The organism is Bacillus sp. GbtcB10, assembly GCF_019091365.1.
GTDB lineage: Bacteria > Bacillota > Bacilli > Bacillales > Bacillaceae > Bacillus > Bacillus altitudinis.
Map to the genome: position 1 here is coordinate 57,672 of NZ_JAGXJP010000003.1, position 55,860 is coordinate 113,531.

At 40.5% G+C, this 55,860-nt stretch carries 67 protein-coding genes and 1 other RNA gene (2 of these 68 running past the window's edge); 22 read left to right on the plus strand and 46 right to left on the minus strand.

The window, feature by feature from the left end; genetic code table 11:
* A protein-coding gene (locus KVT11_RS10290) for a DUF420 domain-containing protein (protein ID WP_008346516.1) crosses the window boundary here: on the minus strand, positions 1-19 show its beginning. The gene continues 521 nt to the left of window position 1, outside the view; the window shows 19 of its 540 coding nt (coding positions 1-19); it begins with the start codon at positions 17-19; the stop codon falls past the left edge of the window.
* 204 nt (positions 20-223) lie between these two features.
* Between KVT11_RS10290 and KVT11_RS10295 the strand changes: the two genes are divergently transcribed.
* The gene (locus KVT11_RS10295; protein WP_019743302.1) at positions 224-730 is read left to right on the plus strand and encodes a GNAT family protein; all 507 of its coding nucleotides are present in this window, start codon (positions 224-226) and stop codon (positions 728-730) included.
* A 152-nt stretch (positions 731-882) separates the two neighbouring features.
* Here the strand turns inward: KVT11_RS10295 and KVT11_RS10300 are convergent, their stop codons facing one another.
* From KVT11_RS10300 to KVT11_RS10335, 8 genes are all read right to left on the minus strand, one after another.
* Complete coding sequence (locus KVT11_RS10300; protein WP_007500712.1) at positions 883-1,674, minus strand: LysM peptidoglycan-binding and 3D domain-containing protein; 792 nt, start codon at positions 1,672-1,674, stop codon at positions 883-885.
* A 256-nt stretch (positions 1,675-1,930) separates the two neighbouring features.
* Positions 1,931-3,712 carry a DNA helicase RecQ gene (recQ, locus tag KVT11_RS10305; protein WP_210552077.1) on the minus strand — a complete coding sequence of 594 codons (1,782 nt, stop codon included), beginning with the start codon at positions 3,710-3,712 and terminating at the stop codon, positions 1,931-1,933.
* A 135-nt stretch (positions 3,713-3,847) separates the two neighbouring features.
* A non-coding RNA gene (ssrS, locus tag KVT11_RS10310) (6S RNA) lies at positions 3,848-4,033 on the minus strand.
* Between the two features lie 133 nt (positions 4,034-4,166).
* The gene (locus KVT11_RS10315; protein ID WP_025207496.1) at positions 4,167-4,667 is read right to left on the minus strand and encodes a TraR/DksA family transcriptional regulator; all 501 of its coding nucleotides are present in this window, start codon (positions 4,665-4,667) and stop codon (positions 4,167-4,169) included.
* 89 nt (positions 4,668-4,756) lie between these two features.
* The gene (locus KVT11_RS10320; protein ID WP_017367442.1) at positions 4,757-5,404 is read right to left on the minus strand and encodes an SDR family oxidoreductase; all 648 of its coding nucleotides are present in this window, start codon (positions 5,402-5,404) and stop codon (positions 4,757-4,759) included.
* 177 nt (positions 5,405-5,581) lie between these two features.
* Positions 5,582-5,923, minus strand: coding sequence for a PH domain-containing protein (locus KVT11_RS10325; protein WP_058214059.1), 342 nt, complete (start codon positions 5,921-5,923; stop codon positions 5,582-5,584).
* Between the two features lie 478 nt (positions 5,924-6,401).
* The gene (locus tag KVT11_RS10330; protein ID WP_017359491.1) at positions 6,402-6,539 is read right to left on the minus strand and encodes a YozQ family protein; all 138 of its coding nucleotides are present in this window, start codon (positions 6,537-6,539) and stop codon (positions 6,402-6,404) included.
* A gap of 49 nt (positions 6,540-6,588) precedes the next feature.
* Positions 6,589-6,801 carry a DUF6501 family protein gene (locus KVT11_RS10335; protein WP_017367443.1) on the minus strand — a complete coding sequence of 71 codons (213 nt, stop codon included), beginning with the start codon at positions 6,799-6,801 and terminating at the stop codon, positions 6,589-6,591.
* A gap of 209 nt (positions 6,802-7,010) precedes the next feature.
* On the opposite strand from KVT11_RS10335, the gene KVT11_RS10340 reads away from it, so the two are divergent.
* The 4 genes from KVT11_RS10340 to KVT11_RS10355 all read left to right on the plus strand — a co-directional run bounded on the left by KVT11_RS10340 (position 7,011) and on the right by KVT11_RS10355 (position 12,388).
* A complete protein-coding gene (locus KVT11_RS10340) occupies positions 7,011-8,495 on the plus strand; it encodes an aldehyde dehydrogenase family protein (protein WP_017359492.1) in 1,485 nt (494 codons plus the stop codon).
* A gap of 98 nt (positions 8,496-8,593) precedes the next feature.
* Positions 8,594-10,471: a terpene cyclase/mutase family protein gene (locus KVT11_RS10345; protein ID WP_210552078.1), complete on the plus strand. Its 1,878-nt coding sequence runs from the start codon at positions 8,594-8,596 to the stop codon at positions 10,469-10,471.
* Complete coding sequence (locus KVT11_RS10350; RefSeq protein WP_210552079.1) at positions 10,464-11,285, plus strand: superoxide dismutase; 822 nt, start codon at positions 10,464-10,466, stop codon at positions 11,283-11,285. Before KVT11_RS10345 ends, KVT11_RS10350 begins: the two co-directional genes overlap by 8 nt.
* Positions 11,286-11,437: 152 nt before the next feature.
* Positions 11,438-12,388: a bile acid:sodium symporter family protein gene (locus KVT11_RS10355; RefSeq protein ID WP_017367447.1), complete on the plus strand. Its 951-nt coding sequence runs from the start codon at positions 11,438-11,440 to the stop codon at positions 12,386-12,388.
* A 31-nt stretch (positions 12,389-12,419) separates the two neighbouring features.
* On the opposite strand, the gene odhB is transcribed toward KVT11_RS10355, so the two are convergent.
* The 7 genes from odhB to cdaS form a co-directional block, all read right to left on the minus strand.
* Positions 12,420-13,676 (minus strand): 2-oxoglutarate dehydrogenase complex dihydrolipoyllysine-residue succinyltransferase, encoded by a 1,257-nt coding sequence (odhB, locus tag KVT11_RS10360; RefSeq protein WP_007500721.1) that lies wholly within the window; start codon positions 13,674-13,676, stop codon positions 12,420-12,422.
* Between the two features lie 14 nt (positions 13,677-13,690).
* On the minus strand, positions 13,691-16,525 hold the full coding sequence (sucA, locus tag KVT11_RS10365; protein ID WP_035391743.1) for a 2-oxoglutarate dehydrogenase E1 component: 2,835 nt from the start codon (positions 16,523-16,525) through the stop codon (positions 13,691-13,693).
* 224 nt (positions 16,526-16,749) lie between these two features.
* Entirely contained in the window at positions 16,750-18,666 is a 1,917-nt protein-coding gene (locus KVT11_RS10370) for a vWA domain-containing protein (RefSeq protein WP_210552080.1), read from the minus strand.
* Between the two features lie 11 nt (positions 18,667-18,677).
* Positions 18,678-19,556 (minus strand): ATP-binding protein, encoded by an 879-nt coding sequence (locus tag KVT11_RS10375; RefSeq protein ID WP_017367449.1) that lies wholly within the window; start codon positions 19,554-19,556, stop codon positions 18,678-18,680.
* 89 nt (positions 19,557-19,645) lie between these two features.
* Positions 19,646-20,224 (minus strand): superoxide dismutase family protein, encoded by a 579-nt coding sequence (locus KVT11_RS10380; RefSeq protein WP_007500730.1) that lies wholly within the window; start codon positions 20,222-20,224, stop codon positions 19,646-19,648.
* A gap of 77 nt (positions 20,225-20,301) precedes the next feature.
* Positions 20,302-21,633: a C40 family peptidase gene (locus tag KVT11_RS10385; protein WP_025207502.1), complete on the minus strand. Its 1,332-nt coding sequence runs from the start codon at positions 21,631-21,633 to the stop codon at positions 20,302-20,304.
* Positions 21,634-22,037: 404 nt separating this feature from the next.
* Positions 22,038-22,664 (minus strand): sporulation-specific diadenylate cyclase CdaS, encoded by a 627-nt coding sequence (cdaS, locus tag KVT11_RS10390; RefSeq protein WP_024718575.1) that lies wholly within the window; start codon positions 22,662-22,664, stop codon positions 22,038-22,040.
* Positions 22,665-22,745: 81 nt separating this feature from the next.
* Here cdaS and KVT11_RS21285 point away from each other — a divergent pair, with 81 nt between their 5' ends.
* Together KVT11_RS21285 and KVT11_RS10395 are read left to right on the plus strand one after the other, a co-directional pair.
* Complete coding sequence (locus tag KVT11_RS21285) at positions 22,746-22,871, plus strand: hypothetical protein (RefSeq protein ID WP_003215647.1); 126 nt, start codon at positions 22,746-22,748, stop codon at positions 22,869-22,871.
* 59 nt (positions 22,872-22,930) lie between these two features.
* Complete coding sequence (locus tag KVT11_RS10395) at positions 22,931-24,298, plus strand: MATE family efflux transporter (RefSeq protein ID WP_116307004.1); 1,368 nt, start codon at positions 22,931-22,933, stop codon at positions 24,296-24,298.
* A 21-nt stretch (positions 24,299-24,319) separates the two neighbouring features.
* Here KVT11_RS10395 and bshB2 read toward each other — a convergent pair whose 3' ends face one another.
* From bshB2 to rarD, 4 genes are all read right to left on the minus strand, one after another.
* Positions 24,320-24,985 carry a bacillithiol biosynthesis deacetylase BshB2 gene (gene bshB2 / locus KVT11_RS10400; protein WP_007500738.1) on the minus strand — a complete coding sequence of 222 codons (666 nt, stop codon included), beginning with the start codon at positions 24,983-24,985 and terminating at the stop codon, positions 24,320-24,322.
* Between the two features lie 17 nt (positions 24,986-25,002).
* A complete protein-coding gene (locus KVT11_RS10405; RefSeq protein ID WP_008346474.1) occupies positions 25,003-25,353 on the minus strand; it encodes a YojF family protein in 351 nt (116 codons plus the stop codon).
* Positions 25,350-25,631, minus strand: a complete 282-nt coding sequence (locus KVT11_RS10410) for a hypothetical protein (RefSeq protein WP_008346472.1) — start codon at positions 25,629-25,631, stop codon at positions 25,350-25,352. Before KVT11_RS10410 ends, KVT11_RS10405 begins: the two co-directional genes overlap by 4 nt.
* 78 nt (positions 25,632-25,709) lie before the next feature.
* Positions 25,710-26,621 carry an EamA family transporter RarD gene (gene rarD, locus KVT11_RS10415; protein ID WP_223255635.1) on the minus strand — a complete coding sequence of 304 codons (912 nt, stop codon included), beginning with the start codon at positions 26,619-26,621 and terminating at the stop codon, positions 25,710-25,712.
* Between the two features lie 86 nt (positions 26,622-26,707).
* On the opposite strand from rarD, the gene KVT11_RS10420 reads away from it, so the two are divergent.
* Complete coding sequence (locus KVT11_RS10420; RefSeq protein ID WP_046526872.1) at positions 26,708-27,181, plus strand: Hsp20/alpha crystallin family protein; 474 nt, start codon at positions 26,708-26,710, stop codon at positions 27,179-27,181.
* A gap of 40 nt (positions 27,182-27,221) precedes the next feature.
* Here KVT11_RS10420 and KVT11_RS10425 read toward each other — a convergent pair whose 3' ends face one another.
* Complete coding sequence (locus KVT11_RS10425) at positions 27,222-27,440, minus strand: hypothetical protein (RefSeq protein WP_003215921.1); 219 nt, start codon at positions 27,438-27,440, stop codon at positions 27,222-27,224.
* A 75-nt stretch (positions 27,441-27,515) separates the two neighbouring features.
* Entirely contained in the window at positions 27,516-27,848 is a 333-nt protein-coding gene (locus KVT11_RS10430; protein ID WP_116307008.1) for a winged helix-turn-helix transcriptional regulator, read from the minus strand.
* 141 nt (positions 27,849-27,989) lie between these two features.
* On the opposite strand from KVT11_RS10430, the gene KVT11_RS10435 reads away from it, so the two are divergent.
* From KVT11_RS10435 to KVT11_RS10445, 3 genes are all read left to right on the plus strand, one after another.
* Positions 27,990-28,607, plus strand: a complete 618-nt coding sequence (locus KVT11_RS10435) for a nitroreductase family protein (protein WP_116307010.1) — start codon at positions 27,990-27,992, stop codon at positions 28,605-28,607.
* Between the two features lie 237 nt (positions 28,608-28,844).
* Positions 28,845-29,063, plus strand: a complete 219-nt coding sequence (locus KVT11_RS10440) for a DUF3311 domain-containing protein (RefSeq protein WP_017359680.1) — start codon at positions 28,845-28,847, stop codon at positions 29,061-29,063.
* Complete coding sequence (locus KVT11_RS10445) at positions 29,048-30,541, plus strand: sodium:solute symporter family protein (RefSeq protein ID WP_116307013.1); 1,494 nt, start codon at positions 29,048-29,050, stop codon at positions 30,539-30,541. The genes KVT11_RS10440 and KVT11_RS10445 overlap by 16 nt, the downstream gene beginning before the upstream one ends.
* A gap of 39 nt (positions 30,542-30,580) precedes the next feature.
* Here KVT11_RS10445 and KVT11_RS10450 read toward each other — a convergent pair whose 3' ends face one another.
* A complete protein-coding gene (locus tag KVT11_RS10450) occupies positions 30,581-31,966 on the minus strand; it encodes a S41 family peptidase (RefSeq protein ID WP_210552081.1) in 1,386 nt (461 codons plus the stop codon).
* 151 nt (positions 31,967-32,117) lie between these two features.
* On the opposite strand from KVT11_RS10450, the gene KVT11_RS10455 reads away from it, so the two are divergent.
* Complete coding sequence (locus tag KVT11_RS10455; RefSeq protein WP_210552082.1) at positions 32,118-32,816, plus strand: class I SAM-dependent methyltransferase; 699 nt, start codon at positions 32,118-32,120, stop codon at positions 32,814-32,816.
* 92 nt (positions 32,817-32,908) lie between these two features.
* The gene (locus tag KVT11_RS10460; protein ID WP_008346452.1) at positions 32,909-33,160 is read left to right on the plus strand and encodes a hypothetical protein; all 252 of its coding nucleotides are present in this window, start codon (positions 32,909-32,911) and stop codon (positions 33,158-33,160) included.
* Positions 33,161-33,209: 49 nt separating this feature from the next.
* Here KVT11_RS10460 and KVT11_RS10465 read toward each other — a convergent pair whose 3' ends face one another.
* From KVT11_RS10465 to KVT11_RS10485, 5 genes are all read right to left on the minus strand, one after another.
* Entirely contained in the window at positions 33,210-34,040 is an 831-nt protein-coding gene (locus tag KVT11_RS10465; RefSeq protein WP_007500752.1) for a M15 family metallopeptidase, read from the minus strand.
* 68 nt (positions 34,041-34,108) lie between these two features.
* A complete protein-coding gene (gene deoD, locus KVT11_RS10470; protein ID WP_007500754.1) occupies positions 34,109-34,804 on the minus strand; it encodes a purine-nucleoside phosphorylase in 696 nt (231 codons plus the stop codon).
* 110 nt (positions 34,805-34,914) lie between these two features.
* On the minus strand, positions 34,915-35,232 hold the full coding sequence (locus tag KVT11_RS10475; RefSeq protein WP_007500756.1) for a YodL domain-containing protein: 318 nt from the start codon (positions 35,230-35,232) through the stop codon (positions 34,915-34,917).
* Positions 35,233-35,286: 54 nt separating this feature from the next.
* Positions 35,287-35,895 (minus strand): phosphatase PAP2 family protein, encoded by a 609-nt coding sequence (locus tag KVT11_RS10480; RefSeq protein ID WP_017359684.1) that lies wholly within the window; start codon positions 35,893-35,895, stop codon positions 35,287-35,289.
* A 51-nt stretch (positions 35,896-35,946) separates the two neighbouring features.
* Positions 35,947-36,117: a YozD family protein gene (locus KVT11_RS10485; protein ID WP_017359685.1), complete on the minus strand. Its 171-nt coding sequence runs from the start codon at positions 36,115-36,117 to the stop codon at positions 35,947-35,949.
* Between the two features lie 119 nt (positions 36,118-36,236).
* Between KVT11_RS10485 and KVT11_RS21290 the strand changes: the two genes are divergently transcribed.
* Entirely contained in the window at positions 36,237-36,371 is a 135-nt protein-coding gene (locus tag KVT11_RS21290) for a hypothetical protein (RefSeq protein ID WP_017359686.1), read from the plus strand.
* Here KVT11_RS21290 and KVT11_RS10495 read toward each other — a convergent pair.
* From KVT11_RS10495 to cgeC, 7 genes are all read right to left on the minus strand, one after another.
* Positions 36,368-37,048, minus strand: coding sequence for a hypothetical protein (locus KVT11_RS10495; RefSeq protein ID WP_008346441.1), 681 nt, complete (start codon positions 37,046-37,048; stop codon positions 36,368-36,370). The two genes, KVT11_RS21290 and KVT11_RS10495, sit on opposite strands and share 4 nt — an antisense overlap.
* A gap of 147 nt (positions 37,049-37,195) precedes the next feature.
* Positions 37,196-37,420 (minus strand): YozE family protein, encoded by a 225-nt coding sequence (locus KVT11_RS10500; RefSeq protein WP_003215834.1) that lies wholly within the window; start codon positions 37,418-37,420, stop codon positions 37,196-37,198.
* A 79-nt stretch (positions 37,421-37,499) separates the two neighbouring features.
* The gene (locus KVT11_RS10505) at positions 37,500-37,781 is read right to left on the minus strand and encodes a YokU family protein (RefSeq protein WP_025207505.1); all 282 of its coding nucleotides are present in this window, start codon (positions 37,779-37,781) and stop codon (positions 37,500-37,502) included.
* 2 nt (positions 37,782-37,783) lie between these two features.
* The gene (gene kamA / locus KVT11_RS10510; protein ID WP_008346434.1) at positions 37,784-39,184 is read right to left on the minus strand and encodes a lysine 2,3-aminomutase; all 1,401 of its coding nucleotides are present in this window, start codon (positions 39,182-39,184) and stop codon (positions 37,784-37,786) included.
* Positions 39,185-39,300: 116 nt separating this feature from the next.
* Entirely contained in the window at positions 39,301-40,677 is a 1,377-nt protein-coding gene (locus KVT11_RS10515; protein WP_217609006.1) for a sigma-54 interaction domain-containing protein, read from the minus strand.
* A gap of 157 nt (positions 40,678-40,834) precedes the next feature.
* Entirely contained in the window at positions 40,835-42,130 is a 1,296-nt protein-coding gene (locus KVT11_RS10520) for a glycosyltransferase family 2 protein (RefSeq protein WP_048003317.1), read from the minus strand.
* Between the two features lie 18 nt (positions 42,131-42,148).
* Complete coding sequence (cgeC, locus tag KVT11_RS10525; protein WP_007500768.1) at positions 42,149-42,469, minus strand: spore maturation protein CgeC; 321 nt, start codon at positions 42,467-42,469, stop codon at positions 42,149-42,151.
* A 207-nt stretch (positions 42,470-42,676) separates the two neighbouring features.
* Between cgeC and KVT11_RS10530 the strand changes: the two genes are divergently transcribed.
* Both KVT11_RS10530 and KVT11_RS10535 read left to right on the plus strand, forming a co-directional pair.
* Positions 42,677-43,078 carry a hypothetical protein gene (locus KVT11_RS10530; protein ID WP_007500770.1) on the plus strand — a complete coding sequence of 134 codons (402 nt, stop codon included), beginning with the start codon at positions 42,677-42,679 and terminating at the stop codon, positions 43,076-43,078.
* A 15-nt stretch (positions 43,079-43,093) separates the two neighbouring features.
* Positions 43,094-44,056 carry a CgeB family protein gene (locus tag KVT11_RS10535; RefSeq protein WP_017367461.1) on the plus strand — a complete coding sequence of 321 codons (963 nt, stop codon included), beginning with the start codon at positions 43,094-43,096 and terminating at the stop codon, positions 44,054-44,056.
* A 28-nt stretch (positions 44,057-44,084) separates the two neighbouring features.
* Here the strand turns inward: KVT11_RS10535 and KVT11_RS10540 are convergent, their stop codons facing one another.
* Entirely contained in the window at positions 44,085-44,807 is a 723-nt protein-coding gene (locus KVT11_RS10540) for an acylneuraminate cytidylyltransferase family protein (protein ID WP_008346422.1), read from the minus strand.
* Between the two features lie 265 nt (positions 44,808-45,072).
* On the opposite strand from KVT11_RS10540, the gene KVT11_RS10545 reads away from it, so the two are divergent.
* Entirely contained in the window at positions 45,073-46,101 is a 1,029-nt protein-coding gene (locus KVT11_RS10545; protein ID WP_017367463.1) for an SDR family NAD(P)-dependent oxidoreductase, read from the plus strand.
* Positions 46,102-46,153: 52 nt separating this feature from the next.
* Here KVT11_RS10545 and msrB read toward each other — a convergent pair whose 3' ends face one another.
* Both msrB and msrA read right to left on the minus strand, forming a co-directional pair.
* Complete coding sequence (msrB, locus tag KVT11_RS10550) at positions 46,154-46,585, minus strand: peptide-methionine (R)-S-oxide reductase MsrB (protein WP_041091280.1); 432 nt, start codon at positions 46,583-46,585, stop codon at positions 46,154-46,156.
* On the minus strand, positions 46,585-47,118 hold the full coding sequence (gene msrA, locus KVT11_RS10555; protein WP_116307026.1) for a peptide-methionine (S)-S-oxide reductase MsrA: 534 nt from the start codon (positions 47,116-47,118) through the stop codon (positions 46,585-46,587). Before msrA ends, msrB begins: the two co-directional genes overlap by 1 nt.
* A gap of 138 nt (positions 47,119-47,256) precedes the next feature.
* Between msrA and KVT11_RS10560 the strand changes: the two genes are divergently transcribed.
* From KVT11_RS10560 to KVT11_RS10570, 3 genes are all read left to right on the plus strand, one after another.
* Positions 47,257-47,688, plus strand: coding sequence for a MarR family transcriptional regulator (locus KVT11_RS10560; protein ID WP_007500780.1), 432 nt, complete (start codon positions 47,257-47,259; stop codon positions 47,686-47,688).
* 52 nt (positions 47,689-47,740) lie between these two features.
* A complete protein-coding gene (locus KVT11_RS10565) occupies positions 47,741-48,001 on the plus strand; it encodes a hypothetical protein (protein ID WP_008346413.1) in 261 nt (86 codons plus the stop codon).
* A gap of 117 nt (positions 48,002-48,118) precedes the next feature.
* A complete protein-coding gene (locus tag KVT11_RS10570; protein ID WP_039963952.1) occupies positions 48,119-48,787 on the plus strand; it encodes a DUF4397 domain-containing protein in 669 nt (222 codons plus the stop codon).
* A gap of 188 nt (positions 48,788-48,975) precedes the next feature.
* Here KVT11_RS10570 and ypmT read toward each other — a convergent pair whose 3' ends face one another.
* The 7 genes from ypmT to ilvA all read right to left on the minus strand — a co-directional run bounded on the left by ypmT (position 48,976) and on the right by ilvA (position 53,804).
* Positions 48,976-49,173: a protein YpmT gene (ypmT, locus tag KVT11_RS10575; RefSeq protein ID WP_008346409.1), complete on the minus strand. Its 198-nt coding sequence runs from the start codon at positions 49,171-49,173 to the stop codon at positions 48,976-48,978.
* A gap of 24 nt (positions 49,174-49,197) precedes the next feature.
* Positions 49,198-49,764, minus strand: a complete 567-nt coding sequence (locus tag KVT11_RS10580; protein ID WP_007500787.1) for a YpmS family protein — start codon at positions 49,762-49,764, stop codon at positions 49,198-49,200.
* 9 nt (positions 49,765-49,773) lie between these two features.
* Positions 49,774-50,535: an SGNH/GDSL hydrolase family protein gene (locus tag KVT11_RS10585; protein ID WP_060832403.1), complete on the minus strand. Its 762-nt coding sequence runs from the start codon at positions 50,533-50,535 to the stop codon at positions 49,774-49,776.
* A gap of 69 nt (positions 50,536-50,604) precedes the next feature.
* On the minus strand, positions 50,605-51,195 hold the full coding sequence (locus KVT11_RS10590) for a cytochrome c oxidase assembly protein (RefSeq protein ID WP_007500791.1): 591 nt from the start codon (positions 51,193-51,195) through the stop codon (positions 50,605-50,607).
* A 22-nt stretch (positions 51,196-51,217) separates the two neighbouring features.
* A complete protein-coding gene (locus tag KVT11_RS10595) occupies positions 51,218-52,060 on the minus strand; it encodes a DegV family protein (RefSeq protein ID WP_017359697.1) in 843 nt (280 codons plus the stop codon).
* Positions 52,061-52,247: 187 nt separating this feature from the next.
* Positions 52,248-52,499, minus strand: coding sequence for a YpmP family protein (locus KVT11_RS10600; RefSeq protein WP_008346400.1), 252 nt, complete (start codon positions 52,497-52,499; stop codon positions 52,248-52,250).
* Between the two features lie 36 nt (positions 52,500-52,535).
* On the minus strand, positions 52,536-53,804 hold the full coding sequence (gene ilvA, locus KVT11_RS10605; protein WP_008346398.1) for a threonine ammonia-lyase IlvA: 1,269 nt from the start codon (positions 53,802-53,804) through the stop codon (positions 52,536-52,538).
* 180 nt (positions 53,805-53,984) lie between these two features.
* On the opposite strand from ilvA, the gene KVT11_RS10610 reads away from it, so the two are divergent.
* Together KVT11_RS10610 and trhA are read left to right on the plus strand one after the other, a co-directional pair.
* Complete coding sequence (locus tag KVT11_RS10610) at positions 53,985-54,953, plus strand: sigma 54-interacting transcriptional regulator (RefSeq protein WP_047946650.1); 969 nt, start codon at positions 53,985-53,987, stop codon at positions 54,951-54,953.
* A 13-nt stretch (positions 54,954-54,966) separates the two neighbouring features.
* The gene (gene trhA, locus KVT11_RS10615) at positions 54,967-55,602 is read left to right on the plus strand and encodes a PAQR family membrane homeostasis protein TrhA (RefSeq protein WP_039165595.1); all 636 of its coding nucleotides are present in this window, start codon (positions 54,967-54,969) and stop codon (positions 55,600-55,602) included.
* A 38-nt stretch (positions 55,603-55,640) separates the two neighbouring features.
* Here trhA and KVT11_RS10620 read toward each other — a convergent pair whose 3' ends face one another.
* Positions 55,641-55,860, minus strand: partial view of a lysophospholipid acyltransferase family protein gene (locus KVT11_RS10620; protein ID WP_017359699.1) — the 3' end only. Its footprint extends 404 nt past the window's final position; only the last 220 of its 624 coding nucleotides appear in the window; the start codon falls outside the window, past its right edge; it ends in the stop codon at positions 55,641-55,643.

Sequence of the window (55,860 nt, forward strand, 5' to 3'; positions counted from 1 at the left end):
TTTGATTCTGTTCGTTCATGTTTGAAAACCTCTCTTTATTAGTTCCGACTAAGAGTATGTTATTTAACTTTCTCTCTAAAGTCAATGAATTCGCTGTCTTCGTCGAATTTTAGACAAACTTGCCGATTGCCTGCCTTCTAGCGGCTTGAAAGATCCACTCACTTCCTTTAGAATGGGAATTTGTGTGGTTTTTATCAACTCTTCTATGAAAGGAGCAATAGACTTGTCAATCTTACAGGAAACAACAAAAGATGTGAAGACATTAGAGCAAGAATTACAGCAGTTGCAGTTCCAAATGTATCGAATGCAAGAAAATATAAAAGATATTTCAAAAAAAGCAAAGATTATTGGCATTGATCAAGCGAAGGAAGATGAATGGATGATCGTCTCTGCAATTGAGAATGCAGAGACGTGCAAAATCATGTTAAGCGATTGTGAAAAAGCTTTTCGCGGACAATCTGATTTTTCCTTGATCGCGGAATATCCTGAAGAAGGAAAGATTCACATTGCCGATATTAAAGGCCCGCCTGATAATGGCTATGGATCCATCTGTATGAAGCATTTAAAAGAAATCGCAAGAGAGCAAAACATTCCAGTCATTACTGGGGATCTCGTCAAAAGAGATTGGAACCATGTGGACCGCCTGATTCATTTTTATGAAAAACACCATTTTGATGTCCAAATTAATTGGAAAGAGCAAAGCGGAGAAATTTATTGGGTGGACAGCTAACGACACAAAAACCAGCGTTGAGATGGGCTTATACGCTGGTTTTTGTCGAAAATGCGAATTTTTCAGAAAAATATGTGTATTTCCGGCCAAAAAAAGGTATAATAAAAGCATCAGGCCGCCACCTGATGCTTTCTTCCAAAAACAATAGACTACTAGTTAAGTACTTTCACTTTGACTGATTTTACGCCCCAATTTTTAGCTTGGGATTTGCTTGGTACGTGTACATCAATTTTGTTACCTTTAATTGCGCCGCCAGTATCTGCTGCGATGGCTTCACCGTAGCCTTCAACATAAACCTTACTTCCTAATGGAATGACATTAGGATCTACTGCGATTACTTTTGCATTTGGGTTTTTGTTTAAGTTTACCCCTGTTGCAGTGATACCTGAGATGCCACCATCATTTGCTGTATAAGCCGTAGCCGTTACAGTCATTTCTTTTTGAACACTTTGACTAGCAGAAGATGATTCTGCTTTAGCTGTTTCCTTTTTAGGAGCAGCTTTTTTCGTTGTTTGCTCTTTTTGGACAGGTGCCTGTTTTTGAACAGGTTCTGAGCTTACCGGAGCTGAGCTTTGACCAGCAACACTTAGTGTTGAACCAATCATAATTATATCTGAGTTTAAGTTATTCCAAGACTTAATATCGCTAATTGACACATTGAATTTTTGAGCGATTTTCCAGAGGCTGTCCCCCTTCTGGACTTTGTACTGCTCCTGAGTTTTCTCTTTTGAAGAGATTGTCAATTTATCTCCTACATAGATCATGTCTGTAGATAAATTGTTCCAACCCTTTAGGTCCTTTAGAGACACATCATTTTTTTGAGAGATTCCCCAAAGTGTATCACCTTTCTGTACAGTGATTTCCTTTGCAGAAGCTTGCTGTGCTCCTAATGCTGTTGTTGAGATTGCTGCAACAGCAACCAAGGACATAATAGTCTTCTTCATAAAGTAAATCCTCCCTTGTTAGCTTTTTATGGCGGCTAACGAGTGCTATCGTAACATATGTAAATGTCATTTCAATAACAAAACGATATGTTTTAGATTACAGTTCCTTTACATGAAACATCTCTCTCCATTGGTAAATCAGCCCACTAAATGGCTCAATTCCGCATCATATCAAGGTTTTGTAGGGATGGAAATCATCATGATGAAAACGCGTCCAAATGAAACGAAAAAAATTTATTTTCCTTCTTCAAACTCTTTATTTTTTCTCTTTTTCTATAAATAAACGAATTTCTTCTAAAAAAACATCTCCATATTTCTCTCTTTTTTGTGCACCGACACCTTTAATATTTAAAAGTTCTTCTTCTGTTTTAGGCTCTACTGCTGACATTTCCTTCAATGTTTGATCAGAAAAGACAACAAATGGCGGAACGCCCTGCTCTCTTGCCAACTTCATTCTGACCATTCTTAACTGCTCAAATAATGCACCATTTTCTTGAATAGCCTCTGCCTTAATCGCCTGCTTTTTATAGACGGTCTCCTGCCCCACTAGCACTTTCTTTCCTTTTTGTGTCACTTTTAGTGTTGGAAAAGCTCCTTCAGACATGTGTAAATACTCTTCTGTAATTAAAAATTCAATGAAATCACTGATATGTTGGGCTGAATGCTGTTTCATTAAAGCATAAGTAGGAAGCCGGTCGAAACCAAAATCAAGCACTTTTTTATTTTTAGAGCCGGCTAATACTTGAGCTATCATCATTTTTCCGAATCGTTCGTTCATTCTAACGGTACATGACAAAACCATTTGTGCTTCTCTCGTGACGTCTTCACGCTCTCTCTCGTCTAGACAGTTGCTGCATTTTTGACAAGGGGCACTTGATGATTGGTCAAAGTAATCCATCACAACTTGCTGAAGGCACTGTTCCGTATGACAGTAGTCTACCATTTGTCTCAACTTGAGCAATTCATGCTGATACCGCAATTCATCTTCTGTTGATTGTTCAATGAGAAAGCGCTGCACGCGTACGCCTTGCGGTGAAAACAGCAAAATGCATTCACTTTCAAGCCCGTCTCTCCCGGCACGTCCTGCTTCTTGGTAGTAACTTTCAATATCTCTTGGAATTTGATGATGAATGACAAAACGTACATTAGACTTATTAATCCCCATACCAAATGCAGATGTAGCTACCATTACTTGAATATCATCATTTAAAAAAAGATTTTGCTGTTCTTCTCTGACTTCATCATCTAATCCTCCGTGATAAACACCCGCTTTGATTTTTTGCTTTTTTAGACGATGATAAATTTGATCTGCTTCTTTTCGTGTGGCTGTATAAATAATGCCTGACTCAAGACTGTTTTTCTTCATATATTGTGTGATGAATTGGTCGCTGTTTTGCCCTTTCACCACTTGAAAAGACAAATTTTCTCTAGCAAAACCAGTAAAGATTGTTTCTTCTTCGTCCATGCCCAGTTGCTCACATATATCCTGTTGGACCTTCTTTGTAGCAGTGGCTGTTAATGCTACAATAACAGGCCTTTTTGAAAGCTTGTTTACACATTCTTGTATAAAGCGATAGCTCGGTCTAAAATCATGTCCCCACTCAGATATACAGTGCGCTTCATCAATAGCCATTAAAGGAATCGTCAATCGATCAAGCAGCTGGAAAAAACGTTCATTTTGTAAGCGTTCAGGGGTGATATAAAGCAAATCATACTCCCCCTGTTCACATTTTTTCAGCCTTGTATTCATTTCACCTGCTGAAAGTGTACTATTTAAAAAGGACGATCGTATTCCCATCTCATTTAACGCATCAACCTGATCTTTCATTAAAGAAATAAGCGGAGATACAACGATTGTCGTTCCTTCCATCATAAGAGCAGGAATCTGATAGCAAACCGATTTCCCTCCGCCTGTCGGCATAATGCAGACCGTATCCTTCCGTTTATTCACAATCGATTCAATGGCTTGTTTTTGTCCTTGTCTAAAAGCATCAAAGCCATAATATTGTTTAAGAAGTGCTTCTGCTTGTTGTAACATCCAATTCCCTCTCCGTCGTTTGTTTTGTCTATTTTAACATACATTTGTACATGCACATTCGGTCTGTTCAAAATCGTATTTTGGACAAAATAAAAAGCCATTTTCCAAAAATGGAAAATGGCTTGAATCATCCTAGGAAAAGCTGCGGATGCCGTAATCTAAGTAAGAAAGTTTTAAACCACCACTCCTCAAAGTGGGTGTTTGCAGAAACGTTCCTGTCTTCCTCTCGAAGGAGGCGTGACATTCCGGCTTCAATATAAAACTCCCTATTACAGCTTAAAGGTTAAAACTTAATTAACATTACGCACATCGCAGCCTTTAAACTATACTACACGAAAGTTTATTAAATTTCAAGATATGTTTTTTCTAAAAAAATACTCATGTATACAAGATTTTTGTCCATGTAGACGTAGGAAAACATTATGTTGAGAAAACATAAATTCCTCTCATCATGTTATTTTTCCTCATCTACATCAACATCTTGCTCTTCTTCTAGCCTTTCATACGTATCTGAATGTAATTGATCCATTGTTTCTCTATTTGTTAAATCACGCATTTGCTCAGAGAACGAACGGTCAAATTCATTTGGATCTTGATTGGTTTCTTCATTTTTCTTTGCATCAATTGAATAACGAGTATAGGGTACTGCTTTCAAACGTTCATATGGAATGTCTTTTCCTGTTTTTTCACAAATTCCATATGTTCCGTCTTCCATCCGCTTAAGCGCCGCATCAATTTCACCTTCGAGCTGATCGTCGACTTGATCCAGCGTCTGTTCGGTCATGCGATCTAAATAGATGCTTCCGTGATCTGCGATATGGTTTCCAACACCATTTGAAATCTCATTCGATTCGACCAGCATGGATTCTTCTTTCTTTTTTGATCCTTTCACATCTTCTTTTAATTGAATAAGTCTTTCATATAAATCAGCTTTTTGCTCTTTCGTTAAGCTCACGGTCAATCACTCCTTTCTCTTTACCTTCCCGCTCCATGCGAAATGAAAACATCAAAAAAGCCGCCGCCTTTGGCAGCAGCTTTCTTCATTTAAAGATTACGAAGTGCTTCTTCTACTGGTGTATCACCTTTGATTAAGTCAAAGGCTTTATTTTTCACATTGGATTCCGTTAAGCTTTCCACTAAGACAGTGGCTACATCTTCTCTTGAAATCTCAATGTCACGATCGTCTGGAATATGAGCCGCCGCTTCTATTTTCCCTGTCTTCTCCTCATGCAGCAGTGCTCCTGGCCGCACAATGGTGTAAGAAAGACCAGACTGTTTTAAATGTTCATCGGCTTTTCTTTTCGCTTCATAATAAATCTCCATACTGCCTTGTCCTTTTCCTTGATGAGGATCGTCGGCATTATAAGAACTCAGCATCACAAAATGCTGAATATTTTCTTTTTTGGCTGTATCAACGAGGCGTTTTGCCCCCTCTTGATCAACAGCGATGGTTTTATCTGCACCTGTTTTTGAGCCTGAACCAGCTGCAAAGATGACAGCTTCTGCTTGCTTCACAGCATCTGTCACATCCTTTTCAAGATCACCGATGACAGGCGCTGCCCCAAGTTCTTTTAGCGCATCTGCTTGTTTTTCATCTCGAATGAGAGCAAGTGGCTCATGTCCTTTTTCTTTTAAATATCGAATGACAAGTCTCCCTGTATGTCCGTTTGCTCCAGCAACTAATACTTTCATTGTTCATTCTCCTTTCTGTATCTGTTTCATCTTTATCCTTTTTTGATGTGATTCAAACACACGAATAGAAAAAAGCCTTCCCCACTGTGTTGGGAAAAGCTCAAGGGATATGCGATAGATAAAAATAAGAACAAAGAATGAGAAAAGTGCATGTGATCTATGTAATCGCATCGTTGATCAGCAAAGATGTTTTGTTAAAATGGCCTGCACGTCACTCAAATCTGTATCTTTAGAAAAATCGAGTTCAAATACTTTTGAGCTTGTAACAAGCAGCATACCAGTGTCCTGATCAAACACGCCAGCTTCTTGAATGGCAAAACTTTCTATTGATCGATACGGCAAGGAGACCCTGACTTTCTTTTTAGAAAATACGCGGTTATCGCCAAAGATCAGTCGTTTATTAGTGAAACAAATTTGGTCGTGACGCAGTCTGTAAACAGCCTCAACTCTTTCTCCTTCAATTAATAAGGATTCGAATTTTTTATGATCATTTTGTTTACTGACAGAAAAAATACCCACGTAAACCCCCTCTTCCTGCATCAAATTCCTTTATGACAAAACGGCCACACGGCTCTGTGGGTACGTTTTATTCTCACTTATAGAATACGCTATAAATCGTCGTTATTCCATTACGAATAGATTAAATTTCATTTAACTTTTTCTTTTTGATCCGATGCTCTTTCCTCTACTTATTTAGACTGTTAAAGCAGGAAAAAAGTTTCATTTTTTTTCAAGAAATCATTCGTTATGGGACCATAAAAAAACAGTGATTATGTAAAATCACTGTTCAGCGTGTAGACAAACCCTCGCATTCTTTGTCATTCCTGCGCTCTGGTGCTCACGAATGGCAAATTCGCTCCGCAAAAGTAGCTGTCCTTCCTAGACTGCAAAGATTTTCTATCACGCTGAAAAGAAGACAAAGGGCTAAAATAAAGTTCATTTTAGCCCTTTGTCAACAATCTGAACAGTGATTATGTAAAATCACTGTTTTAAATGACTATTCATCTTTCGGGGTATCAATCGTTCCTTCGGCATACACATCAGAAATTTGCTCAAGTGTAATCGCCATATCAGCATCTTCATTGTCATGCCAAGCATTTTGATGTTTCTGCTCTTCTTGCTGCTGCTTTTTCATCATCATCACCCTTTACTGTTTTTCTTAGTATGAGTGATGACCCTCAAAATCATTCAGCAGAATTGTCTTCGAAATACTCTTTGTAATACCCGCCTACTTTACCCGTATTATCAACGACAAAGAGAAATTCCTCTGTTTCATTTTTCACATCATATGTGTGTCCAACCGTTAATGCCCGGTCAACCATATATTTTTTCGCATTTGTATGTACACATTTTACTTGTTTTACCGTTTCAGCCGTTTGCCAGTTTTGATGGATCATGATTTAAAAACTCCTTTTTTCATCTATACATTTATTGTAGCCAATTTTTCGTGAAATGCAATGAGTGTTATCGATTGCTTTCAAAGATGTCGTGTAATATGATAAATGTATACGTTTACATGCGTGTGCGTATACAAATGGCTTCATGTCCACTTTTTCCACCTAGAACTCGCAGAACAACCCATATCTTTAAGGAGGTTTGTTTATTTATGAGCTCTACAACACTTCAAATCAGTTCAAAACTCGAATCTTTTCTCCAAGGGACGAAAAAACTCTACATTAACGGTCAGTTTGTCACAAGTCATGATAATAAAACATTCTCTACGCCTAACCCTGCCACAGGAGAAACCCTTATTGATGTATATGAAGCAGGTGCAGCCGACATTGATGAGGCAGTAAAAGCTGCTAAAAAGGCGTTCCATGGACCTTGGCGTTCTATGTCTGCAGCCGAACGTGCCCGCTTGATGTTTAAGCTGGCAGATTTAATGGAAGAACACCAAGAAGAACTGGCTCAGCTGGAAACACTTGATAATGGAAAACCAATTAATGAAACAACCAATGCGGATATCCCTCTTGCCATTGAGCACATGCGCTATTATGCAGGGTGGACCACAAAAATGACTGGACAAACCCTTCCTGTCAGCCAGGGATATTTTAATTATACCCGCCATGAGCCTGTGGGCGTTGTGGGACAAATCATTCCTTGGAACTTCCCGCTGCTCATGGCCATGTGGAAAATGGGTGCTGCACTAGCAACAGGCTGCACCATCGTTTTAAAGCCAGCTGAACAAACGCCACTATCTGCTTTATATTTAGCTGAATTAGTGGATAAAGCCGGATTCCCAGAAGGCGTGATTAACATCGTTCCTGGATTCGGTGAAACAGCCGGTGAAGCATTAACCGATCACCCTGATGTCAATAAGCTGGCTTTCACTGGATCAACAAGTGTTGGGAAATTGATCATGGAGAAAGCAGCCAAATCCATCAAGCGTGTTACTTTAGAGCTTGGCGGAAAATCGCCGAATATTATTTTACCAGATGCTGATTTAAAGAAAGCCATTCCAGGTGCATTAAACGGCGTGATGTTTAACCAAGGTCAAGTGTGCTGTGCAGGATCAAGGGTCTTTGTGCACCGGAGCCAATATGATGAAGTCGTCGATCAAATGGCTAAATATGCGACATCATTAAAACAAGGAGCCGGTCTTCATCATGATACCCAGATTGGGCCTCTAGTGAGTAAAGAGCAGCATGAACGTGTGTTAGGTTACATCGAAAAAGGGAAGTCAGAAGGTGCAACAGCCGTAGTCGGTGGTGACTGCCCTTATGAAGCAGGCTATTTCGTCTCCCCTACTGTCTTTAGAGATGTAGAAGATGAAATGACAATCGCAAAAGAAGAGATCTTCGGTCCAGTTCTATCTGCGATTCCTTACGATTCCATTGATGAAGTGGTCGAACGGGCCAATCAATCTGACTATGGGTTAGCGGCAGGACTTTGGACAGAAAACTTAAAGCATGCTCACGATATCGCTGCACGCCTAGAAGCAGGAACCATTTGGGTCAACTGCTATAATGTCTTTGATGCCGCCTCCCCGTTTGGCGGATATAAACAGTCAGGCCTTGGCAGAGAAATGGGATCATATGCCCTTAACAACTATACAGAGGTCAAAAGCGTGTGGATTAATCTGCAAGACTAATCACGCTAAAGCCGGTGACGATGTCATCGGCTTTTTTTGTGCTGGCATGTGACAGGCCGACTCCTGAATATAGTGATAAAGGAAAGGAGCATGGCCGAATGCAAGATTTTAAAACGAGAGTCAACGAATATATCGATGAACTGCACATGCAGGTAGAACGCAGACAAAGAGAAGATGGCGCATTTATTTTCTGCTTTGAAGGACCTATGATGACAAATGCTTTTTTCATTATGCTGTTAAAAGCCGTTGGTGACCCTGATCAGCAATTGATCCATCAATTGGCCGAAGCAATACATGCCAAACAAAATGAAGATGGTTCCTTTTCTTTGTATCATGACCAGTCGGGACATCTCACAGCTACAGTACAAGGTTATTGCGGCATGCTCGCATCTGGCAGATTTCAAAAAGACGAGCCCCATATGGAAAAAGCAGCACAATATATTCGCTCAAAAGGTGGCCTAAAGAACGTTCATTTTATGACAAAATGGATGCTTGCCATAAATGGCATGCACCCTTGGCCCTACTTCTATGCACCTCTTTCCCTTTTACTCATCCCTACGTCTTTTCCGCTGCACTTCTACCACCTTAGTGCCTATGCAAGGATTCATTTTGTACCCATGATGATCGCACTGAACAAACGGTACACCTCTCATGCTGCGTTTCCATCATTAGCCCATCTTGATGAAAACATGTCTAAAAATCCATTTGACTGGTTTATGGCAAGAGAAGAACGTTCGACTGATGACTTCCTCATGTATATGCGGTCATATACAGCCCTCGACAGCCGGCTCGACTTTTTCGGATATGAAGCGGCAAAGCGATACATGTTTGACCGTCTTGAAAAAGATGGGACGCTGTACAGTTACTTAAGTGCAACCATCTTTATGGTCTATGCCCTCATGAGCCTGGGGTACTCCCCTGGACATCATCTCATCCAAAAAGCAGTCAGAGGTATGAAAAAGCTCGTCACCTCCTGTCAAGGCAAGATATATGCTGAGAATTCCACCTCGACTGTGTGGGATACAGCGCTTGTCAGTTACGCTTCTCAAAGAGCAGGAAGAAAACGAGAAGATCCCATGATCATGAATTCCTTCACCTATTTGCTGGATCGGCAGCAAATGAAGAAAGCGGATTGGGCAGTTCATAACCGTCATGCTGCTCCCGGGGGCTTTGGTTTCTCACATATCAATACGAATAATCCTGATTGTGATGACACGCAAATTGTGTTAAAAGCGATCCCAAAAGAATACGCTCCACTTCAGTGGAAACGAGGATATGACTGGCTTCTCTCCATGCAAAACCGTGATGGCGCCTTTTCTGCTTTTGAAAAAAATCAAGATCACTTTCTGCTTCGTCACCTTCCGCTTGAATCTGCGGAGGATGCGGCGATTGATCCGTCAACTCCTGATATTACTGGTCGTGTGCTCCATTTGATTGGTTTAGAAGAAAAAGATACTACTTCACACTCGATTCTCAGGCAAAAAGATCGATGTGTAAAATGGCTCATTGACCACCAAGAGAAAAACGGATCATGGTTTGGCAGATGGGGTGTTTGTTATATTTATGGAACTTGGGCAGCGTTAACAGGACTGAAAGCGGCCGGCGTTCCCTCCTCACACCCTGCTGTGCAAAAAGCGTGCCGTTTCCTAAAGCAGATTCAGCTTGAAGATGGCAGTTTCGGAGAATCGTGTAAAAGTGCAGAACTGAAAACCTATGTCCCGCTTCCCTTTGGCACAGTGGTTCAAACCGCATGGGCGACCGAGGCGCTCCTCCAATATGAGAAAGCAAATAACGCAGCCATTTTGAAAGCTGTCTCCTTTTTAGTGAACCATCACCATACTGAAGAAGCCATGTACTATCCAGTCGGCATTGGACTGCCAAAACAATTTTACATCACCTATCATAGCTACCCATTTGTGTTTCCGATGATGGCTTGTTCTACATTTTTAGACGAAATGAGGCGTATACATGAATAAAGAAGAATATCGCTCACAGCTCAAAGAGTGGCTTAGCACGATTCAACATGTGTGGCAAGATGATAAAATTCATCGAAAAGTGGAAAATTTACGACTTAAAATGGAGGATGACCATTCGAGTGAGCAAGAATGGTACGAACTAGCCGAAAGGATTGCAGAAGACATGCAGCCACACGAAGAAGTGCGCGATATAGCAGCTGGAAAACATCAGTTACCACCACTGCCTTATCGGTATGACGCGCTCGAACCTTATATTTCAAAAGAAATTATGTACTTGCACCATCAAAAGCATCATCAAACTTATGTTGATGGTCTAAATCAAGCTGAACTTGCGCTAAAAAAAGCAAGAAGAACCAACGACTTTACGATGATCAAGCATTGGGAACGTGAGCTTGCCTTTCATGGAGCAGGACATTATTTACATTGTATCTTTTGGTTTTCCATGAGTCCTTCAGGGAAAAGAAAACCTACTGGTCAAATGCTTCGTCTCATTGATCAATCATTTGGCAGCTATGAGGCGTTCAAGTCACATTTTTCAGCTGCTGCCAAACAAGTAGAAGGTGTTGGATGGGCGATCCTTGTATGGTCCCCCCGATCTCAGCGTTTAGACATTTTACAAGCAGAGCGCCATCAGTTCCTCTCTCAATGGGACGTCATCCCCCTTCTTGCTCTTGATGTGTGGGAGCATGCCTATTACCTCCAATATCGAAATGAAAAGGCGCAATATGTAGACCGGTGGTGGAATGTCGTTGACTGGCGTGAGCCAGAAGCAAGACTAAAACAGGCTCAACAAGTAAAATGGACACCTTTTTGATCGCATACTCCACATAGTTCATATACTATGTGGTTTTTTTATTAGTTTACATAATAATATTATGAACACCAAATGCAAAATCATAGGTTGTTTTTTCAGAAAATTCATTTAAAATAGAAAAGATATGAAAAGAAAGAGAGTTGAAAGATAGTATGAACACCCTTTTACACATTAGTCACTTTGCGGGAAGAACATTTGCTATATGGGTCATTGTCTTTGCTTGTCTAGGCTTTACTTTTCCTGCGACATTTTCTTTGATTGGACCTTATATCCCTTTTTTACTTGGCATTATTATGTTTGGCATGGGGCTGACGCTGTCTTCTGAAGATTTTAAAGAGCTTTTTAGAAAGCCTCTTTATGTATTGATCGGGGTTTTAGCGCAGTATACACTGATGCCACTCATTGCATTTTTATTGGCCTATGGGTTACATTTGCCTTCTGAAATCGCTGTCGGTGTCATCCTCGTCGGCTGCTGTCCAGGCGGGACTGCATCCAATGTAATGACCTTTTTGGCGAAAGGAAATACGGCCTTATCCGTTGCCGTGACAACGATCTCGACACTACTTGCTCCCATTTTGACCCCTGTTTTTATTTATATTTTTGCAAAATCTTGGTTATCTGTATCACCGGGTGCTTTGTTTTTGTCGATTGTCCAAGTTGTCTTAATTCCGATTATTTTAGGGGTTATCGTCAAATTGTTTTTTAAAAAACAAGTGACGTATGCTGTACAAGCACTCCCGCTTGTATCTGTTACTGGCATTGTCGCCATCATTGCAGCTGTTGTCAGCGCAAATAAAGAACAGATTCTGCAATCTGGACTGCTTATTTTTGCCGTTGTTGTTTTACATAATGCTCTTGGTCTATTATTGGGTTACCTCATTGCAAAATGGTGTAAAATGGACATTCCTTCTCAACGAGCAATTTCAATAGAAGTAGGGATGCAAAATTCTGGACTTGGCGCAGCCCTTGCGACCGCACATTTTTCTCCACTTGCCGCCGTTCCCAGTGCCATTTTTAGCGTATGGCATAATTTATCTGGCTCTTGGCTGGCAACATTTTGGTCAAAAAGAGGCTACTCAGAAAATAAAGACCAAAAAAGCTAGTACCCTGATCGGTACTAGCTTTTTCTTTCGATTATCCTTCAAGCAATAGCTGTTCAGGATCTTCAAGTAGATTTTTAATCGTGACAAGGAACCCAACAGCTTCTTTACCATCGACAATACGGTGGTCGTATGAAAGAGCTAAATACATCATTGGACGGTTTTCAAAGCGTTCTTCATCAATTGCAACAGGACGAAGCTGAATTTTATGCATACCTAAAATTCCAACTTGAGGACTGTTTAAAATTGGTGTTGAAAGCAGAGAACCAAATGTTCCTCCGTTTGTGATCGTGAATGATCCACCTTGTAATTCATTGAGCGATAATTTGTTATCTCTTGCTTTTTTCGCAAGATGACCGATTTCTTTTTCAATTCCTGCAAATGATAGTCTATCTGCATCACGGACAACTGGTACCACAAGCCCTTCATTGGCGGCTACAGCAATACCGATGTCATAGAATTTTTTAATGACAAGCTCATCACCTTGAATTTCTGCGTTGAGAAGTGGATATTTTTTAAGTGCTGCTACCACTGCTTTTGTGAAGAAGGACATGAAGCCCAGTTTCACATCGTTTTGTTCAAGGAAGGCATCTTTGCGACGCTTTCTTAGATCCATGACAGCTGTCATATCGACTTCATTAAATGTTGTCAGCATCGCTGCCGTTTGTTGAACTTCAACTAAACGTTTTGCAATGGTTTGTCTGCGGCGTGACATTTTTTCACGCTCAACTGGTTTCCCTGCTTGATCATTTTGCACCGCAGCATTTGCTTTTGGCGCGGCTTTCGGTGCACTTGCAGGAGCTTCATTCTTTTGGTAAGAAGCTACATCCTGCTTTCGTACCCTGCCCAGCGGATCTGCGGTTGGAATCTCAGATAAGTCTAACCCCTTCTCTCTTGCTAGTTTTCTAGCTGCTGGAGAAGCGATCGTTCTGCCATTACCAGATTTCGGCTCTTCTTTTGCTGCCTCTTCTTTTTGTTCAGCTGCTGGTTCTTCTTTCGAAGCTGGTGCAGAATCTTGCTCAGGTGCTGGAGCTGCGGACTCGCTTCCGCCAGCTTCACCTGCTGCAATCGTTCCGATGACTTCTCCAACTTGGACAGTGTCACCAGAATCTTTCAGTACTTCTTTTAGAACACCAGATTCTTCAGCTGTCAATTCGACATTGACTTTATCTGTTTCAAGTTCTAACAGGTATTCCCCCTGCTCAACATAATCGCCCGGCTGTTTTAGCCACTGAGCAATTGTTCCTTCCGAGATTGATTCCGCTAGTTCAGGTACTTTAATTTCCGCCATTTTTCATTTCCCCCTTAGTTTTTGCGAGTCAAGCTATCAGATACAATTCGTTCTTGTTCTTTTTTATGAACAGTTGGATCACCCTCAGCCGTACTTGAACGTCTTCTGCGGCCGATGTAACGTACTTTTACTTTTTCAGATGCAATTTCACGTAAATATGGCTCAATATATCCCCAAGCGCCCATATTTTGCGGTTCTTCTTGCACCCATACGATTTCTTCTAAGTTCGTCAGTTTTGATAAAATGGCTTTAATATCTTTGGCTGGGAATGGATATAATTGTTCCACTCTCGCAATATGAAGCCAATCTTTTGAGTCTTCCATTTGAGTAAAACGATCACTAATATCGATCGATACCTTCCCGCTCGATAGCACAAGGCGTGTTACTTTTTCATGATCATGCACAAGGCCCGGCTGTTCAAGAACTGGACGGAACTGTCCATCTGTTAGTTCTTGGACTTCGGATAATGTGTTCGGGTTTCGAAGCAGACTCTTCGGTGTCATGATGACAAGAGGACGAATCTCTTCACGAAGCAGCATTTTCGCCTGTCTTCTAAGAATATGGAAGTATTGAGCTGCACTTGTCAGGTTCGCAACTGTCCAGTTATTCTCAGCAGCTGATTGCAAGAAGCGTTCTGTTCTTCCACTAGAATGTTCTGGACCTTGTCCTTCATATCCATGTGGCAAGAGCATCACAAGCCCTGACTTTTGTCCCCACTTGGCGCGGCCTGCTGAAATAAATTGATCAAAATACACTTGAGCCGCATTTGCGAAGTCTCCAAATTGAGCTTCCCAAATCACTAATGTTTCAGGAGAATAGACATTATAACCATATTCAAACCCGATGACAGAGCCTTCTGACAGTGGACTATTATGGACTGTAAATGATGCATTTGCATCACTCAGTTCATGAAGAGCAATGAATTCATCACCCGTTTGACTGTCGTGAAGAACAAGGTTTCTTTGAGCAAATGTGCCTCGCTCAGAATCCTGTCCGGTCATTCGAATCGGCGTACCGTCTTTTAATATAGATGCAAATGCCAGTGCTTCACCAAGTGACCATTCCACTTTGCGATCATCTGTAAACACTTTTGCACGTTTTTCAAGGATCCGCTTTAGCTTACCGAATACTTGGAAGTCTTTCGGCCAGCTAATTAATTCTTCATTCAGCTTTCTTAATACATCAAACTCTACAGATGTATCAACTGCAGGGAAGCCGTTAGATACAGGCTCTGGCAGTTCGATTTCTTGAATCGTATGTTCTTTCTTTGAAGGTACTTTTTTATAAGCTTCTTCAATTTTTGCCGTGACAGCCTGCTCAATTTCTTCTCTTTGTTCTTTTGACAGAAGACCCTCAGTGACAAGCTTATCCGCGAAGATATTCTTGACCGTTTTGTGCTTTCTGACCGCATCGTACAGCATTGGCTGAGTAGTAGAAGGCTCATCCATTTCGTTATGCCCATATCTGCGGTAGCCAATCAAGTCAATTAAGAAATCCTTCTTAAACCGTTTACGGTATTCTACCGCCAGCTGAACAGCTGCTAAACAAGCTTCTGGATCGTCTGCATTGACGTGAACAATTGGAATCTCGAAACCTTTTGCAAGGTCACTAGCGTATTTCGTTGAACGAGATTCATTGCTTTCTGTGGTAAATCCAATCATATTGTTGGCAATGATATGGATCGTTCCCCCCACTTGATAGCCGACTAATTGACTTAAATTTAATGTTTCTGCGACAATTCCCTCTCCAGGAAATGCAGCATCCCCATGAATTAAGATGGCTAACGCTTTTTCAACGTCTTGAACTGGATAGCCTTTTTGAGTACGCGATTCTTGCGCTGCACGAGTGCTTCCTTCAATAATCGGGTCAATAAATTCCAAGTGACTTGGGTTATTGGCAAGTGTGACTCTTGCACTCTTTGTATCTTCATCTTTGATTTGGCGGTCAGCACCGAGATGATATTTTACATCCCCTGTCCATCCGTAGCTGATGCCAATAGAGCCTTCTGATGGTACAAGCTCTTTATTAGGCGCATGCTGGAATTCTGAGAAAATGATCTCATATGGCTTTCCTAACACATGTGCTAATACATTTAAACGGCCTCTATGTGCCATTCCAATGTTAATATTTGAAGTCCCTTGTGTAACAGACTCGGATATAATTTCATCAAGTACTGGAACAAGTGCGTCTAATCCTTCTATAGAAAAACGCTTTTGTCCAACAAATGTTTTATGAAGGAACTGCTCAAATTGCTCGACTTCTGTTAATCTTTTGAGTACAGAAACTAGTTTATCTGCTGGTTTTTTCTTAAATAATTCGCCAGACTCAATAGATTTAGAGAGCCAGTTGCGCTCTTCGAAGTCATGTACGTGATCAAACTCAAATGAAATGGTACGCTTATACGTATTTCTCAAATGGTTAATGGCTTCTATGCCGTTTGAAATGTGTTTAGGTGCATCTGGACTAATAATTGATATTGGAATATTCTTAACGTCTTCTTCAGTTAAACCGTATTCCTTTAATGGAAACAGCTCTTGTAATTCCTTTTCTTTGCGAAGAGGATTGACGGAAGCATTTAAATGGCCATACGTTCTGATGTCTTCTGCCAGTTTAACGACTGATGCTATCTTTTGGATTTGTTCAGAAGTAACTACGCTATTTTCTTTTTTCCCAATTTCCTCCTTCATTTCACTCGGTGGTGCACCAAGTTCATCAAATATGCCTCTTATGTCTTCATCAACACTAGTAGGATCCTGGACATATTGATCGTAGAGCTCGAGCACGTAGCCGAGGTTCGGACCATGAAATTCTTCCCAACTCAACGGTTGTTTCACATCATTTTGAAACATTTTGAACACTACCCCCAACTTTGATCATCAAGTGATTGAACACTATCTCGATATAACTTCCAGAACACAATGACCAAATTTATGTAATAAAACGCTTCCAATCATATTCTACCACTGTTTCGGATTACTTTCTACATTCTTTGTTCAATTAAAGATAAAAAATTCAAAGAAAAACAAAAAATTTAAATCATTCCGAAAAATATTTTAAAGAAAGGGGCAAAACCTTATGCCCCAATGCTTTTATGCAGCAATTTCTTGAGTAATGGATAGAGCACATCTGGCAATGTATCGACATCCGGTACAAAAATGCTGAACTTGCCATACATATCTTGGATCGTTTTCATCTGCGCCTCTTCAATCGGAGAATTGGATAAAAACACATTGATCACTTCAATTCCCTTTTTTCTCGCTTCGAGAACCGCTTCATGTGTATCCACGATCCCATTTTGTTCGTAGCTGAATGCAGCCGGCTCTCCGTCTGAGAAAACAATGAGGAATTTTTGCTCTTCTCTTCGTTTTAAAATCATTTTTGTCATTTGGCGAATCGCATATCCATCCCGGTTATCCTCTTCTGGCTCAAGTGACATAATGGATGGTCCTGCGTCAAATAAGGAATCTTTGAACGATACGACGGTGTTAAAGTAGTTCGGCTGACTTGTTTCAGTTGCGTCATTTGTATCTTCCCAGAACCCTACAATTTGATGAGGTACCTGCACTGATTTTAAAGCTTCATGAAACAGAACAATCCCTTTTTTTGTCTCATCCATCTTGTCAAACATACTTGCAGAACAGTCAACTAATAAAGTGAACACAGCATCAATTTGAGAAGATGGCGCTTGTTTTTTATAAAATAGTCGAGGGTTAGACTCTGTAAAATAACGAATGAGCTTTTTACTGAGACGTCCTGTATGAAGATCTGTTTTTGGCCATGTTTTTTTATGCTCAAGTGTTTTTTGAATCATTTGTTTTAAGCGTTTCTGATAAGGTTCGATTGCCTTTGCGTGCTGCTTGTACACATCTATTTGCTCTGGTGAAGGAGGTTCTGGTGAAATCATGACTGGAAATGCATATTTGTTTTCTTTTCCATTCTCATGCGCATCTGCCCCGCTTTCTTCTCCTTCTGCCTCTTCTAGTGCTTCAAGCTTTGAATAGTCTTTTCGATGGGTTTGTTTGGCTGAACCTTGAACCGTTCCAAGCGCCTGATCTCCATCGTCACCTTCTCTTGCCGCATCTTTACCGAGATCGCTTTTACCACCGTGTTCTAAATCAAATTGAAGGAAACTTTTAGATGGTGCTTCCGTTTCTCTATGCCATACTTCCATATATTCATTATGGATGTCTTCATCCCCCTCTTTTTCCCGATCGACTTTTATATCCTCACTTAACTTAGGCTTTCTTTTGAGGTCATGGAAAAGCGGTTCTTTTGCCGCTTTTTCATAGTCCAATTCTGGGAAGAAAAAGTATGTGTTCAGCATATCCTTTTCAAGGAGCTCATCAAAGCCTTCTGTCAATTCCTTCACAATGATGGCGATATCAGATGTCGAGCGTGCGTCATATACACGTTCAAGACTTGACTCAATAAACGGAATCATTGGATCTATCCGCTCATGAAGGGGTGGAATTTCTTCAAGCGGAGATTCGGCTGTCAGCTTCACGTATATCGCACAAAAGAGTGCATCTGTTAAAATACTACGCTCTTGGTTAATCGTTAATTGTGTTTTAAAGTGACGTCTGTAAAGCTCTCTTCTTCGTTTAAATACCTTTTTTGTTCCTGGGCGGTCACGTTTAATCCGCTCTTCAATGCGGATATCTTCAAACAGCATAAACAATTGTTTGCACACATCAGGAATGGATAATGTGTGGGCATAGCGAATGATGTCTTCAAATACTGTAAGATCGCTATACACTGTCCCTACTGCTCGCAGAAACACATCACTTTTTAGGCCTGCCATCATATCCTCTTGATGACGATCATCCCAAAAATGGCTGATGAAAATTTTCTTTTCAAACGGTTCATAGTACGATTGAACACCGTATTCAAGCTCCACATCATCACTTTTGGCAAGTGTTTTGGCTAAATCCGTTAATTCCATAAATAGAAATGAATCGATTCTGCTGTCATTAAATTTGATGAATTTCAAAAGTCAGAACCTCACTCGAATAATGTTTGAGCGATATTTCTTACCGCTGCTTTTTCCCGGTCATCTTCTAGCTTCTCTACAATTCCTCGTTCAATTGCACGAAGCGGCGGAATATATTGCGCAAGATCACATGTGTCTAACAGTGCGCGAATGGATGCGGCTTCTTCACTGACCTGTCCATTGTGTGCTTGGACGATGAGATCTGATGAGAGCTGTACGAATTGATCGATTAAACGCTCATCCTTTAATACGGATTGAGTGTGCAGTACTTCTTTTAAAATGCCACCGCCAATGTAAGGAACTTCAATGACGACAAAACGGTTTTTCAGCGCTTCATTGAGCGGCACTGTCCCCACATATCCCTCATTGATTGCTGCAATCACGCCAAAACCTTCTTCTGCTCTAACGACTTCACCTGTAAATGGGTTTGTCATCATTTTTCTGTAATCAAGCACACCGTTTAAAATAGGCAGTGTTTCTGGTTTTGCCATGTTGATTTCATCAATATATAAAAGGTGTCCTTTTTTCATTGCTTTTGTAACGGGTCCTTCAATGAATTCTATAGAAGCAACTTGTCCATCATTATGGATGGTTTTATAGCCAATAAGACTTTCTGCATCAAGGTCAACTGAGCAGTTTACACTGTGCATCGGCTGTTGAAAGAAAGCGGATAAAGTTTCTGCTAGTTTGGTTTTACCTGAGCCCGTCGGTCCTTTTAACAGAACATTTTTTCCTAGGGCAAGTGCAATCATGGCATCTTGAATAATAGACGTATCTTGTGATTCATAGCCGCCTGTTCCGATAAGCGGACGAAATTCTTCTTCGAGAACTTTTCCTTTTGCTTCGATCATTGCTTGAATTTCTTCTGGGAGTGATGGTTGGTTAAACATATATGATTAATTCCTCTCTTCGATCATTTTCCTCACCAAGTATACTAAAAAAACCTTTATGCACTCAATACATAAAGGTTCGTCTTCTGTTATTTTACCATTTCTTTTGTGATGGCTCCGCAAGCAATGCGTTTCCCTGAGTTGCCAGAAGGGTTGCTTAAGTAATCATCTGCTTCTGCATGGATGATGAAACTTCGCCCGTTTTGATCGATTAATTGATTTGGGCCTCCCTTTAACGTCACATCTGGTACATTCACGACAACATCAATTTGTCCATCTGCCCCTACCTCTAAATTAGGCATATCTCCAGCATGATGCCCTTTTGGGTTGTCGAAGCCATGCTCTCTATGGGTCGGATTAAAATGTGCACCTGCTGTTTCAAAATCTGGCGTTTCACATATTCCTGTTTCATGAATATGAAAGCCGTGAGGACCTGGTGGCAGTCCTTTCGCTTTCACATGCAGATCCAGCCCATTTTCTGAGGACTCTCTTATTTCAATGCTCCCTATTTTTTGCCCGCTTTCGTTTATGAGTGACGTTGTGACTGGTGCTTGTTTAGGTGCGGCAACTTCTCTTGTTTCTTCTGTCGTTTCTTTTTTCGGCGGTGCATGACATGCTGATGCGGTAAAGATCAAACATATCATGATCATCCACACTGACTTTTTCATTTATGACTGCCCCCTTTTGATATCAGTATGGACAATCACAGCAACGGGCAAACAAAAAAAGCCGAAAATCGGCTTTTTTAGAAGAAACGTTTTGCGCCTAGGTAGGCTTTTTTCCAATAAGGATTGCTTAAGTTTGAAATTCCTACTCCGCTGTCACTTGCATGAAGGAAATCTCCTCCACCTAGGTATAGTCCCATATGAGAAGGACCTGCTTTGTACGTTGTGAAATAAACAAAATCTCCAACTTGTGGTGTGCTGACAGGCGTCATCATATTCCAGTATCCTGCTGTACTCAATCTAGATACTGATGAAACCTTATTAATGAGATAGTAAACAAAGCCGCTACAATCAAATCCAGCTGGTGTATTGCCACCCCATCTGTAAGGAATGCCTGTGAGTTTTTTACCTTCTTGAATCATTGTCGTGATTTTTGCATTCATTGGAACGTCAGTTTTATTATTGTTGACCGGTGTTGTTGAACCGTTTGACGTAGAACCATTAGATCCAGTTGAACCGGAAGCTGTTCCGTTGATTTTTAATACTTGTCCAATTCTCAGCACATCACTTTTCAAGCTGTTTGCTGTGCGGATTGATTGAACCTGCACCTTAAACTGATTCGCAATTTTCCATAATGAATCACCTGATTTAACCGTATAAGATGTTGTTTTACTACTTGAAGACTGATTGCTGTTTGAAGGCGTGCTAGGTTGAGCAGGTGCTTTCGGCTGACTTGGTTTTGACGTCACCGTTCCTTTTACCTTCAATACTTGATTTGGATAAATCATATCAGATTTTAGCGAGTTCAATGTTTTAATTTCACCAATCGACATGTTTAACGAATTGGCAATTTTCCATAGTGAATCGCCTAATTTTACTTTATATGTACTAGATGCTGATGATGAACTATTAGAATTCGTTGATTTGTTACTTGAGCTGGAATTAGATGTTGAGTTTGAATTTGAGGACTGGCTGCCGCTCGTTTTCGTCGTTCCAGACACTTTCAGCTTTTGTCCAGGACGAATAAGGTCGCTGTTTAAGCTGTTCAAACTTTTCAAACTTGCAACTGACATTTTGTGATTCTTCGCAATCAGCCATAATGAATCCCCAAGCTTGACTGTATAGCTAGATGTTGTTGAAGCACTTGATTTCGTTGCTTTTGAACTTGTTGATGAGCTGGATTTTGAACTTTTTGCACCAGGAATCTTTAAGCTTTGTCCTGCAAAAATCATCGTCGTTTTTAATTGATTAAGAGATTGAAGTTCCGAAATACTTGTGTTGTACTGTTCGGCAATCTTCCAAAGTGAGTCACCGCTTTTCACCTTGATCGTCTGTGCTTCTGCCGGTGCAGCAATAACAGCTGAGCCCGCGATCGCTGAAACTGTGAGGCCGGTTACTACTTTTTTCTTCATAGATAAATCTCCGCCTTTCATGATTTCGTCCCATAAGACTTATGTACTAGTTTTGAGTTTAGCATTTAATGGTTCTGCTTCTCTTGCACTATTTTATCTTTATTTCTATAATATTACTCGACATGAAGACGTTGGGCAATACTAAATAGGTTTTAGAGCAGCAAACTCAAAATGCTAAAACAAAGCCATATCGTTTCTATCGGCTGTTTGCTGTATTTATAAACAATTTTTAAGGAATTTTTAAGTTGACGTTTAGAAATTTGTCAAAACAAGCACGTTGCTAGTTTCATAGTTCTATTCTACATGACAAATTTTTCTGTATCAAATGACTTTTTACTTAATTGCCTGTTTTTTCTCCTCAATAAAAAAAGCACCCTTCCCAATGAAGAATGCTGTGTTCATGTTTACTTTCTGATTTCTTGGTCTTTTACAGTTAACGGATAGAGGACGCCTTCTTTCGCAAACGACATTTTCCCTGTTTCTTCTGATACAACAAGAACAAGGGCATCAGTCATGCCAGAAAGTCCAATGGCTGCCCGGTGTCTTGTGCCTAGAGAAGGGCTGACTTTTTTTGAGGTGAGCGGTAGGACGTTTGCAGCGGAAACAAGCGTGTTTTCTTTTACTAAAAGGGCGCCATCATGAAGTGGGTTTCCAGGATAGAAAATGCTTTCTATTAATGATGCGCTAATTTTCGCATGGAGGTTTGTCCCTTTTTGTATATAATCCTCCACCTCATCTCTCCTTTGAATCACAATCAGTGCGCCGTGCTTTTGTTTTGATAAGTTCTCAATGGCTAAAGAAAATTGAGCAAAACCTGGTGTGAATTCTTCCATATACGCTTGTAAATAAAACGAGGAAGCCTCTGCATGCATTTCATTAAACTGATCATGCAATGATTCGAGTTCACAAAGAAGGCATTGTTCGGTCTGGTCAAGCGAATCGACGATTTTCCTTGCATCCATCATAATTTGCGTTAAATGAGATTTCATTTCTAACTTAAACATCGCTTCTTCATTTGTGCGATTGATCATCTCACCATGTCCCTCCTTCTTTCGCTTGTGTCATAAAATAACAAATTGTGCACATTCTATTTGTATGGAGGTGAATTCAATATGACCATTCAAAAAGTGATTCAATATGCTTGCAGCATTTTAGGTGTTGTCAGTCTTTCTTTTATTTATGCCCAAATGTTCAAAAAAACGAAGCCCTCAAAGAAAAATAATCCGACGGAGAATTGATTTTTTTACATAGCGTGATATAATTCCTCTCGTTATTTCTGTTCAGAGAGGAACTTATGATGAGAGAAACGAATAGTATTCGAGCAAAGTTGGCACAATTTTTAACCATATTGATTCCGATTTTAATTACACAAGCAGGTCTTTCGCTCATCACATTTTTAGACACGGTGATGTCTGGAAAAGTGAGTGCAGAAGACCTAGCAGGTGTAGCGATCGGTTCGAGCATTTGGACACCTGTTTATACTGGTCTTGCTGGCATTTTAATGGCTGTTACCCCTATTGTGGCTCAGCTGATGGGCGGCGGCCGCAGGGAAGACGTTCCTCGTGCAGTCTTCCAGGCCATTTATTTATCTTTTCTTTTAAGTATCGTGGTGATTGTTATTGGATCGTTGTGTGTTCCTTTTATTTTAGGGAGACTTGGGCTTGAACCATCCGTAGAAACCATTGCCCGTCATTTTCTCAGCTTCCTTGCTATTGGAATCATCCCGCTTTTTGGTTATTCAGTCATGAGATCGTTCATTGATGCATTAGGAAAAACACGAGTGACGATGTTCATTACGTTAACCGCACTTCCTATTAATTTTGTTTTAAATTATCTCTTTATTTTTGGAAACTTTGGGTTTCCAAAGCTTGGCGGTGCAGGGGCAGGTCTTGCATCTGCGCTGACGTATTGGGCGATTTTCATCATGAGTATTTGTATTGTCATCAAAGCCGAACCGTTTGCATCCTTTCGGTTGTTTCAGACAATACCTCGTTTTAACGTCTCCCGAATGGGTCAAATACTGAAAATCGGTATCCCTATTGGGTTTGCAATCTTTTTTGAAACAAGTATTTTTGCAGCTGTCACGCTCTTAATGGGTCACTTTGATACCGTGACAATCGCCAGTCACCAAGCAGCGATGAACTTTGCTTCTATTTTATATATCCTGCCGCTTAGTATCTCAATGGCTTTAACGATTGTTGTAGGTTTTGAAGCCGGTGCCATGCGGTATAAAGACGCAAAAAGCTACAGCTATATTGGCATTGCAACAGCTGTTTTGTTCTCATTATGTACCGCAGCACTCATCTTGTTATTTAGACCTGAGATCGCTGGTTTATATACAACTGAATCAGCTGTTTTACAAATGACACAGCACTTTTTGATGTATGCGATCTTTTTCCAGCTGTCTGATGCGATCGCTGCACCCATTCAAGGGGCTCTGCGCGGCTATAAAGATGTGAATTATACACTGATTGCTGCGTTTGTCTCTTACTGGGTCATCGGCCTTCCAGCTGGCTACTTGATTGGCACGTATACCTCATTTGGAGCGTTTGGTTATTGGGTTGGGCTGATTACTGGGCTTGCCGCAGGTGCCATCGTCCTATTTGTTCGTCTCAGGTTGATTGAAAGACGTATGCATTCTGATACAACAGGAAAAGGCAGCTGACTGAAGTCAGCTGCCTTTCATTTAGTCATTCCATTGATACGTCCAGAAAATTTCTTCATCAAACCATTTCTGAACGACTGGTTCTTTGTTTTTCAGCTTTTGTTCAAGCTCTCTTAGCATGCCTTCTGTTTGTGTTCTATGCGCTCTTAGTGCATTTAATTTGATATCTGCTACATCCGTAATATCAATCACAATATCGGCATTTCCTAGCACTTCTTCTCGATTTTTTGTAATGGCCATGCAGTATGTGACGGGACGGTCTTCTTTTTTCTTGCGATATAGAGCACGAATGACCGCTTCACCTGTCGCGTCATGATCAGGGTGTACGCCATGACCTGGATAAAACGTGACAATAAGAGTTGGTTTCACTTCATCAATTATGCGTTCCATCACATCCGCTAAATACTCATCATCTTCAAATTCCAACGTTTTATCCCGAAGACCAAGCATACGCAAGTCTGTGACATCCATTTCTTTACATGCATTGATTAATTCCTGTTTTCTTAATTCAGGAAGTGTCTCACGGTTAGCATATGTTGGACTTCCCATATTTCTTCCCATTTCTCCAAGTGTCCCGCATGCATAAGTCACTGGAATTCCACGTTTTCTGCTTTGCGCGATGAGCCCTGCGACCCCGAAGGATTCATCGTCGGGGTGAGGCAGCATCACAAGTACATGTTCGTTCATCACTGTTCCCCTCTCTCCTACACCTGAAATGGTGTTTCACTAATTTGTAATGAGATCGCTAGTTTTCCGTCTGGCAGGTGTCCTGCTAACAGCAGGCGACCTTGTTCATCAAACACGTAATCGGTTAAACCTTCTGCGTAAATCCAGCCATCTTCTGTTTTCATCCCGACACGGTATGGACCTTGTCCTTTTATTTTTGCCTGTGAATAGACGACTTTTGCGTTGCGGATATACGCCACGACCGTCATATTTTGCTCATTCACATGCGCTGAATAAGAACCAGTTGTCGTTTCAAGATGAACGAAGACTGGCCGATTTAAAAACGATTCAAGATGTGCTGTGACATCTTCCGTTTGAATTGGTTTCATGAGTGGTTCCTTCCTTCATTTTGAATTAGTTCTCGCAGCTTTTTCGTATGTAAGCTGATCAGCTGTAGTTGATGACCCTGTTCAATCGTGCTTTCTAAAATTCTTTCCACAGCGAGTACATACTTTTGATGTAATGACTTTCTTGCGCGAGGATGGGTGCGTGCATCAAGCAAATCATCTCGTATCGCCTCGTGTAATGAAGTCATATCCACTACATCAAGCTGCCGATTTTTCCATAAAGATTGATAAGCGTGTGCAAGCTCATCGACTGATGACATGTGATCACCTCTACAGTTTTGGTAACAACTTATTATGACATGATCCGCCTGCAAAAAAAAGCAAACTGCTTCGTCTCTTTAATGAGAATTCGCTGTTTTTTTCATTCGCAGTTGAGAGGTTGTAAATAGTAAAATCGCCACCCAAATACAGAGGAATGTCACGATTTTTGCTGCAGATAAGTGTTCGTGATACACAAACAGCCCCAAAAAGAGTGTAATGGTCGGTGCAATATACTGCAAAATACCAACTTGGTATAAAGGAATTCTTTTGGCCCCTTCAGAAAATAAAAGAAGCGGTACAGCTGTAAAGACACCGGCAAAAAATAATAGCCCAAGAGAACCGAAGCTGCTCGGATTCATCGTGACAACAGGTTCTTTTAAGAAGAAGAATAAGTAAACAAGCGCAGCTGGTGCAAGAAGCAGTGTTTCAATGGTTAATCCAATGGCACTCGTAAAACTCATTCTTTTTTTAATCAGTCCATAAAACCCAAAACTAAAAGCCAATACGAAAGCCACGACAGGAAATGAGCCGTACTGAACAGTTGAGATGACGACCCCAGCTGCGGCAATGAGAATGGCGGTGGTTTGCATTTTATTCAGTCGTTCTTTTAAGAAAATGATGCCTAGTAAAACTGATACAAGCGGATTAATATAATACCCTAAACTCGCTTCCAGCATCAGATCGTGATTTACAGCCCAAATGTATACATACCAGTTGACCGAAATTAAAATAGCCGATAAAAGTAATGAAAAAAGTGCTTTTCCATCTATCATCAGACCTTTCACAGTCTGCATCGCTGGACGGACTTGCTTTAAATATAAAAGAATACCGCACATAAAAACAAAGGACCATACGATTCTGTGCGCTAAAATTTCGCCTGACGAAATATGCTCCATCAGCTTCCAATATAATGGGAATAACCCCCATAATGTAAAAGATGCAGCCGTATATAAGACACCTTTTGATTGTTGTTCGTTCAATCTAACCATTCCTTTCTAAACCTATCGTATATTATAGCACGCACACCACTTTATGGGCATATACTAATTCAGGGCATTTAGAAAGGATGATTTGCATGTTTGACTGGAACCGATTATTCCCTTTTCAAAAGCAATTTTCAAAAGAAGCGTTAAAAAATTCAGACCCTAAAGACGTTGAGCAATATGTCAATCAAGTCATGGAAAGTGTTTTCGGCTCCAATTATTCTGCTCAATTCCCCTTTCAGGATCCGCTGTCTCAGAAGCAGAAAGCAAGAGAGACAGACGATAAAAAAAAGAAAGAGCCGAATGTTGAAGTATTTGAGACGACAGATCACGTGTTTGTCAAAATAGAGCTCGATCGTCCGAACACTGAAAAAGTAAAAATCAAACATACAGCCAATCTGCTGTTTATTGATCATTTTCCTGAAGAGAATAAACAAAAGAAGGTTGTCCTGCCTGCTGCTGTGAAAAGAAAAGGAACGAAGGCTTCGTATCAAGATGGTATTTTAGAAATTATGTTTTTAAAGCATGATGATCCAGGCATCTCTGAAATTGATATTCCATTATAAAAAGCCTGCTTTGAAATGGAAGCAGGCTTACTCTTTTTTCTTAATAATATGGTGGATATCCGCCGCCATAAGGTGGTGGAACAGGCGGTGGTGGTGGCGGGTAATATGGACGAGGATAATTAAAAATCGCACTTCCTAGAAATCCGCCAAGCAGTCCGCCGACTAAAGGAGCGCCAAAACCAAAAAACAAAGGGACTCTAGATTCATATGGCGGAATGCCAGGTGCACCGCCTCGAAAATACGGAGTATGAGGGTACATGCTTTTCTCCTCCTTTGTCATGTGCCTAACATCAGCATATTCATTAGGAGACAAAACGTTTGGGCAAACCTAAAACTAAGCTTGCTCCTTTTTTACATGAGATCCAGCATACACCCCTGCCCAGCGCGATACTTCTCCGAACACACCATGTAATGCACTTCCTTTTTCGGTTAGACAATAGATGACTTTGACTGGCGTTTCAGGAAGTACAGTGCGCTTTATGATTCCTTCTTGCTCAAGCTCTTTTAAGCGTTCTGCGAGCATTTTTTGACTGATGGATGGAATAATGTCCGTCAGGTCTTTAAACCGTTTCGGACCATCAAGCAATACATGAATGATGAGACCATTCCACCTTTTGCCAAGAAGTAAAAAAGCTTGCTGAATGTTTGGACATAATTGAAATTCCATATTTTTCAGCCTTTCTTTTCATGATCGTTTGACAAACTAACGGTATACAATTTAAAATATATCTCTAGTTACAATAAGTAAGTTTCTCACTTTTTTATTTATTGTACCATACTATTTGCAAAAACGGGAGGAAATATCCATATGGCGAGCGATCAAAAAACGATTGACATTTTAAAAGAAAGAGCTTCAGTAAAAGAGTATGATACAACTCATGAAATGACAAAAGAAGAGTTAAAAGAGCTTCTTGATATCACAACAAAAGCACCATCTGCTTGGAACCTTCAGCATTGGCATTTCACTGTTTTCCATAGTGCTGAATCAAAAGCAAAACTTCTTCCAATTGCTTATAACCAAAAACAAGTCTCACAAGCATCAGCTGTGATTGCAGTGCTTGGTGACCTTGAAGCCAATCTAAATGGTGAAAAAATCTACAGTGAGCTAGCAGAACAAGGTTTCATCACAGAAGATATTAAAGAAACACTGATGACACAAATCAATGGTGCTTACCAAAGCGAGCAATATGCACGTGAAGCTGCGTATTCAAACGCTTCGTTAGCTGCTATGCAGTTAATGATTGCGGCGAAAGCAATGGGATATGATACATGCGCAATGGGCGGTTTCAGCAAAGAAGCGTACGTGAAAGAATTCAATGTGAGCGGTCGATACGAACCAGTGATGTTGATTTCTGTCGGGAAAGCAGCAAAAGGAGCTCACAAAAGCAATCGTTTTGACATCGAAGAAGTATCTGATTTCCTATAAAAAACGGCACAGTCTCAGCGTCATGCTGGGGCTTTTTTATTTGCTCTAAATATTATTTTTCCATACTTATTTTTAAGTTTTCCTTTCTCATTCTTCACTATTTACCTCTTTTCAAAAATGAAAGCGTTATATTAGTATGATATTCATAAAAATGATTGTTTTTTCTGAAAATGGTCTTGTGATCTAATCTGACAACTGCTATTATTATGAAATTACAAAATATTAGAGGAGGAAAACATGAACAAAAAACTGATACTGGCGCTACTCATCGCGATTCCATTCATTGGACAGCTTGCACTGCTCCCCTTTGTGAATCGTATTCATCCATTTGTTATCGGGCTGCCTTTTTTCCACTTCTGGCTCTTACTATGGATTGTACTCACACCCGTTTGCACATTTATCATTTACAGGATGCAACATTCAAATGGAGGAACTGACGAATGCAAGGAAACTTAACAGCTTTATTGATTACTGCAAGTATCATTTTCATCGTCGTGGTCATCGGTTTTGCCGCTGGTCGTGATAAATCATCAAGACAGTCAGTCGAAGAATGGTCTGTTGGCGGGAGAAAATTTGGCGGGCTTCTCGTCTGGTTCCTTGTTGGCGCAGACTTATATACTGCTTATACCTTTTTAGGGCTCACAAGTACAGCTTATACAGCGGGAAGTGTTGCTTTTTTCGCTATCCCCTATTCCGTTCTTGCTTATTTTATTGCGTATTTCTTCTTACCAAAACTTTGGACGGTTGCAAAAAATCACAAGCTGACAACACTTGCTGATTATGCACGTGAGCGATTTGACAGTAAACTGTTATCTAGTTTGATTGCCATTGTTGGTGTACTCATGCTCATTCCATACATTTGTCTTCAGCTCAGCGGGATTCAAGATACGTTAACTGTCGCTGGAACGAGTTATATTAATGTGAATGCAGTTGTTATAATTTCATTTATTTTAGTTGCACTTTATACATTTTTCAGTGGTATTAAAGGTCCTACATATACAGCCATTATTAAAGATATTCTTGTTTGGGTGATCATGCTCTTTATGGTCGTTTCCCTCCCGATTATTCATTTTAACGGCTGGACTCCAATGATGAATACGTTAGCTAAGGAAGCCCCACAGCTTCTGACGATTCCTGAAGGCGGGCCTAAAGGCATTTTGTGGTTTATTACCGCATCAGGTGTTTCTGCACTCGCATTATTTATGTGGGCACATGCAGCAACTGGCGTTTTCACAGCCAAAAGCGCAGATGCCATCCGTAAAAACAGTATGTTTTTACCTCTTTACAACATTGTATTGATTTTGGTCATCTTCCTTGGCTTCATTGCCTTTTTAGTCTTACCGGAAGATACAAATCCAAGATTTGCTCTTCTTCATTTAATTCAGACGTCATATGGCGGCGTGATGCAGGGGCTTGCGTATTCAACGATTGCACTTGCTTCTCTCATTCCATGTTCGATCATGGCCATTGGGGCGTCGAATTTATTTGCCAATAATTTGTACCGTGATTTAATCCATCCAAATGTGTCACCTAAACGGTTAACGATCATTACACGTTCGATGGTATTTATCGTCATTGGGCTGGCTCTACTATTCGGAATGCTCTTCCCAACAGCACTTGTAACGCTTCAGCTCATTGGTGTTTCAGGAATGGTTCAAATCTTCCCTGCCATTGCGATCAGCTTGTTCTGGAAAAAACAATCGAGAGAAGCAACGATTGCGGGTTTAGTTGTTGGCATCATCGTCACCTTTACAGCCAATATCTCACAAGTCACGTTTGGTCTTTATGAAGGATTTCTTGGTTTACTAGCAAACGTTGTGGTCATCTTGATATTGAATCCATTCTTCCAGAAGAATGTCGCATCTAATTCTGTGACAAGTGATTTGTTTGAAAAGAATGGGAAAACAACGGAACCTGTGGCTAACAAAGCATAACACAAGAAAAAAGCAGTCCCCTGATGAGGACTGCTTTTTCTATTTCATTTCTTTTTTCAACACTTCAATGGCTTTTTTCATTTGCGTATCATTTTTCTTGAGCTTATCTTGGATGTTTGTCATCAGTACCGTCGTTGTGTCCCCTGTCAGAATACCATCAGCCTTTAGATCGTGATCTGATTGGAAACTTTTCACGACCGACTGGAATGCTTGATCATATTCTCCATTGGCTTTTGCTTTGTAGCCAAGCGCTTGGAACATTTTTTGAGCCGCTTTGACTTCATCTCCATCATCATTCAGTTGATACGTCTTTTTCGGACTTAAGTATGGCAGCTTCGCATAACTCGGTAGAGATGCTTTCACCTGTGGCTCAATTCCTTTTTTGTGAATCCAAGACCCGTCTGGTGTCAGCCACTTGGCAATGGTTAATTTCACACTAGAACCATCATTGTAGCTTTGCGCATTTTGAACAGTCCCTTTACCAAATGTCTTTTCTCCAACAAGTTGAATGCTAGAGGATTGGTGCAGAGCTGCCGCCATGATTTCAGCAGCACTCGCTGAACCGCCGTTTACAAGAACAACTGCCGGCTGATGAACTTTGCGTTCTTTTTCCGCTTTGTACACTTGTTTCTTTCCTTTTTCCTCAACCTGCATAATGACTTTTCCTTTATCGATAAAGTCATTGCTCATTTCAATTGCTTCTGTCATAATGCCGCCTGGATTATCTCTCAGATCAATGACAAAACCTTTTGCCCCTTTTTTCTCGAGGTCATCAATCGCTTTATCTAACTCTTTAGACGTGGTTTCAGCAAAAGAAGTGATTTGGATTTCGCCTATTTTATCTTTTGTTAGTTTTGCATACACCGTTTCAAGTGGAATCGTATCTCTTGTGATCGTGACATCCACATTTCCAACACCTTGTCTGTTCAAATGCAGTTTGACATCCGTTCCTTTTTTCCCTCTGATAAGAGAAACGGCTTTATTCACTGACATGCCTTTTGTACTTTTACTATCCACTTTTAAAATACGATCATGAGGTTTCAAACCAGCTTTTTCAGCAGGAGAGCCTTTAATCGGTGCGACAATTAAAATTTGTCCATCCTTCTCTTCTACTTGTGCACCAATTCCTTCAAATGAAGATGAAATGGTGTTGTTAAACCCTTCGGCTTCCTCCTGATCCATATATGTAGAGTATGGATCATCAAGTGATGCAATCATTCCTTGAATCGCACCGTCTACTAGTTTTTGATCATCCGTTTTTTCGTAATACTCGTTTTTTACCTTCGTATATGCAGCCATGAGTTTACTAAACTTCTCATCTCCTGAAACGCTGACAGCACCTTGTTTTGTCATAACAAATGTAATCGCTGAGGAAAGCGCTGCTGTCACCAGAATGGCTATCACGAACTTGAATTGTTTTTTCAAAAAAACACCACCTTTATCTCCTTTCATTATTATCAAGGACGATTCTTCATCCGTCAACCAAAGGATCAAACTTCTATTTGAAAAGATAAGCCATTTCGCCTTGCAATGCATAATCTTTAGAGAGAAACATGATAAAGAAAGAAGGGATTCCATGAGTGACTATGTAGAAATGCTTGCCTATTTTGGTGTATCAGGTGCCCATCCTGGCGGAATTGAGCTAACAAAAACGATGATGGAGCATCTTCACTTGGCGTCTGACGATCGTATACTGGATGTTGGATGCGGCACAGGACAAACAGCCGCCTATCTAGGACATTTAGGTTATGAAGTAGAGGCGATTGATACACACCCTTTGATGATTGAAAAAGCCAATCTGCGATTCGAGCGGGAACAACTACCTTTCCGTGCACAGCAAGCATCGATCGAACACCTGCCATTTTCAGATGACTCGTTCTCTCTACTGATCAGTGAATCTGTTTTAAGTTTCACCCATTTACCTGCTGCGCTTGCTGAGATCAAACGGGTGCTTGCTCCTGGAAAGCAATTGATCGCAAATGAGGCTGTGTTAAAAGTGCCGCTCCCCTCAAAAGAACAGGCAACCATTCGGGAGTTTTATGGGTTTCACTCCCTCTTTTTATTTCCTGAATGGAAAAAAAAGTTAGCGTCCGCAGGATTCCGTGACATTCAGATTCTCTCATTTGATGAACACATGGTGCAGGAAGAGCCGACCGAAATGGAATTATCAGATCAAATACCATCTTCTCTTTATGATACATTACAGACACACTATGACCTGATTCAAACACACCGAGAACATCTGAGTCACCTTGTATTTGAATGTACAGTATAAAATGAGCGAATCTCCTATATGTTTTGTCCAAACTCTATGAAGTCTTTCGCATAGGATAAGAGTGAAAAGAGTTTGTCATAAGGAGGAAAAACATGGAGCGCTACTATAAACTTTGTCAGCAGCATATGGGGAAAGTAGCTAGAATTACTGATCGAAATGGCAGAGTACATGTTGGACGTATTGAGCGGGTGTCAAACCGCAAAGTTTATATCCGGCCAGTCGGCGGGTCCCGCGGGGGCTTTGGTTATGGATATTACGGAGGTTATTATGGCTGGGGTGCAGCTTATGGCATCGGTCTCGGTTTTATTACCGGCTTCGCTTTAGCAGGTTTGTTCTTTTTTTAAAACGGCGTATAAAAGAAGGCCTCCCAGCTTCGGGAGGCCTTTTATTTGTTTATATTTTCTTCACTTTATTCATATACTCTTCGAAAGTTAAATCATGATCATGCATCGCTTTTGCAGCTTCTTTCCCTACATAGCGCAAGTGCCACGGCTCATATTCATATTTCGTGATGTCTTCTTTCCCTTTTGGATAACGGATGATAAAGCCATATTTATAAGCGTTTTTGGCTACCCATTTACCATCAGGTGTTTCACCAAATTTTTCAGAGATTTCAAAGCCGGCACTTTTTGAGGAAATATCCATGGCAAGACCTGTTTGATGCTCACTTTCGCCTGGTAAGGCTACGGCTTCTTGGGCTTTTTCTTTCCCTTTTAGTTTCACTTCACTATCAAAAATGACTTTTTGACGATCATAGGAACGATAGCCAGATACTGCAGCAAGCTCAAAGTTTTCCTTTTTAGCACCTTTGAATAACTTTGCAAGTGCCTCCGCTGCTTCTTTTCGAATATATCGTTTTTCAATATCCTCTGAAAAAGAGAATTCCACTTTTGGTACAACGAGATCAGAAGGTTTATAGGTTCCTGGCAGTGCATATTCTTTGTTCACTAAAGCAAGCACATTTTCAGGGTTTTGAATGGTCTTCAGTCCGCTCACTACCTTGATGTCATTGAAATATTCACTCTTTAACGTCAGCTCTTGATTAGATGAATCTGCCGTATCGTTTGAGTTTTGCTGGGATGATGAACTTGCTGCGTTCTTTTGTTCGTTTGTTTTGTTAGATTCAGTGGTACCGCTTTTCTGATCCAGCAACTGGCAGCCTGATAATGCGGCCGTCAAACCAAGAATCGATGCGATTGAGAGTATTTTATAGCTTTTCTTCATGACATACCTTCCTTTTGCTCTACTAAAAAAATAAAGATGCGCTACATCGTAGCACACCCTTTATACTATTATAAAACAGAATCTAGTGCAATTAAGATCATTTCGTCAAATGTCGTTTGACGCTCTTCAGCAGTTGTTTCTTCTCCTGTTAGCACATGATCGCTCACTGTCAGAATCGACAACGCTTTTCTGCCAAATTTTGCAGCAAGCGTATAAAGAGCCGTTGTCTCCATTTCGATCGCTAGAATTCCATATTGGTCCATCAGCTCAAGTGGTTTTTCATTATAAAACTGGTCTGCTGTAAATACATTCCCAACACGCACAGCTACATTTTTCGCTTCTGCTGTGTCGTAGGCTTTTTTCAGTAAACCAAAATCAGCACATGGTGCGTAATCAATCGGTCCAAATGCCACACGGTTCATTTGAGAATCTGTTGATGATGTTTGAGCTAAGATGACGTCACGTACATTGACATCTTTTTTGATCGCTCCGCAAGAGCCAACACGGATTAAGTTTTGAACATCATAGCTTTGGATCAGCTCATTCACATAGATCGAAATAGACGGCACGCCCATTCCAGTACCTTGTACAGAAATGCGTTTTCCTTTATATGTTCCAGTATAACCATACATGCCGCGCACTTCGTTATAGCACACAACATCTTCTAAGTATGTATCTGCAATATATTTCGCACGAAGCGGATCGCCTGGCAGCAATACCGTTTCTGCAATTTGTCCTTTTTCTGCTCCAATATGTACACTCATTTTTTAGCCTCCACTTACGTTTAACATGTGTTTAGTCCCATTTATTATAAACGATTGCGTTCAAAAAAGAAAATACCAGCTGAAAGTAAAGCTGGCATCGTCGTTTATATTTAACTCATCGTCATTAGACGTTCACTGCGTTTCCATCCTGCCGGAAAGAGCTGGTAGTAGCACTTCCCTTTTTTCTGGTCATCAATCACAACGATATCCCCAGTTGTGATAAACCGTGCATTGTAATCATTAGGGACTGTATCTTGTACATTAAATGTCGAGAATGCTTTTTCCAGTACATCAAGGTGTGTCCTGCCGCCAATCTTTGTCCGGTACACAGGCTGATGCCCGCTTTCTGCACCATATTCAGGTGTTTGATAAATGGTTAAGTGATAAGCTGAAGGTTTCTTTTGAAAAAATCTCAACGTCAATTGCATTCAAATCCCTCCCCTTTTATATAAAATTGGCTGGGATCTATGAATTTCCTTCTTCTATTTTTGTCGAATGACAGACAATTTTTCGTCAATCTTTTTACATATCAGAAATAAAGCTAGTCCTATCGCAAAGCCCCCTGCTACATCAGTGACATAATGAACACCGATATACATCCTGCTGATGCCGATCATCAGCACATAGCACCCTGTCACCATGTAGACTGCTTTTTGTCTCTTTTTCAGCCACGGAACCATTTCAATGAATAGATAGGCGATAAATGGATAGATCGTTGCTGCATTCATAGAATGTCCGCTCGGAAAGCTGTAATAGGTCTCATTCACTAGATGATCAAAAGCTGGACGCTCTCTAGCAAACAGTCCTTTCAGTTCATGATTGACCGTTTTTTCTGCTATATATAGTAGAAAAAGCAGCATAATAGAGTGGTAGCGTTTATACATAAACAGCACCACGCTAAAGATGAGCATGATTGGGACAAGCAGCGCACTGATACCAAAGTCAGTCAAAGTCAGCATGACATCATTTAAAAAAGGAAGTCTGATGTTTTCAAACGATAAGATGATCTGGTTGTCCAACTCCTGGAACATGCCAGACACCATAAGCGCTGCGATGGCGCCAAACAAAAGGAAAAAAATGATGACATACACGCGAACCAATTCCCCTCCCTTTCTACTCAGAATCTCTTCAAAGTATAGTGCCTACCACGCCTCTTCTTCAACTATCATTGCTTTCCTCAGCATATATTCAAATGTAATATCGGCAAGCTCAAACGTTTCCAGTTCAGATGGTATGTACCCTCTTTTGACCAGCTCCGTGTAGAAGAATTCTGCAATTTCCTCTGTATCAATCACCAAATCTGCTTCTTTCATTGCTTTCCGCCTCCTTTTTTATGATGTATGAACGTCGCCTTATTTTTATTACAGTTTGTCATAATGGCTCATTCCATACATATAAATGCAGTAAACGAAAAGAAAAGGGGCATGAGGCAATGAAATGGTTAAGCATTTTAGATGGACATACTTTTGATCAGGTGATGGGCCGTATCTTGAGGGGATGGTTTTATGTGATTGCTTTTTTCTGTGTTCCTTACTTTTTATTCGTGTTAGGACAAGTCTTCTTTTAACCAAAATGCTCGTTTAAACTTTCCAAAATAAAGTCCATCATATCCTTATATTCTGGGTCTTTGAAAAATTCATAGAGAATTTTATAATCATTGTAAATATCAAGAAGCTCATCCACTATAGATACAGCGAGAAATTCTAGTGATGCTTCGCTTTCTTGTTTCTCTTCTAACTGTAATAGAGCGGTTTGCACCATATCTTCCTCTATTTCTTTTGAGGTTTCTCCAACGTAATGCACAAAAAGAAGCTGATGAACAAACTGATCCATCTCATATTTTCTTAGGACAAGCGTCAAGTCTTCTTCTTCTGTTTCCAGCCATTCTCCGTCTTTTAACCTTGTCAGTTCATAAATGACATCTTCCCAGCCATCTTCAAGGTAGCGCCATATCTCAGTCCGATGGCCAATGATTTTAAATAGCTCTTTCCCGTAATCCTTTACATATACAACATCGCCAATGAGGAACTCATATTCAATGTCCAGCTTTTCTGTATCTACAATCACCCCGTCGTACTCATCGTAAAGCTGGAGTGATGTTTCAAAATAAAGCACCTCATTATGATTGACCTCATATAGATAATGTTGGTCAATTTGATGGACTTTTGTTATCGTTCCAACTGTGCCGTACATGACAACGACGACAATATCCCCTACTTTATATTTTGGTGCTTTCGCCTTCATTCTGTCTCCCCCTTGCCCGACTTTTGGTCTTAACGTATCGTATGCCGGCGCAAGGAATTCTGCATGGGCAACCACACCATGCAAAACGCCATTTTATTTCTTCATGAAAAAACCGCTTCTTCCATACGGAACAAGCGGTTGTGTGTGTTATTTTTTTTTGACTTCTACTTCGTATTGCTCAAAAGCCTCATCAAATGTCGTCATGGAGCTTAAATAGTCCCCATTTAACTCTAAATAGGCACATAGCTCATGATAATCAGTGGATGCTTTAGGAAAGCTGTGATCTTCATAAGCAGCATTTGCAAAATGACTGATTTCATCCTTCGGTTTTGGATGTCTGTACTTCATTAAATAATGGTAAAACGACTTCACCTGTTTTTCCCTCCGCGACACTCTATTTTGTTGTTATATTATACAGGAATTTGATGACTTGTATAGGCGGAGGTACAACTTATGAAGAAAAATCAAAGTAATTACGCTTTAATAACCGCTCCATGCTCATTAATTCTGCATATGAGATTTTTTCTGGAAGTTTTGTTTGATCGACTAAAATTAATTGATCTTCTATCTCTTTTACTGTCTCATCCTTCTGATACGTCATCCCGCAATGCGTGCAAGAAATCGAAGGCGTTTCCAAAATCTCAATCGATTGTGTGCCCGTGATGAGTTCCCAATAGACTGTGGTCTGTCCTGCGTTCGCTTTCTTCTCCTCACACCAATCACATGTCAGCAACGTTATTTCTCCTCCTTTACGGTTTGTTCTTTTTTGAGCTGGGCTTGATATTTCTTCTCTTTTAATTCATCTCGTTTTTCGCGTTTGTTTTTGAGCGTATCATGTTCAGGATTCGTTTCATAAGACTCTCTTCGTTTCATTCGGCTTAAATTTTCAGGCGTAAAGGATCTTGCTTCATCCTCAAATAGAGCTGTTATGCCAATGGCGGGTTCTTTCTTTTCTTCATAGATTTCATTAAAATACGCATCCGCTTGGCCGGCGACGTAATGTTCTGGCTCCGGATAAGAGGTGATCACACCTTCAAAGTTACGCAGGACCACTTTCTCTGGGCTTTGAGATAATAAATAATTTGGCTGTAAGGTGATCTTACCTCCTCCGCCTGGTGCATCTACAACAAAGCTTGGCACAGCATAACCACTCGTATGTCCTCTTAAGCCTTCAATGATTTCAAGGCCTTTTGAAACCGGTGTTCTAAAGTGGCCGATCCCCTCAGATAAATCACATTGATAAATATAATAAGGTCTGACGCGAATCATGACGAGATCATGCATCAGCTTCTTCATAATTGGAACACTGTCGTTAATTCCTGCTAGGATCACCGCCTGATTACCAACAGGCACGCCAGCATTGACAAGTCGCTCACACGCTTCTTTCGCTTCTTTTGTGATTTCAATGCTTGTATTAAAGTGAGTGTTCAGCCAAACTGGATGATATTTTTTTAAAATCTCACACAATTCATCTGTAATTCGCTGCGGAAACACGACCGGTGCACGTGTTCCAATTCGAATGATTTCAACGTGAGGAATGTCTCGTAAGTTTTTCAAAATGTATTCAAGCACTTGATCATTAATTAACAGCCCGTCACCGCCTGAAATTAACACATCCCGCACTTCAGGGGTTTCTCTAATATATCCAATGGCGGCATCTAATTGCTTTTTCGGCACGCCCATCCCGATCTGACCGGAAAAACGTCTTCTCGTACAATAGCGGCAGTACATGGAGCACTGATTTGTGACAAGAAACAGCACACGATCTGGGTAACGGTGCGTTAAACCTGGAACAGGTGAATCCTCATCTTCATGGAGCGGATCTTCGAGGTCATATTTTGTTTTATGAAGCTCTTCTGCAATCGGTACAGACTGCATACGGATTGGGCATCTTGGATCGTCTGGATTCATCAGTGAGGCATAGTAGGGTGTTATGTTGAGTGGAATGGTTTTCGTGGAAATCTTCACCCCTTCTTTTTCCTCTTCTGTTAAGTTCACGACTTTTTCTAAATCTTCAAGCGTTTTGACCGTATGCGTCAGCTGCCAAATCCAGTCGTTCCACTTTTCCTCGGGTACGTCCTTCCAAAGTTCAATGTCCTTCCAATGTCGCGCAGGTTGATACAGTTTTTGATTCATATCCATTCCCCCTATCAGCATTCACTTTATACTATGCAAGTTATGTGCCAACATGGGAAAATGCCCCTATTCTTTAGAAAAGGAGCTTTTCCGTCACATTCACCTGTTTGAAGTGCCTACTTTTCGGCATCTGTATATTTTTTTAGCTTATACTGCAATGTTTGTCGAGGAATTTTTAAAGCGGCTGCCGTTTGCTTAATATTCCCTGCGTGCTGTCTTAAAGCTTCTTGAATCAGCGTTTGTTCAAATGACGTCACTTGACTTTTTAATGAGGACTCTGGCGGATGACTTTCTATCTGATGCGTCCGCAAATGGACAGGGAGATATGCTGTGGTGATTTCTTCTGCTTCCTTTGGCATCATCAAGACGGCATGCTCGATCGTATGTTTTAATTCTCTCACATTCCCTGGCCACTGATGGGCCATAAATACTTGGACAGTTTCTTCAGAAAGGCGGTTGACGTTTTTTGAAAATTGCTGATGATACGTTTGAATAAAGTGGCTGGATAACAGCTGGATATCATGCTTCCTTGTGCGAAGCGGCGGGATATGAAATGATGACACATGCAGTCTATAAAATAAGTCTTCTCTTAACATTTGTTTTTTAACGGCTTCAAATGGGTCGATATTGAGGGCAGTAATCACTCTGACATTTACTTGAACCGCCTTTGCATCACCTATCCGGCGGACAACACCATCCTCTAACACACGCAGTAATTTTGTTTGAAGCGTAAGAGGCATCGCTTGCAGCTCATCAAGAAAAAGCGTACCGCCATCTGCTAATTCAAACAGCCCCTTGCGATCTATTGCGCCCGTATAACTTCCTTTGACAGACCCGAATAAAAGACTTTCAAGCAGCGATTCTGGAAGAGCAGCGCAGTTTTGCGGGATAAAGACTTGATCTTTCCGATCAGATGCATGAACAATCGCTTGTACGAGTACCTCTTTTCCTGTCCCAGTTTCCCCGAAGACCATAACCGATGAAGGATATGCAGCAGCTTTTTTCGCTTTCTCCAGCACCTCTTTTAAGTGTGGATCATTTGTTAAAAATGAAGAAAAATCGAGCATTTGAGTGGTCTCCGCGGCACCATCCGTTCGTTTTTTTTGATCTAAACGATTCGAAAGCGCTGACAGCTTCGACACATCCTTCGCTACTTCTACCGCCCCAATTAACTTGCTGCCTTCTATAATAGGCAGTGTAGTGTTGACGGTCTCAATTTTTTCTCCATTTTTGTTCAAATAGGTTTGCAACGAATGATAAATGGGTTTTCCTGTTCTAAGTACATGCATGAGTGTACTTGTCTTTTCAGTTAATGAAGGATACACGTCCAGTATGTACTTGCCAATCACCTCTTCTTTCGCTAAACAGTCGAACTTCGCTGCATTATGATTATAAAAGATGGTAACCCCTTGATCGTCTACAACGTGAATCGCTTCATCGATGGCTTCTAAAATTAATTCAAACCAATCCGCTCTTTCGACAACCTTCCCCACTATTTCCCCCTCACTTTCTATGCCGAAAATCCGGCACTGTATTGCCCAATTTTCAGCGGCTTGATGATATTCAACGTGTTCCCCTATCCTTTTCACGTTTCGCTTTTTCCTTTCGATCTCCTGCTTTTTTCGTCAATTCTAAAAAAAAGCACCCCACTTATGAGGAGTGCTTTCGTCCTGACGTTTGATAAAGAGACATGTCAAATTCCTGAAGAGACTCCATATACAGCGGCACAATTGGCTTTCCTTCTTGAAAAAATGCAAATTGAGAAGGTTGTAGTTTGATTGGCTGATGGTAAAACGCAAATATTTTCACTACCTCAGGGACAATTCGGCAAAAGGTATCATGCACAAATAAATAGACATCTTGTTTCCATTTAAACAGCCGTCTATTTGGTGGGCTGAATATTGGAGATACTTGAATGATGCTGCCTTCCTCAAACGTCTCCAGCTGCTGTTTTGTGACCGTGTAAATCTCCTTTTGATGAAACTGAAAATATTGCACATCACGTCTTGAAGCAAACCGTCTTTTTGTCTGATGTTCAATATAATAAAATGTTCTGCCGTTATCTGCAGTGACGACTGTATAATTCGGAACTGTCAGCGGCTCGTTCATTTCATATTTCATCGTACATAAGGAAGGAACACGAATCGCACGCCTGTTCTTTTCATTCACCCAGCGCTTGTCAATTAGATGGAGACATCCGTGAGCGATTTGATAATAAGCGCCATCTCTTTCAATCACAGTTCCGTCAATTAAATCGTAGGGCATACTCGCAAACATATGATGGAATGATTGTGGCGTTTTATATGTGGTATCTAGTACTTCTTGTAATGGAAAGAACGCAGCAAAATGATTCAGTCTCATCCAAAACACAGAATCAGCATGATGCCAATGTTTTGGTTCGTCGGCCCAGTATTGTCCGTATTTTTCATGAATAAGCGAAAGCAGCCGGCTTCTATGCATAACAGAGCAATGGTCGACTTGAAAGGATGCATGCTCCAACACTTGATCTGCTTCTCGAACGAAGCTCGCCGTTTCCACCAAATGCTGATTCACATGCACGACACGCTGCGAGGAATAGACGATATCTATGTGAGGCTTCGATTGAAAAACCTCGACCATTTTCTCTAAACGATCTTTTCTGTAGACTGTATCATCAGTTACATAACAAACCAGCTCACCTGTTATACGTGTTAATGCTTCATTAATTAGCGTTGCATAACGTACAGTCTTCAGCCGGTTTGCAGGATGAATTTGATGAGAATACAATTGAATGCGCTTATCCACTAAATAAGGCTGCATCTTTTGGATCGTTTCTTGTTCAGAGCCATCATCCATGATCAAAAGCTCCCAATGCTGATACGTTTGTTCTACCACACTCTTTAACACACGTTCAATGAAATCAGGTTTGTTGTAGCTTGTTAATATCACTGATACTTTCATGACCATTATCCTTTTTTAAATAGATTAAAAAGCCCCCCAGCTGACAATGTTCACATAAGGAACACTTACTCTTAGCTGATTTGTCGCATTTTTAAAGACTGCTACTGAGTCAAACAATTGTACGACAACCACGTTTTGCAGCACATCTCCATTGACTAAATGAACACGCGGCAGCGGAATGCCGAGCTCAAGCCACGGGCGCAGCAATTCTTTAATCTCTGACGCACTCCCTTCCTCACTTTCCTCTAAAAGATGAAGAAGAAGTATAATCAACACAACTTCAAGTATTCCTTCTGTTTCTAGTAATTCTTCGTTCCAGCCATTTAATAGTTGTTCAAATTCCATTCAGATTCCCTCTTTCTTCTCGTTTGATCTTTACTAGAGTATGAGGATCACTTCATTTAGCATCAGCATTTGAAAACATTTTTCAAAAATGTGTGAAGTCATTAAATGAAAAAAGAACAAGGAATGAGCATTCTGCTTATACCAAAAAAAGAGAACGGCATATACATAGTGGTGTGTTTGAATGGATGAAGAAAGGATGGGGAAAACATGAGCGAAAAGCGTGCCGAATTAAAAAAAGAGCTGTTAAAGCTGTTTTTCAAACCGCTTAGTCATGCGTTAACAGTTAATCTCGAAGAAGGAGGAGTTCAAGTGGAAGAAAAATTGAACGATTTATTTAGTGAGGTGGCTGCTGAAGCATCACCTTCAGATTCTGCTACAACACTCGACGTATCTCAACCAGCAAGATGGATTTTTGCAAGACTTGCACCTGGAACAGTCATTAGCATTGTCATGGACTCAGGTGACTTAATCGGACCCGTTCAATTCGTATCATTCGATGCTTCAACAGGTGTTGTTTTCGTCACACAAGAAAGCTCTGTGACACCTACGGGCTCTGCAACGACTCTATTAGATGTAGATAAAGTAGAAAGTGTTACGTTCACATCTTAATGTGAGAGGGCCATCATGAAGCTTCTTTATATCAGCTCTGGCTACGGTGGAATCTATCGGATGTTTGATCAATGGATAGAAGATAGCTTCATTGATTCCCCCTTTTCATGCATCAAGGTGGAAAGGGAAACTCTACCCGCTTATATGCACAAAATCCGGACATTTTCTCCGGATTTTGTTTTCATGATGATCGGTGATCATATTCCAACAGAACTGCTTCATCAATTCAAACAAGAAAAGATCCCCGTTGTACTGTGGATGACAGAAGACCCTTTTTATATAGATGTGTCAGCTGCATGCGTAAGTGATGCACAGCTGATCTTAACGATTGACGAAGGTGCTTTGTCATTTTACAAACAAATGGGGGCTGATCACACGCACTACTTTCCCATTCCAACCAATACACACGTATTTCAGAAAAAAGAATCACCACATGAGTCGTGCATTTATGACATTGCACTCATTGGCTACCCTTATCCAAACCGCATCAAAGCCATCAATACACTCTTACATCAAAACAAATGGCGCATTCTCGTAGCAGGAAAAGAGTGGCATCGCGTGTTGAATAAATCACGCAGACGATATCATGATCTCTCACTGATGACCCACTGGCTGAGTCCCGAGCAGATGGCAAACATCTATCAAACATCAGCCATTGTTCTGAATCCGCACAGGCCCGCGCAATTTGCCTATAATCAAAACAAAGCCAATGTTCAAAATATGAGCCTTAACAACAGAGCATTTGATATCGCTGCAAGCGGAGGCTTTCAGTTGACAGATCTACAACCGTCACAGGCATTTTCAAGCTTCGCTTTTTACACACATGAAAACGATTTGATTAAGCAGGTCGAGCACTATGTAAAAAACCCTCAACAAAGACAATCGGTTGCAGAGAACAATTACGAGCAAGTCATTCGCTGGAACACATTTGATACGCTGCCTTACAGACTTTATGAAATAGTCAAAAGCGCCCTATGACCGGGCGCTTTTTCTAATTGTCATCATCTTATGCCGTTCCTTCTGCATCTTGTCGAGCCAATAAAATCTTCTCTGCCTTTTTCCGATCCTCCTCACTTTTCACAACAAGCGATTGCGCATGATCCATCATATATGCACCAACAGATCCTTCTAAAAAGGAATGAATGCATTCTTTTGCATATGGAACATGAAACGCATAGACAGCTCCATTTAAACGCCCATACGTATAAGGGTGCTCCTGAGTTGGTACAAAAAAATAATGATTGTCCTTATACAGGCTGGCTTCATTGGTGTCATGAAGTGTCCAAGTTTCATTTGGATTTTCTAACGCCTCTGTAAAAGAAGCAGCACAATCATATCCTCCCTCTACTAGAAGCTGTAAGCAGTTCTCAATATCTGCCGTCTGCCTTAGTGGTGATGCTGGATGCAAATACAAAACAATATCAAACGTTTTTCCCTCTCGTTCTAAATAAGCAAGTGCGTGCTTCACAGCTACTAAAGAAGGTGTTTGTTCCGTCACATGTGTGCTTGGCAGTTCAATCACATTTGCTCCATAGTGGGCCGAAATGATTTGAGTATTCACATCCTCTGAAGATACGATGACTTCATCTAATTCAATCATTTGTAATAATGGCTGAATGGTCCAATAGATTAGCGGCCGCTCCGCCAATACGCGAATGTGTTCAGCATGATGCCCCTGCTTGCTGCTAAAAGCTGGTATCATGGCTAAAATACGATTTCCCCTATACATGTATGATCTTCTCCCCTCGCGCAGCTCAGTATCAGTGAATACATTCTGAGAGCTGAACTGATCGCCGTACTGATCGCCGTACTGAAGTCTTCAGGTGCCTCGCTATTCTACTTAATCTTCTATCTCTACATATTCTATTAAGTCGTCAAGCAGATGGTTATAATTGGTTCACCTAATTTATGCATGAAGTGGTTCTTTTCCTCAAACGTCTTCCACTCTTTCACATATGATGCAAAGTAGAGAATTGAGAGTTGGGGGATTAGATATGTCCAAACAAATAGAAACGAGTTTGAAGACCTTTTTTCGTGACAAAATCATCTTGGTCACAGGCGGTACGGGTTCGATTGGCCGGCAGATTGTGAAAAAATTAACAGCCTGCTCTCCTAAAAAGGTCATTGTCTTCAGTAAAGATGACAGTAAACAATACATGATGAAAAATGAATATGCGGCGCATCCAGAGGTTGTATTTGCACTTGGAGATGTGAGGGATGCAAGCCGCGTCAGGCAGCTTGTCAAAGGGGTAGATATCATCTTCCATGCAGCTGCACTCAAACAAGTACCCACCTGCGAAGATAATCCGTTTGAAGCTGTCCAAACCAACATCATCGGCGGACAGCATGTCATCGAAGCAGCACTTGAACATGAAGTCAGTCATGTTGTGAACATTTCAACCGACAAAGCGGTTTCTCCGACAAATGCCATGGGAGCTACAAAATTAATTTCAGAAAAATTGTTTTTTCAAGCGAATGAAAGTATTTCAAATCAGAAAACGAGGTTTTGCTCTGTCCGGTTTGGCAATGTGCTTGGATCAAGGGGTTCCGTCATCCCCATCATGCTTCAACAGTTGTTAAATGAACAACCTCTAACTGTAACTGATCCTAAGATGACACGCTTTTTTATGTCTATCGAAGAAGCTGTATCCCTCACACTTGAAGCAGCTATCATGATGAAAGGCGGCGAAACATTCATCCTCAAGATGGAGTCATTACAACTGGCTGATCTATTGAAAGCATTTCATGAATATGCCGGTCAGATCAACGTTCCTTCTCCTGATATTCTCGTTGTCGGCAAAAGACCTGGAGAAAAACTTCACGAGGAACTCACATTCCCTCACGAGGGAGATGCACTGTTTGAACATGAACAATTTTACGCCATTTTACCAAGACCACATCTTCACCCTCATTTTCAAAAAGTCCATTTGACCCATTACACATCAAACGAAGCACCGCTCATTACAAAAGAGAAACTGTTTCACATCATTGAACAATTACATCATACACACCATAAAAAATAAAAAAATCGTCACACGGAAGCAGCTGACTTCCATGTGACGATTTTTAAATCAATTATTGAAAGATGTGTTTCAAATGACCGTAGCCTTCTTTTTCAAGCTCATCCTTCGGGATAAACTTTAAAGCGGCAGAATTAATACAATACCGAAGACCGTTTGGCCCTGGGCCGTCTGGGAATACATGACCAAGGTGAGAGTCGGCCGTCTTACTGCGAACTTCTGTCCGCACCATGCCATGGCTCGTATCTACTTTCTCTTCTACCTCTTGATCTTCAATCGGTTTTGTAAAACTTGGCCAGCCGCAATGGGCATCAAATTTATCTAAAGAAGAAAACAATGGTTTGCCTGAAATGATATCTACATAAATGCCCTCTTCCTTATGATCCCAAAATTCATTTTGAAATGGCGGCTCAGTTCCATTATTTTGCGTCACTTCGTACTGCATTCGGTTTAATTCTTTGATGCGCTGCTCTTTTTCGTTAGCCATTATTTATCACTCCAATGAGATTGAATAAAACCTGCTCTGCCCGAACCGACATGGTATCGTTCGTAGTGCATTTTGTTCTTTTTATAATAATGCTGATGATATTCCTCAGCAGGATAAAAAGGACTAGCCTTTAAAATTTCTGTCACGATTGGCTTTTGGAAAACTCCACTTTGGCTCAGCTGCTCTTTTGATGTTTCTGCAAGTTGCCTTTGTTTTTCATTGTGAACATAAATCCCTGTACGGTAGGACTCTCCTCTATCACCAAATTGTCCTCCATCATCTGTTGGATCTATTTGCTGCCAATATAGTTCTAATAGCTTCTCATACGGAAAAATGTCTGGATCAAAGGTAATTTGAACGGCTTCTCTATGGCCTGTCGTATTTGTACATACTTCCTCATAGGTTGGATTCACTGTATGTCCGCCAGTATACCCTGATTCAACTTTGATAATGCCTGGCTGTTCATCAAAAGGTTTAACCATACACCAGAAACAGCCTCCAGCAAATGTGGCTAATTCTTGTTTTTCAGACATATTAGTGCCCCCTTCATTTAAAAAATGGTATCATCATATTATAACATGATAAAAAATAATGAAAATGATACGACTTGTATACCTAAAAACAAAAGAAAGCTTTCTGTCGTATCTTAAAATATAATGGGGGTTTAATGATTGGAACAAAGAAAACAAATGATGTATGAAATGGATACTTTACTGAGAACCGTATTTAAGCAAATACGTTATGAAATTAACAGCCTGCTTGAAAACGAATTATCTCGGAATGAATTTCTCATTTTAAATCTGCTGCGTGAACAAGGCGCAAAAAAAGTAACGGAATTCGCCTCAATTCTCGGTGTATCAGCAAGCCATATTACAGCTGTAACCGACACACTTGTAGAAAAAGGCTGGATCACTCGTATCCGTTCAAAAGAGGATCGACGCATCATCAAAATCCACTTAACCGATAAGGGTAAGGAAATTACTGAGCATTTTGAGAAAAAGAAAACAGAATACTTCATGGAACGATTTGAATCATTTGATGATGAAGAACTGAAAACGATGATCAAATTATTTAAAAAGCTGGATAAAAGTCAAAAAGATTAAGCATAGATTTTAGCGTGGAGGACATGCTACGGATAAAAAGGTGGAATGAACCATGACAAGTCCATATCTTTGTCCGAACTGCAAAACCAACAGAACGCGTTTTAATCTCATCGAGCAGCATTCAGAACCTGTGAAACTTGATCCAGCAACTGGAGCTATTGTCGAAACATATGAAGGAGATCAGCTTTCTCCTTTTCACATGAACTATCAAGGACCGAAAATCAAAGTCCAGTGCGGCGTTTGCGGATTAATTGAGGATGAAAAAACGTTCATTAAGTTGGCTGAATATCATCAATATTCATCTCCTTCTTAATACGAGAGCCTGACACTTTTTGTCAGGCTTTTTTCTATGTTTCTTTTGCCTATACAGATCGTCCCTTTCTTGCATACGCTACAAAAAACACATTGCAGAGAAAGAAGGGATAAAGACGTGCAGCAGCTCTACGAGATGAATCAATTTCTATATCGTCCATTAGCTACCTTTCCCCCATACCATCCGAGAAACACCATTTCCAAAGCTGTTATTCGATTATTTCACGCTGCACCGGATTTAAGTGAGCTTGCTGTATTTGTAAATCAACAGCCAATCCAAAAAAAGCTACCATACGGTCAGCTGTCTGCTTATATGGAATGGGATGAGGGTGTTTATGAGATAGAAGTATTCAAGCTGGCTACAAAAGAAAAAATTCTTTCTTCTCGTATGATGATTAATGGAAACGAGACTTACACGCTATGTATCACAGGAGCTCGTACCGGCTTTGCGTTGCTCACAGAAAAGCAAGACTCGCTGATTAAGCAAGATGAGCTATCAGCACTCACGTTTATCCAGCTGTCACCAGACCTCCCTTTCATTGATATATATGAACGAGATCAAGGCATGTTATCAAAGGAGCTCGGATATGTAAACGGCACCCAAACCCACCACTTCTCTCCGAATAAGTATCACTTTGAATTAAAAGCTGCCGGTACTCAAAGTGTACTGCTAGATATTCCGAAAGTTCACCTGCAAACAAAGCGGGCCTATCTTATTTTACTTCATGGATTTGCAAACGGAGAGCCAGAGCTAATGGCAAAAGTCGTCTTGTCTCACCAAATGTAAAAAGAGCCTTTCCAAATGGAAAAGGCTCTCAGCGTGTAGACAAAGCCTCGCATTCGGTGTCAGTCCTGCGTGCCGGTTCTCACGAATGCCACATTCACTCTGCGCCAGTACTCGTCCTTCCTAGAATGCAAAGATTTTCAATCACGCTGAAAAGAAGACAAATAGCCTTCCCAAATGGAAAAGGCTATTTACGAGACATCTTCAGCTTTTTCTTGTTTTTGAAAATCAAAAGCAAGAATCATGGTACCTAAAAATAATGCACAATAGGCGATATTTAAGTAAAACTGGTCGATATTTTCTGCTTTTAAATGAGAGGCAGCTGTCATGCCAAAGTATGCAGCAAATAAGAGCGACAGTAAACTAAAATATTGATAGACTCGCTTCATCGTTTCACTCCTGACTTACACGTTCTATTGCTTTGGATGATAATATGAGAATTCAATTTCATCATTCTCAAGATCAATTTTGTTCGCTTTGACATACATATCATTCGTCAGCGGCATTTCTGAAAGGCGCACTTCCACCGTTTTTTGGTCTGGTTTCACATGAACGAAATCAGGCAGTTCATAGAATTGACCCATGTAGCTTAAAACAAAACTGATTGGGATGCTTAATTGTCCAATTGAAAAGTCATCTACTTTCAGCAGAACATCCCCGTTATCTTCAACAGTTGGTGTAAATGATACATTTGCATTAATCGTTGAAGAAAAAGCTTTGATTGCACCTGTTACTTTCACATCTTGGTCAATCGCAACATGAAAGTCGGGCATATCGCTTGATCCTTGGTTTTTCAAATAATCATTGACAAAGCTGGTGAGCGACTCTTTTGAACTAGAAATGTTAAAAGCATACTCGCTGTTCACTTCTTTTTTCGAAGCGGATTGATCGCTCGGCAGCAGCATAAAAATACCGCATACAAGAACAATTAATAGATTAATTGACAGTAAAATAAAAAATAAACTCTTCCATTTTTTCATCTTTTCACCCTATTCCTTCGGCAGTCCTTCTTTTTTCACTTCTGAGAATAAACGATTTGCCATAAGAGAGTACCCCTTTTGGTTTGGGTGGAAATCATCATCTGCCAGTAATTTTTCATCTTGATCATCTTCAAATAAATCTGCTACATCGATCATATCAGCATTGCCGTCTTTTTTTAGTTCTTTTTCGGCAGCAGCATTCCAGTCTTTGACGACCTCATCAATATCTCTCAGCTCAGACAAGCTGAACTTAAAAGGATTGTACATACTGACATACATGATCTTTGCATGGTCATTATGCTCTCTTAATTGAGCAAGAATGGCCTTAAAACGCTCTTCAAAAGGACCTTGCTCTTTTTGAAAAGGAGCAAATGTCAAGTTGAGCACATTTTGTCGGACGACATGCATTAAGTCATTTCCGCCGATCGTAAAGAAAATATAATCAGCGTCTTTCAGTCCATCCTGCACTTTTTTTTCTTTTAATCTTTTTAATAAATCTACCGTTCTACTGCCTTTAATGGCATAGTTTTTTAATGTAACAGACTGTACACCGTCCTCCGCTTCTATCTTGTCACGGGTGATGCCGGCATACCCTTTTTTATTTTGATCTCCGATTCCTTCTGTTAAGGAATCTCCAACCGCTGCGATCGTAATATGTTCTTTTACGTTTTGTGTGTCTTCTAGTTTATCCTTTATGCCAGCCTCTTGTGCGGAACATGCAGAAAGAACAAAAGCTAGAGACATCACAATCAAAATCAAACGAGCCTTCAAACGATGATGTCCCTCCTTTTTCTGATTAAAAAAGTGTATCATGTTTTCGCTCATTTGAACATCCTTATGCTAGCTTCGATTCAGTGTTTTGATGTCCTTGATGATTTCATCATATGGCGTATTTTGAACACCATCATAGTTTTTCATCACTTTTCCTTCTTGATCAACGAGGAAAAACAGAGATTGGTGTATCACTTGGTCTTCGTCTTCAGGTTTTTTCACAATCGTCTTAAAGCTTTTCATTGCAAATTTTTCAATCGCTGACTGCGAGTAACCAGTGAGAAAATCCCAATTTTTAAAGGATAATGGATATGCTTTTGCAAATTCCTTTAGCTTTTTCGGTGAATCCACCTCTGGATCGACGCTAAATGAAATAATGTGCGCATCCAATTTTTCTTCTTTTAACCGTTTTTGTAGCTCTGTCATATGTGCGGTCATCGGCGGGCAAATCGTTTCACAGCTTGTGAAAATAAAATCTGCCACCCAGACTTTCCCCTTTAAATCGTCGAGAGACACCTTTTGACCATCCTGGTTTTGATACTCAAACGGCTGGATTTGATAATTTAATGCATCCTTGATTTGTCCATTTGAACATGAGACTAAAAGAAGCACGCTTATAATCGTAAGCGCACCAAATAAGGCTCCCCTTTTTGTATACATGACAATTACATCCCCTTTTCAATCAATCGGTATAAAAAGTAAAGCCTATAGCGCCCTTACCAGTATGACAGGAAATAATCGGTGTTGTATAAGCGATGTCAACTAGTGCATCAGGTGTGTGATCAAGCAGTGCTGCTTTAAGCTTTTCTGCAAGTTCTAATGCGTCTGCATGTGCAATCCCAATGGCCTGAACGGTTTTCCCTTTCACCGCCTGTACATACTGTTTTGTCAAATAGCGGACAAGAGCGGAGTAACTTCTCACATTCGCTTCTGGTGTGTATATGCCGTCTGTTAAGCTGGCAATTGGTTTAATATGAAGAAGTGAACCGATCAGCGCCTTTCCTCTTCCAATTCGTCCACCTTTCACGAGATTTTCTAATGTATCGATTGTGACAAATAGCTTTGTTTTAAGACGAATTTTGTCCATTTCTTTGAGGATGTCATCACGGCTTGCCCCTTTTTTTGCAAGCTCTGCTGCTTTGGTGACTTGAAACCCTAAACCATAGGAAATAAAATTCGAATCAATGACAGTGATATTCCCGTCTACCATTTTAGAAGCGCTTTCAGCAGTTTGAACCGTACCACTCATCCCACCAGTTAAATGGATACTAATAACTTCGCTTCCATCTGCCGTCAGTTTTTCATATAATTCGACGAATTGACCGATCGCAGGTTGAGACGTTTTCGGCAGTTCCTCAGCGGCCTCCATTTTTTCAATAAATTCATCTGGTTGTATGTTCACTCGGTCAATATAATCAACCCCAGAAATGGAGATATTGAGCGGAATGACATGAATGGAAAGATCATTGATTTTTTCTTGCGGAAGGTCCACAGTTGAATCTGTTACAATTTTAATTTGTTTCACTATCGTCTCATCCTTGCTGTCTTAGTCTTTACATATGATATTACCTTATTTCGTGCATACTTGAAAACAACTGTCAGAACGTTTTTGAAATTGTCACATTTTCTTCTTTTCATGTAAAAAATCCTTGCCAAGATGAGTAGCCGCCATTTGAAAATGGCCGCTCACTCTCTTTGGCAAAGATTCCAATTTACGCATTGTGTTTTAGTGTAGGCTCTTGGTAGATCTGTTCATATGTGCTCCACTTGACGTTACGTTTCACATCCTCCCTGAAAGAGTACACATGCCTCTTTCCCTTAGATACATAGACTTTTTTCAAGAAAGCTTCAAGTCTAAAGGTGAGCATGAAACCATAGGATTCATCTCCCTTTAAAACAGGGACTTCTGTTACCTTGATCTGAGCTCCATCCATCCGTCTAAAACATATTGTTTTGAGCAGCACAAACGATCAATCCTCTTTTCCAATTATCTGTTAAGCCTAAATAAATAGGTGGAATAAATCTTGATCTTTATTCACTTCAACATAGTGGAAGCCTTTTTTATTCATTCGGTCAATCAGCGCTGCATAGTCATCTCTTTCTTTCAATTCGATCCCAACAAGCGCAGGTCCTTTGCTTCGGTTATTCTTTTTCGTATATTCAAAGCGTGAGATATCATCATTTGGCCCTAACACTTCATCTAAAAATTCCCTGAGAGCACCTGCTCTTTGCGGAAAATTAACGATGAAATAATGCTGGAGTCCTTCATAAATCATGGAGCGTTCTTTGATTTCTTGCATTCGGCCAATGTCATTATTGCCTCCGCTGACAATACAAACGACATTTTTCCCTTTAATCTCCTCACGATGTGCATCTAAAGCCGCGATCGGTAACGCACCCGCTGGCTCAGCTACAATGGCGCATTGATTATACAGCTCTAAAATGGTTGTACATACTTTTCCTTCTGGTACAAGACTAATCTTATCGACAACAGACTGAAGCGACGTAAACGTCTTTTCGCCAATCCGCTGAACCGCTGCTCCATCTACAAACTTATCTATTGAATCAAGTGTGACAACCTCCCCTTTCTCGTGGGAAGCATGAAGTGAGGCGGCACCAAGCGGCTCGACTGCAATAATTTCTGTTTCTGGTGCGATATTTTTCATATACGTGCCAACGCCAGATAACAAACCTCCGCCCCCAACACTTGCAAATAAAAAGTGAGGCTCCACTTCGATATCATTTAATATTTCTACAGCAGTTGTTCCTTGTCCTGCCATGACATCTAAATCATCAAATGGATGAATAAATTCCCGCTTTTCCTTATCTCCGCATTTGACTGCTTCATGATACGAATCATCAAAGGTATCTCCGGTTAAGATAATGTCAACATATTCTTTTCCGAAAAGCTCCACTTGAGATACTTTTTGCCTTGGTGTGGTAGCAGGCATAAAAATTTTCCCGTGGATACCTAAATATTTGCAAGAATAGGCAACGCCTTGTGCGTGATTTCCTGCACTGGCACAAACAATGCCGTTTTCTAGTTTTTCTTTTGGCAACTGGCTCATTTTATTAAAAGCGCCTCTTAATTTAAAAGAACGAACAACCTGCAGGTCCTCTCTTTTTAAGTAGACATTACATTCATATCGTTCAGAAAGTCGCTCATTTTTTTGAAGTGGAGTATGAATCACTACATCCTTCAAATTTTGATGGGCTTTTAAGATGTCTTTCACTTGAATTAGCGTGTTTTCTTTGAGCAACGGTTTCATGTACAAGATCCTTTCTCTTTAACCTTATTTAATTTGTCATTATAACATGAATATTCAAAAAATAAACCAATAGATCATGGATCGGAGATAAATTTCATGAACTTTTTCGTTTTTCTATACATTTGTTCTAATTGGGTGTTATAATAAAACCAATTAGAACCAAAAGAAAGGAATCGCTCGATGACCACACATCCGTTTGCTAATATATATGGAGAACACCAAGATATAAAACACGCCATTCATTTGGCAAAACAATTCACGAAAAACGATCAGCCTGTGTTGATCACAGGTGAAATTGGAACAGGCAAATCACGCTTTGCACAAGAAATGGCCCATTCATTTGCTGCGCAGGCTTCGATGAAATATATCTATTGCCCCATTGTAGATGAAGTGACTTTGCAGGAAGCATTTACTCATGCGGCAAATCATGTGCTTTATTTAGACGAAGTCAGCGCATTTAGTATTCCTATGCAGCATCAGGTCATTCGTTTTCTCGAAGATTCTCCTGCAACAAAAATCATTGCTTCTTCGTCTTTATCATTAGAGGCGATGAGCGTTTCGTCCAGTTTTTTACCTGAGCTGTTTTATCGGCTCAATGTGCTTCATATCCCTCTCCCGCCTTTAGAAGATCGAAAAACAGATATTCCTATTTTAACCGCTGCTTTCTTTCGAGAACTGAACATGACGCCTGATATCGACTCAAGTGTGTGGGAAGTCTTACAGCAATATTCGTTTGAAGGGAATGTCCAGGAGCTCAAAAATATCGTTCATTATGCAGCCGCGATTCTCGAAGGGCAAACAGTTTTTTTGCATCACTTGCCACCTTTTGTATTATTACCTCAACAAACAGCTGGTAAAGGAAAAAAAGAAGAACACCAGCTCACGCTTATGGAGAAACAAGAATTTGTTTTCTTACTCGAAGCCATTAAGTCTCTAAATGAAAAAGGAGAAGCAGCCAGCAGACGTATCTTGTCTGAGTTAAGCAAACAAGGCGACATCCCGCTGACCCCTCAGCAAGTCAGGAGTCGATTAGATGATCTTGAGAAAAAAGCCTATGTGACGAAAGGGAAAGGCAGAGCTGGAACGAAGATTACACTTGAAGGTCTCTCATTTCTGAAGTCGCTTGATGGTTATATACCGGTTCAATAAAGGAGGACATCCATTGTTTACTGTAAAAGAAGAAATTGCCAACGCAATTACACATGGCATTGGCGTCATTTTATCCATTCCCGCCATTGTTTTTCTCGTTTTATTCGCTGTTCAATACGGCACTGTCACTGACATTATTAGCTTTTCGATATTTGGCGCGTCGATGCTGCTGCTTTATTTAAGCTCTACTTTGCTTCATAGCATTCGGCACAAAAAAACAAAAGATGTATTCGAAATCCTTGACCACTCTGCGATTTATGTATTGATTGCTGGTACATATACGCCATTTTTGCTTGGCCCATTAAAAGGCGCACTTGGCTATACTCTTCTTGCAATCGTATGGGCGCTTGCTGCAGGCGGTATCGTCTTTAAGATCTTTTTCGTCAAACGGTTTATCATTGTATCCACCCTTGTTTATTTATTAATGGGCTGGATGATTATCATCGCAATTAAACCTCTGTACGTTCAATTAACAGGAGCTGGATTCAGCCTCTTACTATTAGGCGGTATTTTGTATTCAGTCGGAACGATCTTTTATATTTGGCGGAAAATTCCCTATCATCATGCGATTTGGCACAGCTTTGTTCTCGGCGGAAGTGCATCCATGTTCTTCTGCATTCTATTTTATTGTGTCAACATCCCAGCATGATCAAAAAACCAGCATCCACATTCGGATGCTGGTTTTTTCTATGCGCGCTTTTGTGCGTAATCACTCATCTTGACCGGTGCTTTTATATGGATATCGACATTAACTGGACGAAGTCTTTTGACGATCTTCCCTGTTAAAAGACGGTCTGTGCCGCTTGTTTCAACCGGAACAAGTGAGCAGTTACATTCTTCAGCAAGCGTTTCTGCCATGACACGATACTGTTCAGAAAGCAACAGACTCTGGCCAGATAGAACTCTT

Excerpts from the sequence above, each read along its gene's own strand:
- KVT11_RS10300 (WP_007500712.1), bottom strand. The coding sequence starts at position 1,674 with ATGAAGAAGACTATTATGTCCTTGGTTGCTGTTGCAGCAATCTCAACA.
- recQ (WP_210552077.1), bottom strand. The coding sequence starts at position 3,712 with ATGTTACAACAAGCAGAAGCACTTCTTAAACAATATTATGGCTTTGAT.
- KVT11_RS10320 (WP_017367442.1), bottom strand. The coding sequence starts at position 5,404 with ATGAAAGTATTAGTTGCTGGAGCAAACGGACATACAGGGAGACTTGTC.
- KVT11_RS10330 (WP_017359491.1), bottom strand. The coding sequence starts at position 6,539 with ATGAAAAAGCAGCAGCAAGAAGAGCAGAAACATCAAAATGCTTGGCAT.
- KVT11_RS10335 (WP_017367443.1), bottom strand. The coding sequence starts at position 6,801 with ATGATCCATCAAAACTGGCAAACGGCTGAAACGGTAAAACAAGTAAAA.
- KVT11_RS10340 (WP_017359492.1), top strand. The coding sequence starts at position 7,011 with ATGAGCTCTACAACACTTCAAATCAGTTCAAAACTCGAATCTTTTCTC.
- KVT11_RS10345 (WP_210552078.1), top strand. The coding sequence starts at position 8,594 with ATGCAAGATTTTAAAACGAGAGTCAACGAATATATCGATGAACTGCAC.
- KVT11_RS10350 (WP_210552079.1), top strand. The coding sequence starts at position 10,464 with ATGAATAAAGAAGAATATCGCTCACAGCTCAAAGAGTGGCTTAGCACG.
- KVT11_RS10355 (WP_017367447.1), top strand. The coding sequence starts at position 11,438 with ATGAACACCCTTTTACACATTAGTCACTTTGCGGGAAGAACATTTGCT.
- odhB (WP_007500721.1), bottom strand. The coding sequence starts at position 13,676 with ATGGCGGAAATTAAAGTACCTGAACTAGCGGAATCAATCTCGGAAGGA.
- sucA (WP_035391743.1), bottom strand. The coding sequence starts at position 16,525 with ATGTTTCAAAATGATGTGAAACAACCGTTGAGTTGGGAAGAATTTCAT.
- KVT11_RS10375 (WP_017367449.1), bottom strand. The coding sequence starts at position 19,556 with ATGTTTAACCAACCATCACTCCCAGAAGAAATTCAAGCAATGATCGAA.
- KVT11_RS10380 (WP_007500730.1), bottom strand. The coding sequence starts at position 20,224 with ATGAAAAAGTCAGTGTGGATGATCATGATATGTTTGATCTTTACCGCA.
- KVT11_RS10385 (WP_025207502.1), bottom strand. The coding sequence starts at position 21,633 with ATGAAGAAAAAAGTAGTAACCGGCCTCACAGTTTCAGCGATCGCGGGC.
- cdaS (WP_024718575.1), bottom strand. The coding sequence starts at position 22,664 with ATGATCAATCGCACAAATGAAGAAGCGATGTTTAAGTTAGAAATGAAA.
- KVT11_RS21285 (WP_003215647.1), top strand. The coding sequence starts at position 22,746 with ATGACCATTCAAAAAGTGATTCAATATGCTTGCAGCATTTTAGGTGTT.
- KVT11_RS10395 (WP_116307004.1), top strand. The coding sequence starts at position 22,931 with ATGAGAGAAACGAATAGTATTCGAGCAAAGTTGGCACAATTTTTAACC.
- bshB2 (WP_007500738.1), bottom strand. The coding sequence starts at position 24,985 with ATGAACGAACATGTACTTGTGATGCTGCCTCACCCCGACGATGAATCC.
- KVT11_RS10405 (WP_008346474.1), bottom strand. The coding sequence starts at position 25,353 with ATGAAACCAATTCAAACGGAAGATGTCACAGCACATCTTGAATCGTTT.
- KVT11_RS10410 (WP_008346472.1), bottom strand. The coding sequence starts at position 25,631 with ATGTCATCAGTCGATGAGCTTGCACACGCTTATCAATCTTTATGGAAA.
- rarD (WP_223255635.1), bottom strand. The coding sequence starts at position 26,621 with ATGGTTAGATTGAACGAACAACAATCAAAAGGTGTCTTATATACGGCT.
- KVT11_RS10420 (WP_046526872.1), top strand. The coding sequence starts at position 26,708 with ATGTTTGACTGGAACCGATTATTCCCTTTTCAAAAGCAATTTTCAAAA.
- KVT11_RS10425 (WP_003215921.1), bottom strand. The coding sequence starts at position 27,440 with ATGTACCCTCATACTCCGTATTTTCGAGGCGGTGCACCTGGCATTCCG.
- KVT11_RS10430 (WP_116307008.1), bottom strand. The coding sequence starts at position 27,848 with ATGGAATTTCAATTATGTCCAAACATTCAGCAAGCTTTTTTACTTCTT.
- KVT11_RS10435 (WP_116307010.1), top strand. The coding sequence starts at position 27,990 with ATGGCGAGCGATCAAAAAACGATTGACATTTTAAAAGAAAGAGCTTCA.
- KVT11_RS10440 (WP_017359680.1), top strand. The coding sequence starts at position 28,845 with ATGAACAAAAAACTGATACTGGCGCTACTCATCGCGATTCCATTCATT.
- KVT11_RS10445 (WP_116307013.1), top strand. The coding sequence starts at position 29,048 with ATGCAAGGAAACTTAACAGCTTTATTGATTACTGCAAGTATCATTTTC.
- KVT11_RS10455 (WP_210552082.1), top strand. The coding sequence starts at position 32,118 with ATGAGTGACTATGTAGAAATGCTTGCCTATTTTGGTGTATCAGGTGCC.
- KVT11_RS10460 (WP_008346452.1), top strand. The coding sequence starts at position 32,909 with ATGGAGCGCTACTATAAACTTTGTCAGCAGCATATGGGGAAAGTAGCT.
- KVT11_RS10465 (WP_007500752.1), bottom strand. The coding sequence starts at position 34,040 with ATGAAGAAAAGCTATAAAATACTCTCAATCGCATCGATTCTTGGTTTG.
- deoD (WP_007500754.1), bottom strand. The coding sequence starts at position 34,804 with ATGAGTGTACATATTGGAGCAGAAAAAGGACAAATTGCAGAAACGGTA.
- KVT11_RS10475 (WP_007500756.1), bottom strand. The coding sequence starts at position 35,232 with ATGCAATTGACGTTGAGATTTTTTCAAAAGAAACCTTCAGCTTATCAC.
- KVT11_RS10485 (WP_017359685.1), bottom strand. The coding sequence starts at position 36,117 with ATGAAAGAAGCAGATTTGGTGATTGATACAGAGGAAATTGCAGAATTC.
- KVT11_RS21290 (WP_017359686.1), top strand. The coding sequence starts at position 36,237 with ATGAAATGGTTAAGCATTTTAGATGGACATACTTTTGATCAGGTGATG.
- KVT11_RS10495 (WP_008346441.1), bottom strand. The coding sequence starts at position 37,048 with ATGAAGGCGAAAGCACCAAAATATAAAGTAGGGGATATTGTCGTCGTT.
- kamA (WP_008346434.1), bottom strand. The coding sequence starts at position 39,184 with ATGAATCAAAAACTGTATCAACCTGCGCGACATTGGAAGGACATTGAA.
- KVT11_RS10520 (WP_048003317.1), bottom strand. The coding sequence starts at position 42,130 with ATGGTCATGAAAGTATCAGTGATATTAACAAGCTACAACAAACCTGAT.
- cgeC (WP_007500768.1), bottom strand. The coding sequence starts at position 42,469 with ATGGAATTTGAACAACTATTAAATGGCTGGAACGAAGAATTACTAGAA.
- KVT11_RS10530 (WP_007500770.1), top strand. The coding sequence starts at position 42,677 with ATGAGCGAAAAGCGTGCCGAATTAAAAAAAGAGCTGTTAAAGCTGTTT.
- KVT11_RS10535 (WP_017367461.1), top strand. The coding sequence starts at position 43,094 with ATGAAGCTTCTTTATATCAGCTCTGGCTACGGTGGAATCTATCGGATG.
- KVT11_RS10540 (WP_008346422.1), bottom strand. The coding sequence starts at position 44,807 with ATGTATAGGGGAAATCGTATTTTAGCCATGATACCAGCTTTTAGCAGC.
- KVT11_RS10545 (WP_017367463.1), top strand. The coding sequence starts at position 45,073 with ATGTCCAAACAAATAGAAACGAGTTTGAAGACCTTTTTTCGTGACAAA.
- msrB (WP_041091280.1), bottom strand. The coding sequence starts at position 46,585 with ATGGCTAACGAAAAAGAGCAGCGCATCAAAGAATTAAACCGAATGCAG.
- msrA (WP_116307026.1), bottom strand. The coding sequence starts at position 47,118 with ATGTCTGAAAAACAAGAATTAGCCACATTTGCTGGAGGCTGTTTCTGG.
- KVT11_RS10565 (WP_008346413.1), top strand. The coding sequence starts at position 47,741 with ATGACAAGTCCATATCTTTGTCCGAACTGCAAAACCAACAGAACGCGT.
- ypmT (WP_008346409.1), bottom strand. The coding sequence starts at position 49,173 with ATGAAGCGAGTCTATCAATATTTTAGTTTACTGTCGCTCTTATTTGCT.
- KVT11_RS10580 (WP_007500787.1), bottom strand. The coding sequence starts at position 49,764 with ATGAAAAAATGGAAGAGTTTATTTTTTATTTTACTGTCAATTAATCTA.
- KVT11_RS10590 (WP_007500791.1), bottom strand. The coding sequence starts at position 51,195 with ATGTATACAAAAAGGGGAGCCTTATTTGGTGCGCTTACGATTATAAGC.
- ilvA (WP_008346398.1), bottom strand. The coding sequence starts at position 53,804 with ATGAAACCGTTGCTCAAAGAAAACACGCTAATTCAAGTGAAAGACATC.
- KVT11_RS10610 (WP_047946650.1), top strand. The coding sequence starts at position 53,985 with ATGACCACACATCCGTTTGCTAATATATATGGAGAACACCAAGATATA.